The following is a 57,671-nucleotide window of genomic DNA, read 5'->3' as shown; positions in this document are numbered from 1 at the left end:
AAAGGAGACGATAATTTAAACTTCTATTATTTCTACCACAAGAATAAATATTGCACTATAAAAAAATAAGCCCGAAGAAGTATCCTCGGGCTTATTCTTTTATAGTACAATGTTTACATCCTATCCGGCACCTCAATTCCCAGCAATCCCATACCTAAGCGTACCACCTTGGCTACATTCTCGGACAATGCAAGGCGGAATACCTTCACTGCTTCGTTCTCCTCACGCAAAATGCTGAAGTCATGGTAGAACTGATTATATTCCTTCACAAGGTCATACGTATAGTTTGCAATGATGGACGGACTGTAGTCCTCACCTGCCTGCTTCACAATAGCGGCAAAGTCGGCAACCATCTGTATCAGTCCCTCTTCCTTCTCACTCAGTTCAATGCCGGCAGGCAACTGGGCAGGGATTTCGATACCGGCCTCTTTTGCCTTGCGGAGAACAGACTGGATACGTGCATAAGTATATTGGATGAACGGCCCCGTATTACCATTAAAGTCGATGGACTCTTTTGGATTGAATGTCATGTTCTTGCGGGCATCCACTTTCAGGATGAAGTACTTTAAGGCACCCAGACCAACGATACGGGCGATATTGTCTGCCTCTTCCTTTGTCAGACCATCCAGCTTACCCAGTTCATTGCTGGTTTCCTTGGCTGTATCAATCATCTCCGCCATCAAGTCGTCAGCATCAACTACTGTACCTTCGCGGCTCTTCATCTTGCCCTCGGGAAGTTCCACCATACCGTAAGAGAAGTGCACCAACCCTTTACCCCATTCGAAGCCCAGTTTGTCGAGCAGGATGGACAATACCTGGAAATGGTAATTCTGTTCGTTGCCTACCACATAAATCATCTTGTCGATGGGATAATCTGCAAAGCGGAGTTTGGCAGTACCTATATCCTGCGTCATGTAGACGGATGTACCGTCCGCACGCAACAGTAGCTTGTGGTCCAACCCCTCACCCGTGAGGTCTGCCCATACAGAGCCATCTTCTTTCCGGTAGAAGAAGCCTTTCTCCAGGCCCTCCATTACCTTCTCCTTACCTTCGAGGTACGTGTTTGATTCGTAATATATCTTATCAAAAGTTACACCCATCATACGGTAAGTCTCGTCAAAACCTGCATACACCCAGTCGTTCATCTTCTTCCAGAGCGCACGTACTTCCGGGTCATTGGCCTCCCACTTTACCAGCATTTCACGAGCCTCCTTCATCAAAGGAGATTCAGCTTCCGCCTTGGCTTTGGCTTCTTCCTCATTCATGCCTTCGCTTTGGAACTTGGCCATCAGTTCTTTCACTTCCGCTTTATAATGCTTGTCGAAGGAAACATAGTAATCGCCAATCAAGTGATCTCCCTTCTTGCCGGATGATTCGGGAGTTTCACCATTTCCGTACTTCTGCCATGCCAACATGGACTTGCAGATATGAATTCCACGGTCATTGACAATATTTGTCTTTACTACCTTATTACCGTTGGCAGCCACTATATTAGCCAGCGCATTTCCTAAAAGATTATTGCGTACATGGCCCAAATGAAGCGGTTTGTTGGTGTTGGGAGAAGAATACTCAATCATCACCAATGGAGAGTTGTCAGTAACAGCCACGATACCGTACTGCTTGTCCGCATGAATGCCATTCAACAATTCTATCCACGCAGAGGAGGCAATGGTCAGGTTCAGGAAGCCCTTGATGACATTAAATGCTGCAACCGAAGGCTCGTTTGCCTGCAAGTATTCACCGATTTCCTGGGCCGTCTGCTCCGGTCCTTTCTTGGACATACGGAGAAAAGGGAATACAACCAGCGTGAGGTGTCCCTCAAATTCTTTCTTGGTTTTCTGCAACTGCACTTGTGCGGCAGGAACATCCTGTCCGTAAAGCGCTTTCAGTCCGCCGATGACGGACGATACCAGTTTCTGTTCTATATTCATGATTCAAATGTATTTTCCTGCGTGCAAAGATAGCGTAAACCGAAATCAGTACAAAACAAGCAGGCTTGTTTTTATGGCCTCACAAGATATTCAACATACAAAGAGGGGACGCTCCTTGTAAAACGTCCCCTCTTTGTATGTTGAGTATACTGTTCTTATTCAGCTGTCAATTCCGTACCTGGTTTGAATTTAACAACTTTCTTTGCAGCAATCTCGATAGGCTTTTTAGTAGAGGGGTTGATACCCATACGCGCTCCTCTTTCCACCACACTGAAAGTTCCAAAACCAACCAATGATACTTTATCACCGGCCTTCATTGCCTTAGTGACTGATGCGATAAATGCATCCAATGCTTTCTTTGAATCAGTCTTTGACAAACCAGACTCCGCTGCCATAGCGCTAATAAGTTCCGCCTTATTCATAATGCTTAAAATTAATTAATATGTTACACAAAAGATATTTTTACTTTTCATCACAAACCTCCACAAAAATAGAGCAATATTTCTGAATATCAAATAAAAACATTAAAAAAATATTGGAAAACAACGAAAAAGAAGGAATAGAATCTGCTTTTTCTGTTATAGAACAGAATTTATTCGTATTTTTGCCGGAGAAAGCAAAAACAGGCAACTGTTTTTGAACTGTAAAATGAATTGAAACAACAGATTATGAATACTATACCTACTGTAACCAAGAACCTTTTAATCATTAATGTGCTGATGTTTCTGGGTACCATCGTCGCCCAAAGCTACGGCATCGACCTCGCCCAATATCTGGGATTGCATTTTTTCCTTGCCGAAGATTTCAATGCAGCACAATTGATAACATATATGTTCATGCACGCCGGATTCGCGCACATATTTTTCAACATGTTTGCTGTATGGATGTTCGGACGTATTTTAGAGCAGGTATGGGGGCCAAAACGATTTCTGTTCTACTATCTGGTGTGCGGTATAGGAGCCGGAATTATCCAGGAGGTGGTACAGTATATTCATTATGAGACAGTACTTTCCGCCTATGACAGCGTAAATACTGGCATGGCCATCATCCCGATGGAGGAATATCTCAATATGATGACTACCGTGGGAGCTTCGGGAGCAGTATACGCCATTCTGCTGGCATTCGGCATGTTGTTCCCCAACCAGCAAATGTTCATCTTCCCGTTACCGGTTCCCATCAAGGCCAAATATTTTGTTATCGGATATGCCTTGATTGAACTTTATGCCGGATTTGCAAACAGTGCAGGAGACAATGTGGCTCACTTCGCACATCTGGGTGGTATGGTATTCGGCTTTATCCTAATTATGTACTGGAGAAAAAAGAACAGAGGAAATGGCTACTATTATAACTGATTTGAAAGAAACCTTCCGTAGGGGGAACATTTATATCCAACTGATTTACATCAATGTAGCGGTATTCATACTTACTACGCTAACCGAAGTCATGTTCCAGTTGTTCAACCGGAGCATAGCAGGCGTATTCGAATGGTTGGAACTGCCGGCATCAGTCATACGCTTCATCCTGCAACCATGGTCACTACTGACATATATGTTCATGCATGCAGGATTCATGCACATTCTTTTCAATATGCTGTGGCTTTACTGGTTCGGTGCACTGTTCCTGAGTTTCTTCTCTGCAAAGCATCTCCGGGGTGTATACATTCTGGGAGGAATTTGCGGCGGTCTGCTCTATATGGCCGCCTATAACATTTTCCCGTATTTCCGTCCCATGACAGACTATTCTTTCATGCTGGGTGCTTCTGCCTCTGTACTTGCCATTGTAGCCGCCACCTCCTATCGCGAGCCCAACTATCCGATACGGCTACTGCTGTTCGGAACCATCCGGCTGAAATACCTGGCACTCATCGTTATAGGCACCGATTTACTGTTCATCACCTCCAGCAATGCCGGTGGACACATCGCACATTTAGGAGGTGCGCTGGCAGGGGTATGGTTTGCCGCCAGCCTCAGCAAAGGTAGTGACCTGACCTCATGGATAAACAAATGTCTGGATACCTTAGTTTCCATCGTCAACTTCAAACCCAGAAAGCCGAAAATGAAAGTACACTACGGTACTGGCAAACAAAAAGATTATGATTACAACGCACGGAAAAAAGCCCAATCCGACGAGATAGACCGCATTCTCGACAAATTAAAGAAATCGGGATACGAAAGCCTTACTACAGAGGAAAAGAAAAGCTTGTTCGACGCGAGTAAACGTTAAACCAATGGAAAATGGAAAACGGAAAATGAAAAATGAGAATATAACCGCCACTCTTATTTTCAGTTTTCACCTTTCAATTTTCAACTATTATAATGAAGCATCTCGGTAATTTTGTCGCTCTCCTGATTTTAGCGGTCAATGCCTTATTTACGGGCCTATTACTGTTCACCGCCTATAGTCCGCACATCCAGCCGGTCACACATCCGGTGCAATCGTGCCTGGGGCTGACATTTCCCGTGTTCCTGATGATAAATGCCGGCTTCCTCATTTTTTGGCTGGTCATCCAGCGCTATAGGTCGGCTTTGCTGCCCCTAATAGGGATGTTGCTCTGCTATTCGCAGATACGCACCTATCTGCCCATCAACTTCCATACAGACCACTTACCGGAAACAAGTATCAAACTGCTCTCCTACAACATTATGGGATTTGACGGTGCCGCCAAACAAGATGGCAAAAACCCGATATTGACCTATTTGAAGGAAAGTGGCGCCGATATCCTCTGTCTGCAGGAATATTCCACAGTACAATCCTCAAAGCATCTTTCGCAAAAAGACGTAGAGCGGGAACTCAAGGCATATCCATACCACCGCATCAACACAGTGGGTAGCGGAAAGGGACATACCAACAAGATAGCATGTTACTCTAAATTTCCGATTCTCTCGTCACGCATATTGGATTATCCCAGCGAATACAACGGTTCGGTACTCTATGAAATCAAGATTGGGGAAGACACGGTTACCCTCATCAACAATCATCTGGAGTCCAACAAGCTGACCAAAGCCGATAAAGTCGTGTACGAAGACATGCTGAAATCTCCCGAAAAGGAAAAAGTGAAAAGCGGCGCACGCCTGCTCATACGCAAGCTGGCAGAAGCATCGGCCATCCGTGCCCCGCAAGCTGACACTATTGCACATGAAATAGCCGCTTCACCGCATCCTTACATTATTGTATGCGGCGATTTCAACGATACCCCCATCTCCTATACCCACCGCACCATCGCCCAGGATTTGGACGACGCATTCACCCAATCAGGACGGGGGCTGGGCATCTCCTACAACCAGAACAGATTCTATTTCCGGATAGACAACATACTGACAAGCAAGAACCTGAGAGCCTACAATTGTACAGTAGACCGCTCCATCAAAGAGTCAGACCACTATCCGATATGGTGCTATATCACTAAGAGATATTGAAAATTAATACTTAAACATTTAATACTTAGAAAACAATGTTCAAAAAATGTATTCTAATTTTAGCAGCAAGTTGTATGATGTACTCCTGTGCCACCCAGACGGAAAGCAATCCGTTCCTTACTGAGTTTCAAACACCCAATGGCGTGCCTCCATTCGATAAAATCAAGTTGGAGCACTATGAACCCGCATTCCAGAAAGGTATAGAAGAGCAGAACGCCAATATCCAAGCCATCATTGACAATACGGAAGCCCCTACTTTCGAAAATGTCATTGTTGCCCTCGACAACAGCTCTCCCACCCTGGACCGTGTAGGCGGTGTATTTTTCAACCTGACGGAGGCCGAAACTACCGATGAACTGACAGCCCTTTCCATGAAACTGGCTCCGACATTGGCCGAACATGAAGACAACATCTCCCTCAACCAGGAGCTTTTCAAGAAAGTGGATGCTGTCTACAGCCAGAAAGATGCTCTCGGCCTGACCCGCGAACAACAAAGGCTGCTGGAAAAAACCCATAAGAAATTTATCCGTTCCGGTGCCAATCTTCCGGCCGACAAACAAGCCTGTCTGCGTGAAATCAACAAGCAGCTTTCCACACTTGGAATCACGTTCAGCAACAACATCCTGAACGAAAACAACGACTTCAAGCTTTATGTAGGAAAAGAGGAAGACCTCGCCGGACTTCCCCAATGGTTCCGCGAAAGCGCCATGGCTGAAGCCCGTGCCACCGGACAGGAAGGCAAATGGCTGTTTACCCTCCATAATGCAAGCCGCCTGCCTTTCCTCCAATACTCCGCCAACCGGCCGCTACGCGAACAGATGTACAAGGCCTACATCAACCGCGGCAATAACAATGACAAGAACGACAACAAGAAAATCATTGCCGACATCGTACGCCTGAGACTTGAAAAGGCGCAACTGCTGGGTTTCGACTGTTACTCCAACTTTGTATTGGACAATACAATGGCAAAGAATTCCACCGCCGTGATGGACTTCCTCAACAACTTGTGGAGTTATGCACTCCCCAAAGCAAAAGCCGAAGCAGCCGAACTGCAAAAGCTGATGGACAAGGAAGGCAAAGGAGAGAAACTGGAAGCATGGGATTGGTGGTACTACACCGAAAAACTCCGTAAGGAGAAATATAACCTTGAAGAAGAAGAGATTAAGCCCTACTTCAAACTGGAAAACGTACGTGAAGGCGCCTTTGCCGTTGCCAATAAGCTCTATGGCATCACGCTGACAAAGCTCGAAGGTATCCCCGTCTATCATCCCGATGTAGAAGTGTTTGAAGTGAAAGCCGCAGACGGCTCACAAGTAGGTATCTTCTATGTAGATTACTTCCCCCGTCCCGGCAAAAGCGGTGGTGCCTGGATGAGCAATTACCGCGAACAACAAGGCAGCATACGTCCATTGGTATGCAACGTATGCAGCTTCACCAAGCCCGTAGGCGACACTCCTTCCCTGCTGACTATCGACGAAGTGGAAACTTTGTTCCATGAATTCGGCCATGCCCTGCACGGATTATTGACCCAATGCCAGTATAAAGGTACTTCAGGCACCAATGTCGTACGCGACTTCGTGGAACTCCCCTCTCAAATCAACGAGCATTGGGCTACCGAACCCGAAGTGTTGAAAATGTATGCCAAGCATTACAAGACCGGCGAGGTCATTCCCGACAGCCTGATTGAAAAGATACTGAACCAGAAAACGTTCAACCAGGGTTTCATGACTACCGAGTTGCTGGCCGCCGCCATCCTCGACATGAACCTGCATAACCTGACTGATACCGAAGATCTTGATGTCGTTGCATACGAAAAAGAAGCGATGGACCAACTGGGGCTGATTCCGGAAATAGCTCCCCGCTACCGTACCACATACTTCAACCACATCATCGGCGGTTATGCTGCAGGCTACTACAGCTATCTCTGGGCCAATGTTCTGGACAACGATGCCTTCGAAGCTTTCAAGGAACACGGTATCTTCGACAAGCAGACAGCCGACCTCTTCCGCCAGAATGTTCTGGAAAAAGGAGACAGCGAAGACCCGATGACTCTCTATAAAAACTTCAGAGGAACTGAGCCTCAATTAGACCCGATGTTAAAAAATCGCGGTATGAAGTAAGATTTGTGAAAAAAAAGCTATATTTGCAGCCTTGTATGCAACAGAATTTAATTAAAAAGTAATCATAATAAACTAAAAGTAACATGCAAAACAAAGGATTTGTAAGGGTTTTTGCGATATTGCTCACACTGGTGTGTGTGTTCTATCTCTCCTTCTCTTTTGTAACTCGCCATTACACAAGTAAGGCCAAAGAGTTTGCAAAAGGCGATGTGAAAGTAGAGCAGGACTACCTCGATTCTCTGGCTAATGAGAAAGTGTATTTCGGCAATTGGACGCTGAAACAATGTCGTGAGATGGAAATCAGTTTAGGTTTGGACTTGAAGGGTGGTATGAACGTCATCCTTGAAGTTTCCGTACCCGATGTCATCAAAGTATTGGCTGACAACAAGACTGACGAAGCATTCAACCAAGCATTGGCCACTGCCGCCAAGCAAGCTACCACAAGCCAGGATGACGTGATCACCCTATTCGTCAGAGAGTATCACAAGCTTGCTCCGGGTGCTCCGCTGTCACAGCTGTTCGCAACCCAACAATTAAAAGACAAGGTAACTCAGAAATCTACCAACGCGGAAGTTGAGAAAGTATTGCGCGAAGAAGTAAAGGCAGCTGTTGACAACTCCTACAATGTACTTCGTACCCGTATCGACCGTTTCGGTGTAGTTCAGCCCAATATCCAGAGTCTGGAAGACAAAATGGGCCGTATCATGGTAGAACTTCCGGGTATCAAAGAGCCTGAACGTGTAAGAAAATTATTACAAGGTTCTGCCAATCTGGAATTCTGGGAAACATACACAGCAAAAGACGTTACTCCCTATCTGCAAGCTGCCGACACCAAGTTGCGTGCCATCGTTGCAAGCGAAACTCCGGCAGAAGAGGCAGACAGCGCAGCTACCGAAGCTCCTGCCGTAGCCCAAGCTACCAGCACAGCCGACAGTCTTGCCGCTGCTTTAAAGGGTGAAAACAAGACACAAACCGCTGACCTTGCACAAATAAAGAAAGAACACCCGCTGTTCGCAATCTTGCAAGTCAACCCCAGCGGACAAGGTCCTGTTGTAGCCTATGCCAACTACAAGGATACAGCTGAAATCAACAGATACCTTTCCATGCCGGAAGTTCAGGCCGAAATGCCGAAAGACTTGCGTCTGAAATGGGGAGTATCTCCTTATGAATATGATCCGAAAGCTCAGACTTTCGAACTTTATGCCATCCGTTCCACAGAACGTAACGGCAAGGCGCCTCTGGAAGGTGATGTAGTGGTTAGCGCCAAAGACGAATACGACCATTACGGTAAACCTGCCGTAAGTATGTCTATGAACACTGACGGTGCACGTCGCTGGGCTCAGCTCACCAAACAGAATATCGGCAAGAGCATCGCTATCGTGTTGGATGGTTATGTTTATTCCGCACCGAACGTAAACAATGAAATCACTGGCGGTAACTCACAGATTACCGGTCACTTTACTCCGGAACAAGCAAAAGACTTGGCAAACGTGTTAAGATCAGGTAAGATGCCAGCTCCTGCGCACATCGTACAAGAAGATATCGTAGGTCCTTCACTGGGACAAGCTTCCATCAATGCCGGTATCATGTCATTCATCGTAGCATTGATTCTGCTGATGGTTTACATGTGCTCTATGTACGGATTCATTCCGGGTATGGTTGCCAATGGTGCTTTGGTGCTGAACTTGTTCTTCACATTGGGGATCCTTTCCTCTTTCCAAGCAGCATTGACGATGTCCGGTATTGCCGGTATGGTGTTGGCACTGGGTATGGCTGTAGATGCCAACGTATTGATTTACGAACGTACCAAAGAAGAACTCCGTGCAGGCAAGGGTGTAAAGAAAGCATTGGCTGACGGTTACTCCAACGCCTTCTCTGCTATCTTCGACTCCAACTTGACGTCTATCATCACCGGTATTATCTTGTTCAACTTCGGTACAGGTCCTATCCGTGGTTTTGCCACTACATTGATTATCGGTATCTTGATTTCGTTCTTTACTGCCGTATTCATGACGCGTCTGTTCTATGACCATTTCATGAGCAAGGACAAACTGCTGAATCTGACATTCTCTTCCAAGATTTCAAAGAACTTGATGGCGAATGCACACTTCGACTTCATGGGCAAGAACAAATTGTGGCTGACCACTACGGGAGCTATCATAGTGATATGTATCGCTTTCCTCGCTACCCGTGGATTGAGCCAGAGTATCGATTTCACTGGTGGACGTAACTTCAAAGTACAGTTTGAGAATAAGGTAGAGCCGGAACAAGTTCGCGAGCTTATCTCCAGCAAGTTCGGCGATGCCAATGTCAGCGTTATCGCCATCGGTACGGACGGTAAGACCGTACGTATCAGTACCAACTACCGTATCGAAGAAGAAGGTAACAACATTGACTCTGAAATCGAAGCATACTTATACGAAACACTGAAACCGTTGCTGACTCAGAACATCACTTTGGAAACCTTCATCGACCGTGAAAACCATACGGGCGGAAGTATCATCAGTTCCCAGAAGGTAGGTCCGAGTATCGCAGACGATATCAAGGTTTCAGCCATCTGGTCCGTTGTACTTGCATTGATTGCCATCGGTATTTATATCCTGATCCGTTTCCGCAATATTGCATACAGTATCGGTTCAGTAGCCGCATTGGCTTGTGATACCATCATCATCCTGGGTGCCTACTCTATCTGTTGGGGCTGGATGCCGTTCTCTCTGGAAATCGACCAGACCTTTATCGGTGCCATCCTGACAGCTATCGGTTACTCTATCAATGACAAGGTGGTAATCTTCGACCGTGTACGCGAATTCTTCGGCCTCTATCCGAAGCGTGACAGATTCCAGTTGTTCAATGACTCATTGAACACAACTCTGGCACGTACCATCAATACTTCACTGAGTACTTTGATTGTGTTACTGTGTATCTTCATCCTCGGTGGTGATTCCATCCGCAGCTTCGCATTTGCCATGATTCTGGGTGTTGTATTCGGCACACTGTCTTCTCTGTTCGTTGCATCTCCTATCGCATATCTGCTGATGAAGAACAAAAAAGGTACCGAACCAGCTGTAGAAGTAGCCAAATAAGAATTTGGACAAAAAACTATAAACTAAAAAAGGAGGAAATCCGAAATGGATTTCCTCCTTTTTTGTAGTCTCGCCGGGAATCGAACCCGGATCTAAAGTTTAGGAAACTTCTATTCTATCCGTTGAACTACAAGACCTTTTGCATAGATTCTGCATATTGCAGTAGATTGCGGATGCAAAGATAATGTATTCTGTCGATTTTCCGAAAAAAGTTTTGTTAATCCGATTAACTTTACGAAATTTGTCGGTCAGTGATAGAATACAGTAACCCCCAAAAATTAATCTATAGTAATTCGTAAGTTATGGCAAACGACATGATGGTCAAAGAACTGGAGCAAGTGGTAGTCCGCTTCTCCGGAGACTCCGGCGATGGTATGCAGCTCGCCGGCAACATCTTTTCAACAGTTTCGGCTACCGTGGGCAATGATATCAGTACATTCCCCGACTATCCGGCAGATATCCGCGCCCCGCAAGGCTCACTCACCGGTGTTTCCGGTTTTCAGGTACATATCGGTGCAGAGAAAGTCTATACCCCAGGTGACAAATGCGACGTATTGGTAGCGATGAACGCCGCCGCACTGAAAACCCAATATAAGTTTGCTAAATCCACTGCTTGTATCATCATCGATACAGATGCTTTCCAGAAGTCAGACTTGGAAAAGGCCGCTTTCAAGACCGATAATCCGATAGAGGAAATGGGTATTAAGCAGGATGTCATCGCCGCCCCCATCTCGAAGATGGTGAAAGACTGCCTTGCCGACACCGGAATGGACAACAAGTCCATGCTGAAATGCCGCAATATGTTTGCAGTAGGCCTGGTATGCTGGCTGTTCAACCGCGATCTGAAAATAGCCGAAGATTTCATCCGCGAGAAATTCGCCAAAAAGCCCGAAATTGCCGGGGCAAATATCAAGGTCATCCATGCAGGATATAACTACGGACACAACACCCATGCTTCCGTAGCCCATACATATAAGATTGAAAGTAAGACTACCGTTCCCGGCAGATACATGGATATCACGGGGAACAAAGCAACTGCTTACGGTTTCATCGCCGCAGCTGAAAAGGCTGGCTTGAAGCTGTTCCTCGGCTCCTATCCCATTACTCCGGCAACCGATGTACTGCACGAACTCTCCAAGCACAAGTCTCTGGGCGTGATGACCGTGCAATGCGAAGACGAGATTTCCGGTTGCGCCACTTCTATCGGCGCCGCTTTTGCAGGTGCGCTGGCTGTGACCTCCACTTCCGGTCCCGGTGTCTGCCTGAAATCGGAAGCTATGAACCTGGCAGTCATTACAGAACTTCCGCTGGTTGTGCTCGACGTGCAACGTGGCGGTCCTTCTACCGGTCTGCCCACCAAGTCAGAGCAGACAGACTTGTTGCAGGCATTGTTCGGCCGCAACGGTGAAAGCCCAATGCCCGTCATCGCCGCCTCTTCACCCACAAGCTGTTTCGACGCAGCCTACATGGCAAGCAAAATTGCACTGGAGCACATGACCCCGGTCGTATTGCTGACCGACGGCTTTGTTGCCAATGGCTCCGGCGCCTGGAAGCTGCCCAAACTGGCAGACTATCCCGCCATCACCCCTCCCTACGTGACTTCCGAAATGAAGGACAACTATACTCCGTACAAACGCAATCCCGAAACAGGTGTCCGCTATTGGGCCATCCCCGGACAAGAAGGCTATATGCACATCCTCGGCGGTCTGGAGAAAGACAGCAATACCGGTGCCATCTCCACCGATCCCGAAAACCATGACTTGATGTGCCACCTGCGTGCCGAGAAGGTTGCCAAAATCCCCGTACCTGATGTAGAAGTGCAAGGCTGTGCAGACGATGCCGATTTGCTGATTGTCGGTTTCGGCGGTACATACGGCCACTTGTATTCGGCCATGGAAGAGATGAACAAGGCAGGCAAGAAGGTTGCCCTCGCCCACTTCACTTATCTGAATCCGCTCCCCAAGAACACGGAAACCGTTCTGAAGAAGTACAAGAAGGTGGTAGTTGCCGAACAGAATCTCGGACAATTTGCAGGTTATCTACGTATGAAGATAGACAACTTCACCCCGTACCAGTTCAACGAAGTCAAAGGACAACCGTTCGTCGTTGCCGAGCTGGTCGCAGCGTTCAATAAATTAATTGATAATTGACAGTTGACAATTGATAATAACCATGCGTAATATGCGGATTATCAATGACCAGCCACCAATTATCAACTATCAATTATCAACTATCAATTAAAAAAGATTATGTGCGAATATACAGCAAAAGACTATAAAAAAGGACAACCCCGTTGGTGTCCGGGTTGTGGTGACCACTTCTTTCTGGCTTCACTGCACAAAGCAATGGCAGAAATCGGCAAAGCTCCTTGGGAGAATGCCGTCATCTCAGGTATCGGCTGCTCCAGCCGTCTGCCCTATTACATGAATACGTATGCGATGCAGACCATCCACGGACGTGCTGCTGCCATCTCTACAGGTGCCAAGGTTGCCAATCCCAACCTGACGGTATGGCAAATCTCCGGCGACGGTGACGGTCTGGCCATCGGCGGTAATCACTTCATCCACGCCGTACGCCGTAACATCGACCTGAACATGATTCTGCTGAACAACCGCATCTACGGTCTGACCAAAGGTCAATATTCTCCGACCTCTCCACGTGGTTTCGTCAGCAAGTCGTCTCCCTATGGTACGGTAGAAGATCCATTCCACCCGGCAGAGCTTTGCTTCGGTGCCCGCGGCCGTTTCTTTGCCCGCGCGGTAGCTACCGATGCTCCGGGGACAGTGGAAATATTGAAGGCAGCCATGGCTCACAAAGGGGCTTCCGTTTGCGAGATTCTGCAAAACTGCGTTATCTTCAATAACGGTACGCATGACTCCGTAGCCAAAAAGGAAGACCGCGCCAAGAATGCTATCTACTTGAAACACGGCGAACCAATGCTCTTCGGCGAGAACAACGAATACGGACTGATGCAGGAAGGCTTTGGTCTAAAAGTCGTGAAACTCGGTGAGAACGGCATTACAGAGAAGGATATCCTCATCCACGATGCCCACTGCATGGACAACACCCTGCAACTGAAGCTTGCCCTGATGGAAGGTCCCGACTTCCCGATTGCACTCGGTGTTATCCGCGATGTGGAAGCTCCTACTTACGACGATGCTGTTCATGAACAAATCGAAGAGGTGTCTGCCAAGAAGAAGTATCACAACTTCGAGGAGTTATTGATGACGAATGATACGTGGGAAGTAAAATAAACCACTAAGATTTATTAATATCATGTTTGCACGAAACAAATAAGGTGCAAACATGATATTAATTTCCTAAAAGTAAGAGTACCTCCCTATCCTTTCTCTCCCAAACATAGATACTTATTACGCCAAACATGCAGTTCTTCCATCAAGAATAACTATATTTGCCACAGTAACCATAGTAGTCACATTTTGAAAGTAATTCTCTGATTTATACTGGCTTAATATCAATCTCACAAACCGCAGGCTGATAGCTCTTTCGTTCGAGTAATCCTTCCCGGATAAAGGTCAAAAACACTCCCACCCTGAAAAAAAATGCAACCACTGCAACTGCACCAGATTTTATTGTAGTGATAGAGCATACCTCCGATGAACAAGGCTACCAATAAGGGTCGACAACAAGACTTCAAGGGAAGAGAGGGAAATTGTGGAATACCTACTGTGGATTTTTTCCACATCTCCACACCACAAACACCCGAACTTCCCTTTTTCCCGATAGAAAATAAGCAATTGATTATCAACATTATTCATCCTTAAAAGGATAGTCTGCCTTTCGTTTGGCATACCTCTTGCTAAAATATCTGCCGAAAGGACGTAACATTTATAATAAGATAAATCAATTATTTTTCAGTAGTATGAAAATCAGGATGAGAAAACGGTGTGACATTCCACATTCAGCGTCGCACTTCCAAAAAAGTTTGATTATTGCAAGTTGGTTATTAACATTTCTTTTCACCGGAACAGCCTTTGCACAAGAGAACCGAACCATTACAGGCATTGTAAGAGATGTAACGGGAGAACCGCTTATCGGTGCCAGCGTCATACAGAAAGGCACCAACAACGGCGTCATTACCGATGTGGACGGCAACTTCACACTGACCGTTCCTGCAGATGCAACACTCTCTATCGCTTACATGGGCTATGCTACTCGGGAGATAAACCTGGCAAAACGAAAAAAGCAAGGCGACCTGAAGATTACACTCAGCGAAGATACCCAGCAACTGAAAGAAGTCGTAGTAACGGCAATGGGTATCAAAAAAGACACGAAACGTGTCGGCTATGCCATCAGTACCATCAGTGCAGACGAATTGGTAAAGGCAGGAGCACCCAACTTTGCCTCTGCCATGTACGGTAAAGCACCGGGAGTCCGCATCACACAGACACAAGGCGGTTCTGCCGGAGCTGTCTCCATCAACGTACGCGGACTGACTTCCATCACTGGAAATAACCAGCCACTCATCATTCTGGACGGTGTACCCATCCGCAACGGCGGCACGGGTAAAAGCACGGACTTCGCCGAATTTGGCAACGACGGACAAATCCGTTCCAATGGTCTGGTAGACATCAACCCAGAGGACATCGAGAGCCTCAGTATTCTGAAAGGAGCTTCCGCCACAGCTCTCTACGGCTCGGAGGCTGCAAACGGTGCGGTAGTCATCACTAGCAAGCGCACCAAAAGCGGCAAGCTGACGGTGGACTTCAATGCCCAAGTCATGGCAAACTTACCGGCTTATCTACCAAAAGTACAGACCGTATACGGGCCGGGAACCTACAACACCGCATACAGCGATTATGAGAAACAGACGGGAGGCTTCTATCAGAGAACCCTAAACGGACAAAGCTACAAAAGCCTCCGTTCCACCACCTTGTCCTTCGGCCCGAAATACGACGGCAGCGAGGTACTTTACTGGGACGGGAAGATGCGCCCCTACCAGGCACTGACCGACAACCCGTGGAAAGAGTTGTTTCGCACCGGCTGGACCCAGACTTACAATCTCGCCATCTCACAAGGGACGGAAACCACCAGCAACCGCTTCTCCTACACATTCATGGACGAGATTCCCAATGCCCTGACCGGAAGCTTCACCAAACACAACTTCAAGCTGACCGGTTCGTATCAACTGGCGAAACCGCTGAAACTGGAATACTCCCTTAACTACATCGTACAGAATGTAGAAGACCGCCCGCAAACCTCGCTCAACCTATACAGCGGTTTCGGCAACATGTTCTCCACCTTCCTGGACATTCCCTATCTGAAACAAAGTTACGTCACCAGTCTGGGATACCGTAATACCTTTGTCGGAGGAAACGCCACGCTGACTCCTGAGGAATCATGGGCCTACGACCCCAGTTACGCCACCGGAGTGAACAACATGCTGTGGAATATGTACCATCACCATAGCGACGAGACAGAGAACCGGCTCATCGGTATGATTCGCCCCACCTGGCAGATAACCAACTGGCTGAGTCTGCGCGCCCAGGTTTCAACTGATATCACAGATGTGAAGCAAACACTGAAATATGAAAGCGAACAACCCAATTCCCTATACGACCCCAACGGTAGCTTCCAGTCCATCAACCGCCGTTACGACATTGTCTATGGAGATGTTATGTTGAACTTCAACTATAATATCAACCGCTTCGACATTGCCGCCACCGTAGGCTGGACCGGACGCTACGAAAATATGAACAATATGAGGGTCTCCACCAATGGCGGGCTTGTCACGGAAAACTGGTTCGACCTCAATGCCAGCCGCTACACGCCAAGCAGTACCCTGCAACGTATGGAACTACTGAAAACCGGCTATATGGGTACACTGAGCCTGGGATGGGACAACTATCTATTCCTTGAACTGACCGGACGCCAGGAACGCTCGTCTACCCTAAAAGACCAAAGTTTTTTCTATCCTTCCGCCAATCTGAGTTTCCTCTTCACCCAAGCCTTCCACATGCCGTCATGGTGGAACTATGGAAAACTGCGCCTCTCATACGGTATCGTAGGAAATGCTCCTGAAACCTATACCGCCAATATCGTCTACGAGCAAGGTTCGGACAACGGATTCACCTGGAACACCATTCCCTCTTCATGGGGGAATGCAGATATCCGTCCGGAAAAGAAGTACGAATACGAGATAGGTCTGGAAAGCAAGTTCTTAAACAACCGGTTGGGTATAGATGTATCTTACTACAACAACCGTGTAAAGGACCAGATACTCTCCACGCCGCAACCTTCCACATCAGGCGTAAAGAATGTGTTGATGAATGTGGGCGAGGTAGCCAACCACGGCTGGGATATATCAATCAGTGCCACTCCCATACTGACCAGAGATTTCCGCTGGGACCTGACAGCCAACTATGGTGTATATAAGAACAAAGTAGTGAAACTGGCCGATGGAGTGCCCTATCTGGAAATACTCAACTCCGGAGGTAGTGGAATAAAAATACAAGCTGTGGAAGGCCAGCCAATGGGTGACATCTATGCGCAGGTTCCCCAGGTGAACGAAAACGGTGAGTACCTCGTTTCCGATAAAGGTCTTTACCTCAACCAAACCGAATTGCAGAAAGTCGGCAACATCAATCCGGCAGGCGTAGGAGGTCTATTCAACTCTTTCTCCTACAAGAATGTATTCCTCGATTTCAGTATCGACTTCCGCATCGGAGGAGATGTTATCAACGAAATGAACCAATATGCCACCGCAGTGGGTCTGACACCCGAATCCCTGAAGTACCGTGATACGGAACACGGCGGACTATCCTATTACTATCCGGGCGACAACAATTCCAGCGGAATTCCGGTACAAGTAGACCCTTCCACGGGTGTCGGCCCCAACGGAGAGATAATCTACCACGACGGCATCATTCTTCCGGGTGTAGTGGCCTCCACTGGCGAAAGAAACACACGTATCATTCCGGCAGGCTATTACTACAACACCACCTATAATTGGGGAACGGAGGCCGAACAGCTGACATACCGCCATTCGGTATTCGACAATTCTTATGTCAAACTGCGTGAATTGACCATCGGCTACCAATTTCCCGAAAAGATGATCTCCAAACTGGGACTGGGCCGGCTGAGTGTGTCGGTCTTCGGACGTAATCTCTTCTACTTCTACAAAGCACTGAAAAACTACGATGCGGAGTCGTCCGTCGGAACATCCTGGGCCAACCAGGCTACCGTGGGAAGTTCTACCACAGCTACCCGCAGTTTCGGTGTTTCACTTCGTGCAAGTTTCTGACAAAACAACCATCCAAAAAACAAAAAAGAGTATGAAAAAGACAAAGATATTATCTCTTGTTTCATTGGGAGCATTCCTCCTGACAACATCAGGCTGTACGGATTATGACTTCGACAGCAAATACGAAGACCCCTCCAAAGTAACCCAAGTCACCATCAGTAATCTGATGGTAGGAGTCTTCCAAAAAGTAAAGGACTATGATGTTTACGAATACAACCGGTTCTTCGGATTCGATTCACAGTTTACGGGCAAGTATGCACAAACCTTCGGCTACTCCAACACTACGGATATGTATACCCCCGGCTATATACCCGCCATTGACGGACAGTGGGACAATGTGTATTCGGCACTGGCCCAGTTCCGCAAGCTGGAATCTCTCTACGAGGAAGAAAGCGCGGCAGAACAAGCCCAGGACGAGGCATTCTATCTTGCCGCCAAAGTACAGTTGTACGATTTCTTTGCCGCCACAGTGGACGTTTTCGGGGATATGCCTTTCTCGGAAGCTTGTACGCTGCCGCTTACCAACGATGTAGGTAAATCGTATGCTCATTATGACAAGGCCGAGGATATTTATAAAACCATTCTTGATGAGCTCAAAGAAATTGCTCCACGGTTCCGTTCCATCCCCACACCGAGGAACTTCAATACACAAGACTTTATCAACAACGGGGACATGGACAAATGGGAACGCTATGCAAACTCCTTGCGACTGCGCCTTGCCATGCGCGTAGCCGCGCAAGGAGACTTGCAGGCGGAAGGCCGTACCGCCATCAAGGAAATCCTGGAAAATCCGTCAGCCTATCCGTTGATAGAGGAACAAGAAAACAACATTCTCATTGTCAACCAGAAGTCTGGGCAACTGAACTTCACCGCAGGCCACGGACTGGGTGACTGGGTAACTAACCGACTTGCTTCGGGCGCCATCATCGACCGCATGCTGGGCCATGGCAACTATGATATGACCAGCAATGACCCACTGAGCGGCGTTTATGTGAAAGGAGAAGACGACCCGCGCATCCTGCTCAACTTCAATCCCGTGAAGATTACCAACCAAAACACCGGTCAATTGGACGAACACCGTTATCTGGGCACAGACCTTACCGTGGCAGATGAGCTGACGGAATATTACAACTCGCAGGCACAAGACGAAGTCAATACCAGCAACACCGGTTTCTCACAAATCACGCAGAAAGGTTTCTTTTGGGAAAACGATAAATTCGACATGCTGATAATGGCCTCACCCGAAATCCATTTCCTGAAAGCGGAATCCTATGAAATGGGGTATGGAGTGGCAAAGAATGAAGCAAAAGCGGAAGAAGAGTTCAAAAAGGCTGTCAGCCAGTCCATCACGCTTTACTACTATTACGACTCGGTAAGTACGGGTGAAAACGCACGCCGGTATAATGCCCCCACTGCCGAAGAAACAGCCTCTTTCGCTGCTGCCAAATGGAACAGCACGGAATATGCAGACAAGCTGGATGCTATCATTACCCAAAAGTGGCTGCATTTCGGTTTCCTAGCCAGTCGTGAGGCATGGAGTGATATCCGACGTACCGGCTATCCGTCCGGCCTGGCCTTCCCCGAAGTGGCCGGTACCATCACAAATGTGCCGAACCGCTGGAGATACCCGAATACGGAAGTCAACTACAATCCCTACTATAAAGAGGTGTCAGCCGAAGACACTTACTACCACAAACTGTTCTGGGCAAAATAAGGACTTTGTTCGCAAACCCATTTTGCCCGAAGAGTATATCATACTCACCACAGAATAACACGGATTAACACAGATTGCCTTAGGAGTTCTGATAATAAAGAGCTTTTAGCAGTGTTAATCCGTGTTATCCTGTGGTGAGTATGTATTTGCCCCCTCTGTTTCTTTTATTCCGAACAGTATCCCTCCTTTTTTAGAAATCTTAAGGATTTCCCGGTAGGGAGATTGCGGGAAACCACTGTCTTTAATGAACGACGGACAAACATCGCTTCCGCAAAAACTGAACTATAACATAACGGACTAAATGAAAAAGTATCCAAATGACTTGATTGGCGACATCATGAAAGCCTTCGGCAAATATGCCGACCGACCGGCATTCGTCATCGAAGACACGGCCTGCACTTATGGAGAGCTGGCAACTTGCGTACAGAAAATATCCTCCCTATTCAAGGACAGAGAAGACAAAATTATCGGCATCGTCGCAGAAAACAGACTGGAAACATACGCATCCATACTATCTGCACTGATTTGCGGAAAGACATACGTCATCCTGCATCCTTCCTACCCCAAACATAGGAACGACAGAATTGCCGACTCGGCAGGCATTCGCCTCGTGCTGCATACCGAGAATATCCATGTCTTGAACCTCGACACCCGGAATCTGGAACTGATATGTACCTCCGAAATAGAGCAGGCAGAGAACTCCGCCACGTTCCATGCCGCAGAAGACATCCTCCATACGGCAGAAGAGGAAAATGCCTACATCATCTTTACCTCCGGAAGCACGGGCGAACCCAAAGGAGTACCCATCTCCCGCCGTAACCTGAATGCTTTCTATACCGCCTACCACCGCCTCGGCTGGCAACTGGACGAGAACGACCGGATGCTGCAGATGTTCGAACTCACTTTTGACGTTTCCATCGTATCCTTTCTATATCCGCTGACGCTGGGTGCTTGCATATACACCGTTTCTCCGGAAGGCGTGAAATACATCAACGTAATTGAAACTCTGGAAAAATACGACCTGACCTTCGCTGCCGTGGCCCCTTCACTGCTCCAGCTGCTACGTCCCTATTTTCCGGAGATACACCTCCCCGCACTTAGATATCTAGTGGTTACTGCCGAGGCTTCTGACGCGGAGCTGTTGGATGCTTTCAGAAAATGTGTCCCCAATGCCTCTTTCATAAACCTATACGGACCGACAGAGGGAACCATCTACTGCACTGCCTACCGGATACCCGTCACCTCCTGCAAGCATCACAACGGCATGACCGCTATCGGAAGGCCTTTCGAAGGCATCGATGCCCTAATTATGGATAACGACGGTCGCCCGCTGCCTACCGGAGAAACCGGCGAACTATGGATTAGCGGCAATCAAGTGATGGGTGGATACTGGAATGCTCCCGAAAAAAACGGGGAATGCCTCGTAGAGACCGCCAATGGAAAAGTATACTACAAGACGGGAGACCTCTGCCGGATGGATGCCGACGGTGACATCATCTATTGCGGACGAAAAGACTCACAGATAAAGATACAAGGATTTCGCATCGAGCTGAGCGAGATTGAACATGTGGCAAAAAACTTTTTCAACGGTGAATGCCGTGTAGTCGTCATTCCCAAATACGACAACGGCAATCAGTGCGAACTACATCTCGTCGTAGAGAAGAAACAGCTCGACAAACAGCAGATGGAGGAATATCTGTATAGCAGGCTTCCCTACTACATGATTCCCAAGCATATGCATTGCCTGGAACAGTTTCCGCTGAACACCAGTAGCAAAACAGACAGAAAGAAAATACAAGAACTAATTTAAACTTGACAATGGATACACAGACTATTTTGAATGAAATGAGCCTCATCTTTCGGGAGGTACTGAAAAGAGAGAACATTGTACTTGACAATGAGACCACCGCCCAGGATGTGGAAGGATGGGATTCACTGACCAACATGCAACTGATAAACAAGATAGAGAAGAAATTCAATGTACGCTTCACCTTCAGAGATATTGTAAAACTCAAAAACGTGGGAGACATCTGCCATGCCATTTTAACCAAAACCAACTAGGAAATGTCATTCATATCCCTGAACTTCGTCGTACTGTTTGCGTGTACTTTCATTCTATACCATACGCTTCCTTCACGATTCAGAAAAGCGACCTTACTGACAGCCAGCTGCCTCTTCATAGGCTTCTACCACCTCGCTTTTCTGATAACGGCCCTCATCCTCACGCTTACCACCTTCTACCTTGGCAAATGGATAGGACAGGCCAAGCGGGAAAGCGGCATGAAGGGAATTTATTTTTCAGGTGTGTGTTTTCTGGTTGTAAGCTGGTTGGCATTCCGGTATGCTGACCGGCTTACAAACTGCCACATTCTCTTTCCACTGGGAATCTCTTTCTATACTTTCCAGGCCATTTCGTACCTGACAGAAATCTACTGGCAAGAAGAAGAACCGGAAAAGAGCCTGCCCGACTTCATGATATACATGCTCTTCTTCATGAAGTTCCTTTCCGGTCCCATAGAAAGAGCAAGTGACATGCTCCCCCAACTGAAGTCCTGCAAAGCCACGGACTATACATCCATGGTCTACGGAATGAGACTGATTGTCGTGGGACTAATAAAGAAACTGATACTGGCCGACTCCATCGCCCCATACATAGACGGTGTCTTCGGGTCGGTATACACAGCCTCGGGCGTGCAATTGCTGATGGCATGCCTCCTATATCCGATAGAGCTGTATGCCGACTTCTCCGGATATACCGACATCGCATTGGGAGGAGCGCGCATGCTGGGATTCAAGCTCAGCCCAAACTTCAACCGGCCGTTCATTGCACAGACCACTGCCGACTTCTGGCGCCGATGGCACATGTCGCTTTCATTCTGGGTACGCGACTATCTGTACCTCCCGTTGTCCTCGAACCTGCGTGGATGGGGACAATGGGGCGTATTTCTAAGTCTGGCGCTGACCTTCACGGGACTGGGTATCTGGCATGGTGCCGGATGGAACTTCGCTGTCTACGGACTAATTCAAGGTGTCATCATCTTCTACGAGATGAAGACCACAGCATTTCACCGCAGACTGAAAGCCCAATTGGGAAGCCGCTTATATGCCACATTATCCGTCGTAAGGACCTACCTACTTTTTGCCGTATCTCTGATATTCTTCCGGGCAAGTTCTATGGCCGAAGCGTTCCACTACATCAGCCACCTCTCCTTCGGCGTACATTACAGTTGGAAGGAAATGAACATCGGAATGCCGGACCACAACAGCATTGTGGCAGGAAGCGCACTCGTACTGATATTGGTTTACGAATATTTCATGTCCAAGCATGATTTGCTAGAAGCCCTCGGACGACAGCCGGCAGCCGTAAGATGGAGTATCTATTATCTGCTCGCCATAATACTTTTCACACTGGGACAGTTCAACTCGGACAGCTTCATATATTTACAATTTTGACAATAAAGACACATGATGAAGAAAAACAGCGAACGGAACGCAGCCATACGTTTCATGAAAAAGCTATTTATCCTTTTTATCCCTTTTATAGCCCTACTGGCAGTCTATTTCCTGGACGACCCTTTCATGGTCCTGAAGAACTATGAACGATACGACCAAACCCCGGTTGTACTAAACGAAGGGCACGTGGGGTGGCAGATGTATCTGAACAACCGGGATACTATCCCCATCGACTCCTATATCATGGGAAACTCCTGCACTATGGCTTATCAATGCCATGAATGGGAAAAATACCTCCACGGTGGAAGAGCCGTACGGTTATTCGGAAATGCCGAAAGCCTTGCCGCCGTCTGCCTGAAGCTGAAGGCACTGGACAAGGCAGGTGCAACAATCAAGAACCTGCTGCTGATTATCGACAAGGAATCATTGCACAACGACCGCTGCCTGACCGGACATTCCAACATTCTGCCGCCCGCCATATCGGGAATAAGCAACTTCAAGTTCCAGAAGGAATTCTGCCAAGCCTTCTTCTACCCGAACTTTCTCCTCCCCTATCTGGACTACAAGCTGTTCCACACCTATCGCCCTTACATGAAAGGGGTGATAAATCCCTATGGCTCCACCCGAAACCCGGTAACCAATGATGTGCTGAATCCCAGGGAGGAAATGATAAAGGAAGAGGGAGATAAGTACTGGGAAAACCGGAAAGGAGAATTCACCAAAGAGAAAATGAAGAATTATAGAGACGGGAAATACCGGGAAGCCCCCCAAGTGCTCAGGGAAAAACAAGTCAGCTTGTTGCAGGAAATAAAGTGGATTTGCCGGAAGCATGATACCGATGTGAAAATCATTATCAGTCCCGACTACCTGCAGGTCAACATAAGCCCTGCCGACGTAAAGACACTGAAGCGCTTCTTCGGAAAACGGAATGTATTTGATTTCACCGGTATCAACGAATACACGGAAGACATCCACAATTATTATGAACCGGGTCATTATAGGCCCGCACTTGGGAAAAGGCTGATGGAAAAGATATATGAACCTTATATCTTGTCACCGAACGCCAAATCTCCGGCATCTCCCAGCCCGGGAACGATATAGGAATGCTCGTTCATCTCCGGGTCGATTGCTGCACACCACAAGGTCACTTCATCTCCAGGGAACAGCTTTTCCAGATGCTCTACGCCCTGCTGGCTGGCTATGACACAAGCTATCTGCAACTTGGCTGGCATCCCCTTCGTAATGAAGGCCTTCCAGGCCAATTCCATACTTTCTCCCGTGGCAAGCATCGGGTCTACAATCAATAATGTCTTCTTGGACAAATCCGGAGTAGCGATGTATTCGATGTGTACATCCACCGTGCGGCATTCCTTATCCTTATAATAACGGTAAGCGGAAACAAAAGCATTCCCGGCATGGTCGAACATATTCAAAAACCCAGTATGCAAGGGCAGCCCAGCACGGAAAACAGTGGCAATCACCACCTCGTCATCGGGTGTGCTGACCGACGCCACTCCCAAGGGAGTCTGTACCTGCTTGACAGAATACGTCAGTTCCTTACTCATTTCATACGCCATTATCTCTCCAATGCGTTCAATATTACGGCGGAAACGCATACGGTCGCCCTGGACTGCTACATCACGAATTTCTGCCACGTATTGGTTCAAGACAGAATTTGTCTCGGCAAAGTTGATAACCTTCATAATTATAGAATGTTTTGATGTGCAAAGTAAACGAATTTCACCCAATTTGCAACATTCAGTTAGCAGATATTGTTATGGTTTTATAAAAGATTTCCTATTAGAGAAAAATTTCTCTAATAGAGCTTTTCTTTAAAAAGAAAGTATTACTTTTGTAGGCGAAAAACAAGGGACCTGCTGAAAAGCAGGAAAAAAAGAGCTTTTCTACACCCGTTTTTCCTTGTAAATCAAAGGTAAAAGAGATTAAGGAAAGAGATTATAAACCAAATACCAACATTTTAAATCATTAAAAGAAATGGCAAATTTAGATTTAAGCAAGTACGGTATCCAAGACGTGAAGGAAATTATCCACAACCCGTCTTACGATGTACTGTTCGCAGAAGAAACCAAACCAGGTTTGGAAGGTTTTGAAAAAGGTCAGGTAACTGAACTGGGTGCTGTAAATGTAATGACAGGTATCTATACCGGTCGTTCTCCTAAAGATAAATTCTTCGTAATGAATGAAGCCAGCAAGGATTCTGTATGGTGGACTTCTGAAGAATACAAAAACGACAACAAACCTTGCTCTGAAGAAGCTTGGGCTGACCTAAAGGCTAAGGCTGTAAAGGAATTGAGCGGCAAGCGTCTGTTCGTTGTTGATACTTTCTGTGGCGCCAACCCCGCTACTCGTATGAAAGTACGTTTCATCATGGAAGTGGCATGGCAGGCTCACTTCGTAACTAACATGTTCATCCGCCCGACTGCTGAAGAACTGGCTAACTACGGAGAACCCGATTTCGTATCATTCAACGCTTCTAAGGCAAAAGTTGACAACTACAAGGAACTGGGTCTGAACTCTGAAACAGCTACTGTATTCAACTTGAAGACCAACGAACAGGTTATCTTGAACACTTGGTACGGTGGTGAAATGAAGAAGGGTATGTTCTCTATCATGAACTACAAGAACCCGTTGCGTGGTATCGCTTCTATGCACTGCTCTGCCAACACTAACATGGAAGGTACTGACTCTGCTATCTTCTTCGGTCTGTCCGGTACTGGTAAGACTACCTTGTCAACTGACCCGAAACGTCTGTTGATCGGTGACGATGAACACGGATGGGATGACGAAGGTGTATTCAACTACGAAGGTGGTTGCTACGCTAAGGTTATTAACTTGGATAAAGAAAGCGAACCCGATATCTACGCTGCCATCAAGCGTGACGCTCTGTTGGAGAATGTTACAGTAGCTGCTGACGGTAAGATTGACTTCGCTGACAAGAGCGTAACAGAAAACACTCGTGTTTCTTATCCTATCTACCACATCAATAACATTGTTAAACCGGTTTCTAAGGGTCCTCACGCTCACCAGGTAATCTTCTTGTCTGCTGACGCATTCGGTGTATTACCTCCGGTATCTATCTTGAACCCTGAACAAGCTCAGTACTACTTCTTGTCTGGCTTTACTGCTAAGTTGGCTGGTACAGAACGTGGTATCACTGAACCGACTCCGACATTCTCTGCTTGCTTCGGTGCTGCTTTCCTGAGCCTGCATCCTACTAAATATGCAGAAGAATTGGTTAAGAAGATGAACAAGGTTGGTGCTAAGGCATACTTGGTTAACACTGGTTGGAACGGTAGCGGCAAACGTATCTCTATCAAAGATACTCGTGGTATCATCGACGCTATCCTCGACGGTTCTATCGACAAGGCTCCGACGAAGGTTATTCCTTTCTTCGACTTCGTGGTTCCTACTGAATTGCCTAATGTAGATCCGAAGATTCTTGATCCTCGCGATACTTACGAATGCGCTTGCCAATGGGAAGAAAAAGCAAAAGACCTGGCTGGCCGCTTCATCAAGAACTTCGCTAAGTTCACTGGCAACGAAGCTGGTAAGGCTTTGGTTGCTGCTGGTCCGAAGCTCTAATCTGACAATAAAGTTAGAAACATATGGAAAAGGTATCTCCTCCGGGAGATGCCTTTTTTCTTTTTTAATATCTCTATCTCATTGATAATCCGAAAGTTTTAGTAGTTTTGCAGAAACCATTATTCAAATAAAGCAATATGAAAAGTATCAGATTGATGTTGGCAGGCGCAAGTTTGTTGCTGCTCTGCAGTTGCGGTGCCCAGGTCCAGAAAGAGACCCAAGTTGCCAATGCAAATGAAAGCAAAGAGAATACGGTGATTGAAACCATCATGTCACGCCGCAGCATCCGCCAGTACAAACCGCAAGCCGTGAATCGCGACACCATGCAGATTATCCTGGATTGCGGTATCAATGCACCCAACGGACAGAACAAGCAATCGTGGGAAGTGCGTGTAGTGGATAACCCGGATTTCATCAACGGAATTACGGAAATCTACAAGAAGGAAAATCCCAAAGCCGCCGAAGACCCGAAATTCAAGAACATGTTCCGCAACGCTTCTACAGTAGTATTTATTGCCAATGACCCGTCTTATGACCTTTCACAGATTGACTGTGGACTGTTGGGTGAGAATATGATTCTATCAGCCTGGTCCATGGGAATCGGTTCTTGCTGCTTGGGCGGTCCCACGCGCTTCATGACCTCTACTCCGGCTGCTGCCGAATACCTGAAGAAACTGGATATTCCGGAAGGCTATCAGCTACTTTACTGTATCGCTTTCGGCTATCCGGACGAAACGCCCGCTGCCAAACCCCGTAATGCGGCAAAGGTAAAATTCATCGATTGACTTTCGTTTGAATGACGACAATAAAAAGGAGTGCCTCACCTTTCGGCAGGGCACTCCTTTCATATATAACAACTAAAACTCTTCTGTTTATCAGTTCTTGTTTGCGCGTTTACGCTCAAGCTCATCGAGGATAACCTTACGCATACGCATTGATTTAGGAGTAACTTCCACATATTCATCCTCCTTGATGTACTCCAGTGCCTCCTCAAGAGAGAACTGTACGGGAGGAATCAGACGTGCCTTGTCATCCGAACCACTGGCACGCATATTGGTAAGCTTCTTGGACTTCGTTACATTAATCACCAAGTCGTTGTCATGGGAATGCTCGCCCACTACTTGGCCTGCATAAACCTCTTCCTGCGGGAAAATGAAGAATTTGCCGCGGTCCTGCAACTTGTCAATGGCATAGGCAAAAGCCGTACCGGACTCCATGGCAATCATAGAACCGTTGGTACGCCGTTCAATCTCACCCTTATACGGTTGATATTCCTTAAAACGGTGTGCCATGATAGCCTCGCCGGCAGAAGCGGTCAACACATTGGTACGCAGACCGATGATACCGCGCGACGGCATGTCGAACTCAAGATTTACACGTTCGCCGGCACTTTCCATCTTCACCATTTCACCTTTACGACGGGTCACCATATCAATCATCTTGCTGGCATATTCTTCGGGAACATTGATGGTAAGCTCTTCAATAGGTTCGCATTTCACGCCGTCAATCTCCTTGAAGATTACCTGCGGTTGCCCTACCTGCAACTCATACCCTTCACGACGCATGGTCTCAATCAGTACGGAAAGATGAAGCACGCCACGGCCGGAAACAATCCACTTGCCGTCTTCCTCGCTCTTGCGCACGCGAAGTGCAAGATTCTTATCCAACTCCTTCATCAAACGGTCGTGGATGTGGCGGGAAGTAACAAACTTACCTTCCTTACCGAAGAACGGAGAGTCATTAATGGTGAAGAGCATACTCATCGTAGGTTCATCAATGGCAATAGGCGGCAACGCTTCCGGATTTTCGTAATCGCAGACCGTATCTCCGATTTCGAATCCTTCGATACCTACCAACGCACAGATGTCACCGGAAGACACTTCCTGCACCTTTACACGGCCCATACCTTCGAATGTATGCAATTCCTTGATTTTTGATTTCACGATACTCCCGTCACGCTTTGCCAAAGACACATTCATGCCTTCTTTCAATATGCCACGGTGTACGCGGCCCACAGCAATACGCCCGGTATACGAAGAATAATCCAGCGAAGTAACCAGCATTTGCGGTGTACCCTCCAACTGTTCGGGGGCAGGAATATTCTCCAAGATACAGTCCAGAAGCGGATAAATGTTATCAGTCGGCTGCTGCCAGTCGGTACTCATCCAATTATTCTTGGCAGAACCGTAGATAACGGGGAAATCCAGCTGGTCCTCGGTTGCATTCAGGCTGAACATCAAGTCGAACACCATCTCGTACACTTCTTCGGGACGGCAATTTGGCTTATCCACCTTATTCACAACAACGATAGGTTTCAGACCAATCTGCAGAGCTTTCTGCAATACAAACCGTGTCTGCGGCATAGGACCTTCGAAAGCATCCACAAGCAGAATGCATCCATCCGCCATATTCAATACACGTTCCACTTCACCTCCGAAGTCACTGTGTCCCGGAGTATCAATAATGTTAATCTTGGTGTCTTTGTAGTTGATAGAAACGTTCTTTGAGAGAATCGTTATACCTCGTTCACGCTCCAGGTCATTGTTATCCAACATTAATTCACCTGTGCTCTGGTTGCTGCGGAAAAGGTTTCCGGCCAAAAGCATCTTGTCAACGAGCGTCGTTTTCCCATGGTCCACATGGGCAATAATTGCAATGTTTCTAATCTTTTGCATATAATACCTATTATTTTCAAGCGACAAAGTTAGTGATTTTGGATTAGATATGCAGTATAGATATGATTTTTTTGCTGAATATCATTGTGATATAAAAGTTTATCCCTATCTTTGCAGCCCCGAAAGGGAATATTTATAATAACTTTTAATTAAACATTATGTATTTAGACGCTGCTAAAAAGCAAGAAATCTTCGGCAAATACGGAAAGTCTAACACTGATACTGGCTCAGCTGAGGCTCAGATAGCTTTGTTTTCCTACCGTATTGCTCGTCTGACTGAGCACCTTAAGCTCAACAGAAAGGATTATAGTACAGAAAGAGCTTTGACTATGTTGGTAGGTAAACGCCGTGCGTTGCTGACTTATCTGAAGGACCGCGACATCACCAGATATCGTGCTATCGTCAAAGAACTCGGCTTGCGTAAGTAATCTACTTGCGGCAAAACCATTAAAAAAGGAAGTTTTCCAAAAGGAAACTTCCTTTTTTGTTTATAATCCGATTTATACCTAATTTTGTATCCATGAAAAGAAAAGTATCAGCAGCAAATCTTTCGATAGCAATCACTTTTCTATTGATACTGCTATCATTCGGCTTCGGTTATCGCAGCTATTCGCAGGCAGAACAACGTGTGGTCTCTGACCTGAACCAGGCACTGCAACGCACAGTATTGCAGAACAAGGGATTATGGTTGAATGCGGACACAATCCAGACTTATGCCAAACTACAAGAAGTGATAGGTGCCCCCGTTTCTGTAAACGGTTCCCACAGAGCCTTTACCGAAGCATTGTCCATCACCGGATTGAAAGATGTCTCTACCCTTTCGCTGCATATACTGAAAAAGAACTCTCCCGCCACCGTATTCAATGAGATTCCTGCCGGATGTCTTGCCAGCGACACATTGGTATGGCTCTCCACCACAGCCGATGCATCTGGACTGACACTTTCCTTCCGGGGATATGCCCGTTGCTCAGCTACCATGCTGTTCAGCTTATCCAAGCAGACAATTCCGGCAACATTGCTATTGGCCGCCCTGCTGTGGGGAGGATTCACCTTTTTCTATTTCCGTCGGCGCACAAAGACTAATGCCAGTAACGGGCAGCAACAAGAAAACTTCATTACCTTCGGCAACCTTTCGCTTTCCCTCCAGGAAGCCTGCTTCTATAACGAACAGCAGGAAAAGCTAAAACTCACCCCCATGCAGTACACACTGATGGAGATGTTCTACCTTTCTTCCTCACACCTACTTTTCAAATCCGACATCTGCCAATCGCTATGGCCGGGAAAAGACAATGCAGACGAAACGCTTTACACATTGATACGGCGTCTGAAGCCCATTGTCGAGGATAACAGCAACCTCAGAATAACAACAGATCGTGGCCGCGCCTACGGACTGGAAATAAAAACCTAAACATTATAGAATCATGAAGACTAACAAACTTATCCTATTAGGGCTAATCTGCCTGACTGTCGCAATGCCGACAACCGCCCAAAACCGTAACGAAAAGAAAGAGCGCACTGAACGTGCTGTAAAAGAAGCTATTGCTGCTAAACAATACAAAATCAACGTAGATCGGATGCAACCGATGAGAGGCGGTAGCCGTAACTTGACCACCAACTACACACTGGAAATCAGAAACGACTCCGTTTTCTCTTACCTGCCTTACTTTGGAGTGGCCTACAATGCTCCGTATGGAGGAGGCAAGAGCCTGAATTTCAATGCATCCATCACCGGATACACAACCAGAGCACTCAAAAAAGGCAAAATCCAAATAGACTTCAAGACCCGTAGTGATGAAGACAATTATGAGTACCGCCTCACCATCTTTCCCGATGGTTCTACCAGTATCCATGTGCAACCCATGAACAAACAGTCCATCTCGTTCACCGGAGAGATGGATACAGAAAAGTAATCATCTTCCCCCTTTAAAAGGACAAAAGAAAGTATTGTCAGTCTATTGTCAGGCAAATGTCAGACAACTATCCGCTTTTTGTTTCTTCCATCCCGGCAGAAAGCGGATACCTTCGTGTCCCGAAATCAAACAACAACCGGAACATGAAACAGATAATATGTATTCTTGCCCTGCTCCTAATGAGCGTCACGACAACAAAAGCACAAACCAGCCCGGCAACACCCTCCATCCGAGGTAAAATTCTCACAGAGGAAAAGCAACCGATAGAGTTTGCCAACATCGCCCTCCTTTCCGAAGATTCCACCTTCATACAAGGAACGTGTAGCCGAAGCGACGGTAGTTTTGAACTTCTCCCTCCCACTCCCGGAAACTATCTACTACAAGTTTCTTCCATCGGTTACAAAGCCCTTTGCCAGCCTTGCCCCACCGGGAGTACCCACAACTGGATATTGCAAACCGATGCCGTGCTACTTGCGGAAACCGTCATCACCGCCGCCCGCCCCGTTTTCCGACTAAAGGGCGGAAAGTTGGAGACAAGCGTACGGCAAACCCTGCTCGCATCCTTGAATGATGCCAACGACGTATTGAAACATATCCCCGGACTACGCTCCTCTGATGAGGGGTATACCGTTTTTGGCAAAGGGACACCGGTCATCTATATAGATAACCGCCTTCTGCAAGACAACTCCGAACTGCAACGCCTCTCTGCCGCCGATATTGAAAAAGTGGAGCTCATCACCAACCCGGGTGCAGAGTACGATGCTACCGTTAAAGCCGTTGTACGCATACGCACCGTACGTAACAAAAGAGACAGTTTTGGCGGTAATTTCCGTGCAGGAATCACCCAACGGAGACGCAACAGCCATTACGGACAAGTCAATCTGAATTATCAGAAGAAAGGACTGTCCCTGCTGGGCATGCTGTACACCAATTATGAAAACAGAAAACGCCACCAGGAGGTTCGCTACCAGATACCGTCCGAAATACAATGGGATGTAAATAACCGGGTTCACTTATATAATAAGGGACTACTTGCCGGAGGAAAAGCAAGCGCCAGTTACGACTTCACCCCCCAACACAGCCTCGGTGCCTCCTATGAGTTTCATCGTACCCCCGATTATCACAGCAGTGACCATTCGGCATATACCGTCCGGGCAAATGAAGAATTGGCCGATCACACCATACATTCCTCCCAAAACTTGCAGCAAACCAACCGGCACCAGCTGAATGCCTACTATCAGGGCAGCATAAAGCAACTCCACATAAACTTCAACACCGACCTGGTATACGGCAAAAGTTATAATCACCAGGAGGCTCAAGAAGAAAGCCAAACCGAAGGCAATCGCGACATCAGCTCTTTCAACCACGCCGACAACCGCCTTTATGCCGCCAAGTTGATTCTGACCCATCCCCTTTGGAAAGGTGAACTGAAGACCGGTGCCGATTACACCTTCATCCGGCGAAATGACAATTTCCTGAACCGGCAGCACATACTTCCCGATACAGACAGTCGAATCGACGAAAGCAAGTCCGCCGTCTTTGCCGAATACTCACTGACATTAGGAAAAATCAGCCTTCTTGCAGGACTGCGCTTCGAGCATGCCGTCTCCGACTATTGGGAGCAGGAAAAGTACGTGTCCGGTCAAAGTCGTACTTACAATGACTGGTGCCCCAACCTATCGGTAGACTTTCCTCTCGGCAAAGCCCAAGCCAATCTCAGCTATACAGCCAAAAGCAACCGCCCCAGCTTCTTCCAGCTACGTAGCACACTGAGTTATAACAACCGTTTCATCTACGAAGGCGGAAACCCACTGCTCACCCCCGAAACCAACCACGACCTGCAGTTCACGGCCCTTTACAAGTGGGTACAATTCGGACTTAACTACCAATACCGCCGCAATGCCATTGCCTTCATGACCAAAGAATACGAGGACAATCCGGATGTTGTCATCTTCACTACCGGAAATTTCAAACGGATGCAGTATCTCACCGCCTCTGCCCATCTGTCACCCACCGTCGGCATCTGGAAACCGGAGCTCGGCATTTACTTCGCCCAACCGTTCTTCAAAGTCACCAATCAAGGCAGTAGCAAGAATATGAACCGCGGCAGCATTTACCTCTTTCTGCAAAACAGTCTCCAGCTTCCGGACGAGTGGACTCTCTCCCTTGATGCCGACTACCAGAGCGAAGGCAACTTCGGCGCCATGCTGCAACGTTCCTATTGGGGCATAGACGCTGGCATCCGCAAAACATTCTTCAACAAAAGGCTGACGCTCGGACTGCAAGCCAATGACCTGTGGAATTCCCGGTATGGCTCCTTCATGCTGTTCGGTCCCCGGCTGACCTATACGAAAAAGGCAAACCCGGACTCGCGCAGCTTCTCCCTGAACCTAAGCTATCGTTTCAATGCAGCAGGCAAAGCGTACAAAGGAAAGCACGTATCGGAACAAGACTTGAAGCGGCTATAAACAGAACTTTGGGGAAGAAAGAGAAACAGAACAGAAGAATATTATACAAATAAGCCGACCTGCGGAGATATTTCAGCAATATTTTCCCTCAGAATGTTGCATCAAGTAAAAGTTTCTCTTATTTTTGCGGTTTAAGAACTATAAATTATAACTTTTCGACCCCAAAATACTATCATTATGGATACCAGCAAAATTGTAGGAGAAAAAATAAAATCACTCCGTGAAAGCCAATCCATCAGTATGGAAGAACTGGCACAGCGTTCGGGACTTGCTATCGAACAGATTGAACGTATAGAAAACAACATCGACCTCCCGTCACTGGCTCCCCTCATCAAGATAGCTCGTGTGCTGGGTGTACGTTTGGGAACTTTTCTTGACGACCAGGATGAGAACGGTCCCGTGGTCTGCCGTAAGGACGAGTCGCAGAACAGTATCAGTTTCTCCAACAATGCCATCCACAGCCGCAAGCATATGGAGTATCATTCACTCTCCAAATCCAAAGCCGACCGCCATATGGAGCCGTTTATCATTGATGTGGCCGCTACGGACGACAGTGACTTTGTACTCTCCTCACACGAAGGCGAAGAATTCATCATGGTGATGGAAGGGACCATGGAAATCAGTTACGGCAAAAACACCTACCTGCTCGAAGAAGGTGACAGCATCTATTACGATTCCATCGTTCCGCACCACGTACACGCCTATGAAGGGCAGGCAGCCAAGATACTTGCAGTAGTTTATACACCAATTTAAATTAATGGAAAATTAAAAGGTGAAAATGGAAAATGATAAATACTTTCTATTTTCACCTTTCAACTTTCCACTTTCAACTTCCACATCATGTTATACGAACGTACCCTCGGCCAATGGTTGGAACATTGGGCCGAAACAACACCAGACAAAGAATATATCGTTTACTCTGACCGCAACCTGCGCTTCACCTGGAGCCAGTTCAACCGCCGGGTGGACGACATGGCCAAAGGACTTATCGCCATCGGCGTGGAACGGGGAACACACGTAGGTATCTGGGCAGCCAATGTACCCGACTGGCTGACTCTATTATACGCTTGCGCCAAGATAGGTGCCGTCTACGTAACGGTAAACACCAACTACAAACAGTCCGAGCTGGAATATCTCTGCCAGAACTCCGACATGCATACCCTCTGCATCGTCAATGGCGAAAAGGACAGTGACTTTGTGCAGATGACCTATACCATGCTTCCGGAACTGAAGACTTGCCAACGCGGACACTTGAAAAGCGAACGTTTCCCTTATATGAAAAACGTCATCTACGTGGGGCAGGAGAAGCACCGGGGCATGTACAACACGGCCGAAATACTTCTCTTGGGCGACAATATAGAAGACAGCCGCCTGAATGAGCTCAAAAGTCAGGTCACTTGCCACGATGTAGTGAACATGCAATACACCTCCGGCACTACGGGATTCCCGAAAGGCGTCATGCTTACCCACTACAACATTGCCAACAACGGTTTCCTTACCGGTGAGCACATGAAGTTTACCGCCGATGACAAGCTCTGCGTCTGCGTACCATTGTTCCACTGCTTTGGCGTGGTACTTGCCACCATGAACTGCCTGACACACGGCTGTACAGAAGTAATGGTGGAACGCTTCAACCCGCTGGTAGTGCTCGCCTCTATCCACAAGGAGCGCTGCACGGCACTTTACGGCGTACCCACCATGTTCATTGCCGAACTGAACCATCCGATGTTCGACATGTTCGACATGTCCAGCCTCCGTACGGGTATCATGGCAGGTTCCCTCTGCCCGGTGGAGCTGATGAAGCAGGTGGAAGAGAAAATGTACATGAAGGTAACCAGCGTTTACGGGCTGACCGAAGCCGCTCCCGGAATGACCGCCACCCGGATAGATGACCCGTTCGATGTGCGTTGCAATACTGTAGGACACGACTTTGAACATACGGAAGTAAAGGTTATCGACCCCGAAACCGGAGAAGAGTGTCCCGTAGGCGTACAAGGCGAAATGTGCAACCGCGGATACAACACCATGAAGGGTTACTACAAAAACCCGGAAGCCACGGCCGAAGTCATTGACGAGAACGGTTTCCTGCACTCGGGAGACCTTGGAGTGAAGGACGAGGACGGCAATTACCGCATCACAGGACGCATCAAGGACATGATTATCCGCGGTGGTGAAAATATCTATCCCCGCGAGATAGAAGAGTTCCTCTATCAACTGGAAGGCGTAAAAGACGTGCAAGTAGCCGGTATCCCGTCCAAGAAGTACGGTGAAGCCGTAGGCGCTTTCATCATCCTGCACGAAGGAGTGGATATGCACGAATCGGATGTACGAGACTTCTGCATCGGCAAAATATCCCGCTACAAGATACCCAAGTATATCTTCTTCATCAAAGAATTCCCCATGACAGGAAGCGGCAAGATACAGAAATTCAAGCTGAAAGACCTGGGATTGCAACTTTGCAAGGAGCAGGGGATTGAGATTGTGTGATAATAAAGGATAAGAGGATTAGCGATTAGGGATTATTTGGGGCCGCATAGACTTTAATATAGGCATAAACCCATCCTTAATCCCTAATCGCTACCCCCCTTATTTTTCTTCTTTTTCCGGATACTTCATATTCTCCTCTTTCATCTGTTCCAATACCTCATGCAAGTATTTGGCAGACTCCCACTTAGCCATTGGCAGGTCGTGAAGCAGGTAGTTGCCGCAATCTTGCGGAGCGGCACCGGGAACTTCACCTTCATACTCGGCAACAAAACGGAAGGTATCCTGCATCAGTGCCAGTATGTCCTGTGGTTTCAAGTCGCCTTTCATCAGCAGATAATTGCCGGTGAGACAGCCCATGGGCCCCCAATAGATAATCTTGTCCTGCCACTGCGGGTCATTGCGCAGGTAGGTGGCGGCAAGATGTTCGATAGTATGCAGAGCACCTTGTCCCAAAGCAGGCTCGCGATTGGGCTCTTTCATACGGATGTCGAAAGTAGTGACTGTTTCTCCGTTCACTTCATCCTGGCGGGATATGTAAATGCCGCGCAACAAGCGGATGTGGTCAATTGTAAAACTGGGAATCTTCTTCATGAGTTATGAGTTATAAGTTATGAGTTATAAATTGCTGGGAAGGGTGGAGAGGAAGGTCCATATCGTGAGGAACGAACGCTCTGCCATGGTTCCCCAGAAATCGGCATACTGCGAAGCATGGTCCTCTACTCCGGGTGTGTCGCTGATGATGCGGAAGCTGAGAAAAGGAACATTGTACAGATAGCAAGTCTGCGCAATGGCGGCAGACTCCATATCAACGGCAAGACCGTCGGGGAAACGTTGCTTGATGGTATCCAGCTCCGTACGGTTGGTGATGAACTGGTCGCCGGTACAGACAAGTCCGCTGTGGATGCGGCTTTCCATTCCGGCTTCGTTCAGCGACAAGGCATGTTTCAACAGAGAGGAACATCCCTCGTAAGAGGCGGGAAAACCTTGCACTTGTCCGTACTCGTTACCGTCGCCGCACCAGACGTCGTGATACACCAGACGTTGGCTTGCCACTACATCCGTCACCTTCAGGCAAGCATCAATGCCGCCCGCCACACCGGTGCTGACGATGCAGTCCGGAGAAAAGCGCCGTATCAGTTCCGAAGCTCCTACCGCTGCACTCACCTTACCGATGCCGCATTGCGTCAAGATTACATGGTTACCGCCCAATGTACCTTCCACATAGCGGAAACTACCATCGCCCGACGTATTCTTATCCTGCAAGCGCTCCACCAACCGGCGGTGTTCGCTGTCCATTGCACTGATTATCCCTATTGTCATATCTATAATAATTTAAGCTTGCATATTATCGTTAAAGCACTTTAATCTTTTTTTGGAAAGGCAAAGGTACAACATTCTGCCGATAACGTGACAATAACAATCTGCATTTATGTATCTTTGCCACAAAAGCGAAGACAGGCTGCACCTCAACAAAACTTTTTCATGCAAGCATGAAAGTTCTGTATTCGGTTTGCACTATCTTTGCCCCACAATTGATTAATTGATAACTCATAACTTATAACTCATGAAGAAGCTTCTTCCCGACCTTATTGCCATCTTGGCATTCGTCCTCCTTTCCTTCGCCTACTTCTTCCCGGCGGATATAGAAAACCGTATTCTCTTTCAGCACGACACGGCTGCAGGAGCAGGGGCAGGACAAGAAGTCAAGGAGTATTACGAACAGACGGGCGAACGCAGCCGTTGGACAAACTCGCTGTTCGGCGGTATGCCCATGTATCAGATAGCCCCTTCGTATGACTCCACCAAGTCACTGCAGTGGGTACAGAAAGCCTACCAACTCTTCCTGCCCGACTATGTGTGCCTCACATTCATGCTGATGCTCGGCTTCTACATCCTGCTGCGCGTCTTCGGCATACCGGTCTGGCTGGCCGGACTGGGCGGTATCATGTGGGCATTCTCGTCCTATTTCTTCATCCTGATATCTGCCGGACACATCTGGAAGTTCATCACCCTTGCCTACGTGCCGCCCACCATAGCGGGTATCGTGCTCGCCTATCGCGGGAAACTGCTGTGGGGAGGCATCCTCACCGCCTTATTCGTGGCCCTGCAAATCACCTCGAACCACGTGCAGATGTCTTATTACTTCTTCTTCGTCATCCTTTTCTTTGTGGGAGCCTACTTCGAGAAAGCATGGCGTACCAAGACATTGCCCCAGTTCTTCAAGGCAAGTGCCGTACTGATTGTAGCAGCCCTCGTCGGCATAGCCGCCAACGTATCCAATCTCTATCACACCTATGCTTACAGCAAAGAAACCATGCGCGGCAAGAGCGAACTGGTGCAGACCGGCGACGCTGCCAAGCAGACCAGTAGCGGGCTGGACCGCGACTACATCACCCAGTGGAGCTACGGCATCGACGAAACACTGACTCTGCTGGTGCCCAACTTCAAAGGCGGAGCATCTGCCGCCCTCAGCCAGAGTGAAACTGCCATGAGCAAGGCAAACCCGATGTACAGCAGTCTGTACGGCTCACTGACACAATATTTCGGTACCCAGCCCATGACGTCGGGTCCCGTCTACGTCGGAGCATTTGTCTTGTTTCTGTTCGTACTGGGATGCTTCATCGTGAAAGGACCGTTGAAGTGGGCATTGATAGGAGCCACCTTCTTCTCCATCGTCTTGTCCTGGGGCAAGAACTTCATGCCGCTGACGGATTTCTTCATCGATTACGTCCCGTTGTACAACAAGTTCCGCGCCGTGTCTTCCATCCTTGTCATAGCAGAGTTCACGATACCTTTGCTGGCTATCTTTGCCCTGAAACGCCTGCTCGAAGAGCCGGAAATCTTAAAACAAGAAAAGAAGCCCCTCGGCATCAGCCTGCTGCTCACTGCAGGCATCGCCCTGCTGCTTGCCGTTGCCCCGGGCAGCATCGGCTCCGGCTACGTGCCCGCCCAAGAGGCACAGATGCTGCAGAATGCCGTCAACCAGCAGATGATACCCGCCAACGAGCTCTCCGGCATCCTTGCCAACTTGGGAGAGATGCGTGCCGAACTCGTCAGCAGCGACGCCCTGCGTAGCTTCATCATCATAGGCATCGGCTGCAGCCTGCTCTGGCTCTATGCAAGCGGCAAGCTGCGTAGCTCGCTGACCATTGCAGGTATCATCATACTCTGCCTGGCAGATATGTGGGGGGTCAACAAGCGCTATCTGAATGATGCCCAGTTCGTGCCCCACTCCATCCGTACGGAAACCTTCACCAAGACGAATACAGACGAGCTGATACTACAAGATACCAGCTTGGACTATCGTGTATTGAACTTTGCCACCAGCACCTTCGATGACAACAACACCTCCTACTGGCACAAAAGCGTCGGCGGTTATCACCCGGCCAAGCTGCGCCGCTACCAGGAAATGATAGAGCATCACATCTCTCCCGAAATGCAGGCGGCCTACAAGGCCATTGCCACCGCCGGAGGTGAGATGGACAGCGTGGATGCCAATAAGTTCCGCGTACTGAACATGCTAAACACCAAATACTTCATCTTCCCTGCAGGACAGCAAAGACAAACCGTTCCCATCCTCAACCCGCACGCCTACGGCAATGCATGGTTTGTAAACAAGGTGCAGTATGTGAACAACGCCAACGAAGAGATTGACGCCCTGGACAGCATCATACCTACGGAGACAGCCGTAGTGGATGCCCGCTTCAAGGATGTGCTGAAAGGTGCCACGGAAAGTTATAAAGACAGCCTCTCCAGCATCCGCCTGACAAGTTACACACCTAACCGCCTGACGTACGAAACGAACAATGCCCAAGACGGTATTGCCGTATTCTCCGAAATCTATTATCCGGACGGCTGGCACGTAACCATCGACGGACAGCCTGTCGAACTGGCACGCGCCGACTATATCCTGCGCACAATGTATGTTCCTGCCGGACAGCACACCATCGAAATGCGCTTTGACCCCACCAGCCTACACGTGACGGAAGGCATCGCCTACGGAGCACTGGCACTGCTGGTGATAGGTATCATCGTGGCAGTGCTGATAGCCAAAAGGAAGTATGTAAAGGCATAAAAAAATATCATATCATTCCCCCATAAGCACCCGACGCATTCCGCTATTCATACCCTGATACGGAATGCGTCGAGTGCTTATGTCCGTTCCGTTATCCCCTCATGTTTGTTCTGTCATTCCCTTATGTCTGTTCTGTCAACCCCTATATATTGATGAAAAACCACGGCTGTGAAGCATATTCTTCACAGCTGTGGCACGTCTTCTTCACGACTGTGGAAAAGGCGTACCACAGCGGTGCGCACATGATAAACCCAAAGGCTCTCAAGACAAACCACCGTGCAAAACACAACAGAAGCCTATGTAACACACAACGGAAGCCTATGTAACACACAACGGAAGCCTATGCAAGAGACAAGAAAGCCCGGTCAGATGCGCAAAAAAACCGTTTCTACCCTCCCGGGTAAAAACGGTTCAAGTCAATAATACATGAAAAAACGCTATTTAGAGAGAGTCTCTTCTATAACGGAATGGTTCTCTTCCTTCTTCACTCATCATCAGCAGTTCTCCGAACCGACATCAAAGTTAGGGAAGCATAACAAGAACAACAAATAGAATCTACGAAAAGGCATATCTCATCGACAGAACGGAAAAGAATGAACCCTACAATAGGGAAAAGAATGAAAAAAAAGCTATAAACAGTCGGCAGAACGATATATTTCAGTAACTTTGCTAACGTGAAAACAGGCTGCACCCCAGCATAAAAAAATGAACAGTATGGAAACTACCAGACAAAATAAAATAGCCCGTCTCCTGCAGAAGGAACTGAGTGATATCTTCTTGTTGCAAACCAAGTCCATGCCCGGCATACTGATTTCCGTCAGTGCCGTACGCATCAGCCCCGACATGAGCGTGGCACGCGCTTATCTCAGTATATTCCCCTCGGAGAAAAGCGAAGAAATAGTCAAGAACATCAACGGAAACATGAAATCCATACGCTTTGAACTGGGTACCCGCGTACGCCACCAACTACGCATTATCCCCGAACTGAAGTTCTTCGTAGACGACTCACTGGACTATCTGGAACGAATTGATGAACTGTTGAAATAATGTCCCTTCCCTTCTTTATAGCCCGCCGCTACCTCTTCTCCAAGAAGAAACACAATGCCATTAATATCATCTCCGGTATTTCGGTGTGTGGAGTGGCATTGGCTACGTTGGCGTTGGTATGCACCTTGTCCGTGTTCAACGGTTTTCAGGACATGGTGGCAGGCTTTTTCACAGCTTTCGACCCGGAACTGAAAATCACCGTCCGCGAAGGTAAGGTTTTCGACCCGCACGAAGCGTGCATCCGGCAAGTACACGCCCTGTCCGAGATTGACGTGTGGACGGAAACACTGGAAGAGAATGCCATGGTGCAGTACAAGGACCGCCAGGCAATGGCCGTCATCAAGGGAGTGGAGGACAATTTCGAACAGCTTACATCCATCGACAGCTTGCTCTATGGGACGGGAAAGTTCCTACTGAGCGACTCGGTGGTGGACTATGGTTTTCTGGGTGTGGAACTTATATCCGAGTTGGGCACCGGCATTCAGTTCGTGGACCCGTTGCAGGTCTATGCCCCCAAACGGAACGTACGGGTAAACATAGCCAACCCCACTGCGGCTTTCAACCGGGAGTATCTCTTCTCGCCCGGCGCCATCTTTGCCGTCAACCAGCAAAAATACGATTCACGCTACATACTGACGTCACTCGACTTTGCCCGCCGTCTGTTCAATTATGACACGGAAGTCTCTGCCATCGAGATGAAACTGAAACCCGGTTCCAACATCGGCTCCGTACAAAAGAAAATAGCAGGCATTCTCGGCGACCGGTTCATTGTACAGAACCGCTACGAGCAGCAGGCCGATGTTTTCCGCATCATGGAAATAGAGAAACTCATCTCTTATCTCTTCCTCACCTTCATTCTGGGTATCGCATGCTTCAATGTCATCGGTTCGCTGTCCATGCTGATACTGGACAAACGGGAGGACGTGGAGACACTGCGCAACCTGGGTGCCGATGACCGGCTCATAGCGCGCATCTTCTTGTTCGAAGGCAGGATGATTTCTGTATTCGGCGCCCTCTCCGGCATCGTTTTAGGATTGTTGCTGTGCTTTCTGCAGCAACGTTTCGGGTTGATTTCATTGGGGGGAGGCAATGGAAGTTTTGTAGTGGACGCTTATCCGGTAAGTGTACATGCCACGGATATTATTCTGGTATTCTTAACGGTCATCACTGTAGGCTTCTTGTCCGTATGGTATCCGGTGAGATACCTCAGCAAGCGGCTGCTGAGAAAAAGATAAAAAAACAGTTACTTCTTACGGATAATCGTCAATCCGTCACGCAGGGGAAGAATGACTTTCTCCACACGCGCATCCCGCGCCACCAAATCATTGAAGGCTTTGATACTGATTGTTTGCAGGTCTGTGCGATGGGGTTGTTCTTCCAGCACATGGCCATCCCACAAGGTATTGTCGGCAATGATATATCCACCGTCGGAAAGGCGGGCGAGCACCATTTCATAATACTCTATGTATTTACGCTTATCTCCGTCAATAAAGGCAAGGTCGAAAGTGAGGTCCAGTTGCGGTACCCGCTCCAAGGCATCGCCAATGTAGAACCTGATTTTATCCGCGTAATCGGAATTCTCCAGCCACGGACGGGTGAAGTCCTCCTGCTCGTCGTTGATTTCAAACGTATGCAGCATCCCGCCCTCCGGCAGTCCTTCTGCTATGCAAAGTGCGGAATACCCGCTATAAGTCCCTATCTCCAGCACCTGCCGGGGACGAATCATCCGGACAAACATCTTGAGCATACGCCCCTGCAAATGTCCGGAAGCCATGCGGGGATATAGCAACTTGACATGCGTGTCGCGATAGAGCGCTTTCAGATAATCGCCCTCATCATCAATGTGCTGCAAAATGTATTCGTCAATCGTCACTTTGTTAATGGATTATAGGTTAGGGATAAGGGATTAGGGGTTAGGGGTTAGTTCTGCGCACAATTATTAATTAATCATTAACCGCTAATCCCTAACCCCTTATCCTTAATCCCTTATCCTACAAATATCTGTTACTGTTGGGCAACACACTATCTTCAGCATGTTTCAGGGCATCTTCCACCACGTTGATTTCGAGGAAAGAAGTGCGCGTACCGGCTTTACCGCTACTCAGGTAGCCCACCATGTCCGTAGGACATAAACGGCCTTCCTTCAACAAGCGGCGCAAGGCTGCAAAGTAATACTCCTGCCCGTTGGCAAGTTCGGGCATATAGATAGCTTCCACACCGTAGGAAAGGGCAAGGTGCCGCATGGTCTTTTCCTTGTAGCAGATGGCCAACACCGGATATTTGCCACGGAAAGCGGCAAGGTTACGGGCAGTACGGCCGCTGTAACTGTCGGTGATGATTGCACGGATTTTCAGTTTGGTGGTAGCCTTTACCGCTTGTTTGGCCAGGAACGCAGTCACGTCGTTGCTGTTCTCGTCCAGCGGAATACGGATATCGTTGTCAGACAGCTTGTCTTTCTCCGCTTGGGCGGCAATCTTGGTCATCGTCTTCACCGCTTCTACCGGATACTTTCCATAGGCGGTTTCACCGCTCAACATCAAGGCATCCGTACGATAATAGATGGCATTGGCAATGTCCGTTACCTCCGCACGGGTGGGACGCGGATTGGAAATCATGGTATGAAGCATCTGTGTGGCAACAATCACCGGCTTCTTGGCAAGAATACACTTGCGGATGAGCACACGCTGGATGCCCGGAATACGTTCCTGCGGAACTTCAATACCGAGGTCACCGCGAGCTATCATCACACCGTCGGCTACTTCCAGGATTTCATCGATATTATCAACGCCTTCCTGGTTCTCAATCTTAGCAACAATACGGATATCGCTGTTATGAGCGTCAAGAATCGCCTTGATGTCGAGTATATCCTGCTTATTGCGCACAAAGGAGTGGGCAATGAAGTCTATGTTCTTCTCAATAGCATAAAGGATATTGGTGCGGTCCTTCTCAGTCAGAGAAGGCAGATTGATGCGGACGCCGGGAACGTTGACGCTCTTGCGGCTGCCCAGAGTAGCCTCATTCTGTACTTCGCAGAGCAGGTAGTCGGGGGTCTTCTCTACAACAACCAACTCCAAGTCACCGTCATCAATAAGGATATGGCCGTCCACATTCAAGTCTTTGACGAAATGGGGATAGGATACCGAGATACATTCACGGGTAGTCTCCTGCTCCGGGTTGCCTACCACCTTCACGCGGTCGCCCGCCTTGAAAGGAATGGGCTCAGCCAGAACCGTCGTGCGGACCTCCGGTCCTTTCGTATCCATCAGGATAGCGATGCGGTTGGAAACCGAACGCACATTGTTAATCAACTTCTCGGCACCTTCACGGCCAAGATGTGCAGTATTCATACGTACAACATTCATACCTGCATCGAACAACTGCTTTATAAAATCAACATCACAGCGCTGGTCAGAAATCGTTGCGACAATCTTCGTTTGCTTCAATAACATAATCTATATACCTATTTTATTTAATAATCTTTTAATGCCTCCATGGCCAGACGGTAGGAGTTCAGCCCGAAACCGAGAATGACACCTTTACAAGCGCAGGAAATCATGGACACATGACGAAAAGCCTCGCGGGCATGTACATTAGAGATATGCACCTCAATCACCGGAGAAGTGACCGAACGGATAGCATCTTGCAGAGCGATGGACGTGTGGGTGTAAGCACCCGCATTCAAAATGATGCCGTCCACATCAAAACCTACCTGCTGAATCTTGTCTATCAGCTCTCCCTCAATGTTGGACTGGAAATAGTCAATCTGTACATCCGCATATTTCTTACGGAGTTCGGCAAGGTAGTCTTCAAAAGTAACGCTACCGTAAATGGAAGGTTCACGTTTGCCCAAGAGATTTATATTGGGGCCGTTAATAATCTGTATCCTCATAACACAATTTTTTATACCTTTGCGGTGCAAAGATAGTGCAAACCGAAAGCAGATGCAAATTTATTTGCAATTTGCTGAAATGCAGCCTATTTTCGCGAAGCAAAGGTAGAAAAAAGAAATGAAATCAGAAGAAAAATCCACGAATAAGGAGAAACAAACGCTGATAATCAGAAAGTACCACCAGTATCTGAAACTGGAAAAAGCACTCTCACCCAATACAGTGGATGCTTACCAAACAGACTTACAGAAGCTGCTGCACTTTCTGGAAGGAGAGGGTATCGCTATCCTTGACACTACCCTGGATGACTTGCAGCATTTTGCCTCCGGACTGCACGACATCGGCATCCATCCCCGCTCGCAGGCACGCATCTTGTCGGGCATCAAGTCATTTTTCCATTTCCTCGTCATAGCCGACTACCTGGAGGGAGACCCCAGCGAACTGTTGGAGGGTCCCAAAATCGGATTCAAGCTTCCAGAAGTACTGACGGTGGAAGAGATAGACCGCATCATCTCCGCCATTGACCTGGGCACAAATGAGGGGCAACGCAACCGGGCCATCCTCGAGACTCTATACAGTTGCGGTCTACGGGTATCGGAACTGTGCAATCTGAAAATCTCCGACTTGTATTTCGACGAAGGCTTCATCAAGGTAGAAGGTAAGGGCAGCAAACAGCGCCTTGTACCCATATCGTCCCGTGCCATCAAGGAGATAAGGAACTGGTTCGTGGACCGCAATGGAGGCTGGAAAATCAAGAAGGACTTCGAAGACTATGTATTCCTGGCACGCTGGGGCAAAAATATCTCGCGCATCATGGTATTCCATCTCATTAAGGAACTGGCAGAGAAGGCCGGCATCACCAAAAACATCAGTCCGCACACCTTCCGCCATTCCTTTGCCACCCACCTGCTTGAAGGAGGAGCCAACCTGCGCGCCATACAAAGTATGCTGGGCCACGAATCTATCGCTACAACAGAAATTTACACACATATTGACCGGCACAGATTGCGCAGTGAAATCATAGAACATCATCCCCGCAATATAAAGTACCGCAAAGAGCGAGAAATTCATTAAATTATGATAAAATTGCTGCACGAGTTAACAAACTGTAATAGGATTTAATATCTTTGCGTTGTTATGTCCATGCCTAAACAGCACACTAACATGGAATAGACAAATTTCAATTACAAACAATTAATTTATACCTAAAATGACTAAGAAATTGTATCTGCCGTTTTTAATGGCAATGATTGTTGCATTAATGACATCGTGCAGCAAAAAGATGGGTGAATTGTCATCAGATTATTTCACCGTAACTCCTCAAGTTCTAGAGGCTGTAGGTGGTAAAGTTCCCGCTACAATCAACGGAAAATTCCCCGAAAAGTACTTCAACAAGAAGGCTGTGGTAGAAGTGACCCCTGTGCTGAAATGGAATGGCGGCGAAGCTAAAGGCCAATCGGCTGTGTTCCAGGGCGAAAAAGTAGAAGGTAACGACCAGACTATCTCTTACAAGATGGGCGGCAGCTACACTATGAAGACATCTTTCGACTATGTACCGGAAATGGCCAAATCCGAACTGTATCTGGAATTCAAGGCTACAGTAGGCAAAAAGACTGTCACTATCCCTGCTGTAAAAGTAGCTGATGGTGTAATCTCCACTTCTGAGATGCTGGAACAAACATTGGGCAGCGCTAACCCCGCCAATGGTGACGACGCTTTCCAACGTATCATCAAAGAAAAGCATGACGCCAACATCATGTTCTTGATTCAACAAGCCAACGTACGCGCCAGCGAATTGAAGACTGCCAAAGAATTCGGCAAAGAAGTGAAAAACATAGACGAAGCTGAAAACAAGAAAATCAGCAACATCGAAATCTCCGCATACGCTTCTCCCGATGGTGGTGTAGGCTTGAATACTACACTGGCTGAGAACCGCCAGGACAACACGGCTAAAATCATCAACAGAGATTTGAAGAAAGCAAAAATCAATGCAGCAGTAGACACCAAGTATACGGCTCAGGACTGGGAAGGCTTCCAGGAACTGGTATCCAAATCAAACATCCAAGATAAAGAATTGATTCTTCGCGTTCTTTCCATGTATCAGGATCCTGAACAAAGAGAACAAGAAATCAAGAACATCTCTTCTGTTTATAAGACTTTGGCTGACGAAATCCTGCCGCAACTGCGTCGTTCACGCCTGACTTTGAACTACGAAATCATCGGTAAGTCTGACGAAGAAATCGCAAACCTCGCCGACAGCGATGCCAAGCAGCTGAACATCGAAGAATTACTGTATGCCACCACCTTGACTAAAGATGCTGCCAAGCAAGAAGCCATCTTCACAAAAGCTACTCAAATCTACCCGAACGATTTCCGTGCTTACAACAACTTAGGTAAACTGGCTTATCAGGCTGGTGATCTTAACAAGGCTGAAAGCTACTTCAAGAAAGCTCTCTCCATCAAGGATGCTCCTGAAGCAAACATGAATCTCGGTCTGATTGCCTTGACCAAGGGCGACAGAACAGCAGCAGAAAGCTATCTGAGCAAGGCTTCCGGTTCTAAGGAACTGAACGAGGCATTGGGTAATCTGTATGTTGCTCAAGGACAGTACGACAAGGCTGTCAGCTCATTTGGCGACACTAAGACTAACAGCGCTGCTTTGGCACAAATCCTGGCTAAGGACTACAACAAGGCTAAGAACACACTGGCTGCTATCGAAAGACCAGACGCTTATACTGACTACCTGATGGCTGTACTTGGCGCAAGAACCAACAATACATCTATGGTAACCAGCAGTCTGAAGAATGCCATTGCAAAAGAACCGGCTTTGGCAAAGAAGGCTGCTTCTGACCTGGAATTCGCCAAATACTTCACTAACACTGACTTTATGAATATCATCAAATAATAAAGGTTAGATTGAAAAGAACGTGCCCGGCATAGAAATATGTCGGGCATTTCTTTTTATTCACACCAAAAAGAAGTATTTTCGCGACGAAGTATCAGAAAAAGAACCGGAATGAAGAAAATCTATCTTGCATACCTTCTGCTTATTATATTGTCTGCCTGCGGCAGCAAAAATACAAATTCAGTCTACCTAAATGGTGAAATCAAAGGGCTGGGGAATGATACCCTTTATATATATGGTACGGACAAGTTCTATAACCGTATGGACACTCTGCTTGTCAAGGATGACAAGTTCTCTGCAACCCTCACCACCGACACGCTTGTCTCTACATGGCTGCAATTCAGTGACGGCACAGAATATCCGCTTTACCTGAACAAAGGAGACAAAATAAAGATAAAAGGCTCCGCCGCCGAGCTTACTTCACTGGAAATCACGGGGAATGCCCCCAATGAAGAACTGACAGCTTTTCAGAAAGAGTTGAAAGGTTTGAGTACTCCCTCGGAGAAAGCATTGGAAGAAAAAGCAGAAGCCTTCATCAACAGCCATCCTTCTTCGCTGGTAAGTATCTATCTGCTGGAGAAATATTTCGTGCAAAAACCGCAACCGGACTTCTCCTTAATCAAAGAAATGACAGAACACATGACCGGAGGCTTGAAAGACCGTCCGTATGTGGACGAACTGCTTGACCTTATCCAAGAAGAAGAGAAGGTATCCGTTGGGAAAACCATCCCTTACGTCAACCTGCCCAATGCCAAAGGCACACAAATCAGCCGTACTAGCTTTAAGGACAAATATCTGTTGATACATTTTTGGGCATCTTGGGACCCGCAAAGCATGGAAGCCAACGCTGCCCTGCGCCGGATTTACAAGAAAGAAGAAAAGAACAAGCTATTCGCACTCTGGGGCATTTCCTTGGATATCGACAGAAAGGAATGGGAAGAAGCAATCAAAAGAGATACCCTGAAGTGGGAACAGAGTTGTGATTTCTCCGGATGGAACACAGCGCCCATCAAACAGCTCGCCATACAAGCATTGCCTGCCAATCTGTTCCTTAGCCCTTCCGGAAAAATTGAAGGGAAGAATATGAGTGAGGAAGACATCAAAAAGAAACTGGAGGAGATAGAGCAAAAGGAAAAAGAGAAGAAAGAGAGTGAAAAGAAACTCAAAAAACAAAACCGACGGTAGCCTATCCTGCCATCACTAACCCCTAATCACTAAAAACGTGCTCATAAAAGTTTTTGGAGCGGCTGTTCAAGGTATTGACGCAACCCTCATCACCATTGAAGTCAACAGTTCCAGAGGCTGTATGTTCTATTTAGTCGGTTTGCCGGACTCTGCGGTCAAAGAAAGCCATCAACGTATCATATCTGCTTTGCAGGTCAACGGCTACCGGATGCCGACCAGCAATATTGTCATCAACATGGCTCCGGCTGACATCCGCAAGGAAGGTGCAGCTTACGATTTACCTTTAGCCATCGGCATACTTGCCGCCAGCGAAGTTATCCAGTCCGATAAGCTGGAACGCTATCTGCTGATGGGTGAACTAAGCCTTGACGGCAGCCTGCAACCTATCAAAGGAGCACTCCCCATTGCCATCAAGGCCAGAGAACTGGGGTTTGAGGGTATGATTGTACCGCAACAGAATGCCCACGAAGCGGCAGTAGTAAACAATCTGAAAGTGTACGGAGCGGGAAACATCAAGGAAGTTATAGAATTCTTTAATGGCACGCAGGAATTAACCCCTACGTTAGTCAACACCCGCGAGGAATTCTATTCCCAGCAGAGCAACTTTGATTTCGACTTTGCAGAAGTAAAAGGACAGGAAAATGTGAAACGAGCCTTGGAGGTAGCTGCTTCGGGCAGCCACAACATACTTCTCATCGGTTCGCCGGGCAGCGGTAAGTCCATGCTTGCCAAGCGTCTGCCATCTATACTTCCTCCCCTCTCTTTGGGAGAGAGTCTGGAAACGACCAAGATTCATTCTGTTGCCGGAAAGTTGGGCAAAGACGGTGGGCTCATCTCGAAACGCCCGTTCCGCGACCCTCACCACACCATTTCTACGGTAGCAATGACCGGTGGAGGAAGTTTCCCCCAACCCGGTGAAATCAGTCTGGCACATAACGGCATTTTATATCTTGATGAACTGCCAGAGTACAGCCGCAACGTATTGGAGGTTCTTCGCCAACCGCTGGAAGATAGGAAGATTACCGTGTCACGCATCCGATGCAATGTAGAGTACCCGGCAAGTTTTATGCTGGTAGCCTCTATGAATCCGTGTCCATGCGGGTATTACACGCATCCCACCAAGGCTTGTGTATGCAGTCCCGGACAAGTACAAAAGTACCTGAACCGCATATCCGGACCTTTGCTCGACCGTATCGACCTGCAAATTGAAGTCACCCCACTCCCCTTTGAAGAGATGGCAGATTCTCGCCCCGGCGAATCGAGCGCCACCATACGCGAGCGTGTGATACGTGCCCGACAAATTCAAGAAGCAAGGTATGCAGACATTCCCGGCATATATTGTAATGCCCAGATGAACAGTAAACTGCTTGCTCGCCACGCCCGTCCGGATGACAAAGGACTTGCCATGCTCAAAACTGCCATGAACCGCCTAAACCTTTCGGCCCGCGCCTACGACCGTATATTGAAAGTATCACGCACCATCGCCGACCTGGAAGGCTGCGAATTGATACAGCCGGCACACTTGGCGGAAGCTATCGGATATAGAAATCTGGATAGGGAGGGCTGGGCAGGATGAAAAAGGGATTAGCGGTGAGCGATTAACAGTCAGCCCCTTTAATCCCTAATCCCTAATCTCTAACCCTTATTTTTCTATCCGAATGCGCGCATCCACCGCTATCACCTGCTTTTCAGTCGCCAACAATGGATTGATATCCATCTCCTTGATTTCCGTTGCAAAGCGCAGCAAGGTGGAAAGCCGTACAATAATTTCGGCAAATTTATCTTCATTCACTCCCTTCTGCCCACGCGTACCTTTGATAATCTTATAGGCACGCAACGAGTGAATCATGGAGTAAGCCTCCTCGTAGGACAACGGTGCAAGACCAGAAGATATATCCTTCAGCACCTCCACAAAAATACCGCCCAGACCGCAGAGTACCACATGTCCGAACTTCTCTTCATATTTGGCACCGATAAACAATTCCGTACCCTTCAGCATCGGCTGCACCATGATAGCACTAGCTTCGGGAATCTGCATCATACGGTCGAATTCCAATGCCAAATGCTGTTCACTCTTGATATTGAGCACAACACCGCCCACATCCGACTTATGCACCGGCCCCACCACCTTTGCCACCACCGGGAACCCCGTGCGACGCGCAAAGGCAAGCACTTCTTCCTTGTTGTCCGAAACAAACTCCTCCACAATAGGAATACCTGCAGAGCGGAGCAATGCCTGCACATAGTGCGGGGCGATATAACCGTCCGCAGGAATGGAATCTATAATCCGGCGGATACGGGGAACATCCACTCCAAAGAGCTCGATTTCATTATTGGCAGGCCGCGGGGCATTCATTATCCGCGAAAGTGCCGTACCCAAAGTCACTTCATCGGCAAAGTTCACATGGCCTTTTGCCAGAAAAGCAGCAACCTCGGCTCCTGCCGTATTGATGGAAGGAAGAATCGGAAAAATCGGCTTCTTGCAATGCAGCATCTTCTCGTGCAGCACATCATACATTTCAAACATGGTCACCAGCCCCGGAGTGCCGAAAATAGCCATTACAGCATCAATATTGTCAAACTTCTCCTCACAATACTCCAGACAGAGGCGCAGATGTTCCGGCGTACCCGTAGCCAGAATATCAATGGGATTCCCCACAGCCGCACCGGGGAAAAGCTTACCCTTAAGTTCCTCCGCCACCGGTCCTTCCAGTTTCGGAACATTCAGTCCACCCTTACTCAATGCATCGGTCAGCATCACTCCCGGACCGCCGGCATGGGTAATGATGGCGAAGTTTTTCCCTTTCAGTTCCGGCAGTGTGAAGATACAACCTACGGTCGTCAGCTCCTCGCGCGAATAGCAACGCACAATACCCGCCTTACGGAACAAGGCCTCTACCGCCGAATCGCTACTGGCAATGGCCCCCGTATGCGAACTCGCCGCCCGGCTGCCGCTTTCGCTACTGCCCGCCTTGATGGCCGCAATCTTACAGCCCTTCTTGATGAGCGAGGATGCATGAAACAGCAGACGGTCGGGGTCACCGATACTCTCTATATAAAGAAGTTTTATTCTGGAATCTGCTTCCGGATTGAAGTGTTCGTCCATGTATTGCAACACATCCTCCACGCCGATTTGCTTGGCATTGCCCACAGACCATACAGAGTTGAATTGCAATCCCTTGGTTACGGCGCTCTCCAATATGAACACCGCTGTGGCACCGGAGCTGGAAATCAGGTCCACCCCTTGCGGATGCAGTTGCGGGATGGGCTGGCTGAATACACTGTGATGCCACGAGTTCATAAAACCGATACAGTTGGGGCCTATCAGAGAGGCTCCATACCGGTTCACCGTTTCCAGTATGCGATCTTCCAGCACAGCACCCTCATGGGTCTCCTCACCAAAACCGGCAGAAAGGATAATGAACGCCTTCACCTGCTTCTCCGCAGCAAGCATCTCCACCGCATCGGGACAAAGCGCGGCAGGTATGGCAAGGATGGCAAGGTCCGTATCGGGAATGTCCTTCACATCCGCAAAGGCAGCAACACCCTGCACTTCAGTCTCTTTCGGATTCACGGCACGAAGCTCACCGGTATATCCGCCGCTAAGCAGATTTTTCAGGATAGCCCCTCCGGGTTTGTGTACATTGTTGGATGCCCCCACTACCACAATACTGGCCGGGTGAAGTAATTGGCTTGTTATCATAGTCTGTTTTACATTAAGTTAATGATTCATGCACAAATATACATTTTCCATACATAAAAGCAATCGGTAAAAGAGAAAATAAGCTTAATCCCTTTGCAAAATATAAATAAGTTTACGGAAGTATATATATTTGTGCCATCAATAACAATACGCAGAAAACTACCCTATATGGAAAGCCGTGTCAAAGAGATAGATTATCTGAAATGCATCTTCATCACCTTGATGATTATCTTCCACCTTGTATATATAGGCGACAAGTATCCGTATGCGAAACAAATCGTCTATACGTTCCACATGTCCGCTTTCCTGATTATTTCGGGCTATCTGGCCAATAACCGGAAGGATGCCCGAAGCTTTCTCCGCAAGTTTCTATGGATTTTCATTCCGTATGCCTGCATGGAGGCGGCCTATACGGTGATGTCGCATTTCCTGCCCGTACGCGAAAGTGTAGATGCCATTACTCCTACCGTATTGCTCGACAAGGTATTCCTCCATCCGATGGGGCCTTACTGGTATCTGCATACACTGATTCTGTGCAGCCTCATCTATTATATCACATTCCGCTATGTAAGGCTGTCGGTTGTCTCCCGGCTGGTTGTGACCGGTGTCTGCCTGTTTGCCCTTTCCCATTGGGGAGGATTGATGAACTTCTCCAATGCCCTCTATTTCCTTATCGGCATGACAGTGAGCCAAAGCGGGCTTCGTTTTACACAAGTCTTTCGCGCCACAACCTTCGCCATTGTTCCATTCGTAATACTATGCTGTTTTCCCGCCAATCTGGATAGGGGTACTCTGGCAGGAGTCGCCATCACCTGGCTTTCCATCAGCCTGCTGTTGGCAGCCTACGGCTATCTGCCGGCACAAGCCAAACGGCTTGCCTTCTTTATAGGGCGCAATACGCTGGTCATACTCCTTTTCTCACCCATTTTCACCATTCTGTCCAAGGCGTTTCTGCCCGTGTTCGCCTTCGACCCTACGGGGATGCTGTTCCTTGTCACTGCCACCGCCTTCACTCTTAGCGGCTGCATGGGTATGGCGTGGGCTATGGACAAGATACACGTTTCCAGATTCTTCTTCGGGAAGAGTACTATATTGTGTTGAGGCGGTTCACGTCTCCGCCCACAAAGGGAAGTTTCACCACAAACTCCTTTTCGTCCTTAAGAATCTCCACCAGCGTGCCGTATAGGGCATACTGCCGTTGCAGGTTCTTCAATCCCGCTCCGTTACTGGTCACATAATTACGCAACTGAAGATTGTTGCGCACCGTAATCCCTTCGTTTCCTATGGATATATGGACTATCAGCGGCGACTTCTTTGTACTGATATTATGCTTCAAGGCATTCTCCACAAGCATCTGTATGCTGGCAGGAATGACGAGACAATGATGATTCCGCAAATCATCTTCTATCTCCACATGCAGCGCATCGCCAAAGCGGATATGCTCCAGGTATAAATACGACTCTACGAACGACAGTTCTTCCTGCACGGTCACCGTAGCTCTGCCATGCGTAGTGAGCAGATAACGGTACACCGTAGACAGCTTCTTGGCAAACCGGTTCGTCTTTTCGGTATCCTGATAAGCAAGGGAGGCAAGGACATTCAGACTATTGAATAAGAAATGGGGATTAATCTGGTTTTTCAGCACCTCGAACTGATACAGCGCCTTCTCCTTCTCGATGACAGCCATCTGCTTCTCCATCTCCGAACGTTGCAGGCTATAGAAGAATATCTCTATCTGCAGAACGATAATCCAGTTCCACGGCACTACCGGCAGGGAGTTTCTCAGGATATGCCAGAAATTTCCATGCCCGCCCATCAGCAGGAAGTTCAAGATGTACGTCAACAGAACAGCCAGTGCAGTGGTCAACACGATATCCACCAGAATCCTCACCGCATTGTTGCGCTGTTTCAGTCTTTTATATATCAAGTTGATAACCCCAAAGTCGATGAACCCCAGCCCTATGCACAAAGGAAGATTCAGAAAGAACTGCACCATGATATTCGCATACCACGGCTTACCGCTGATGACGTTATAAACGCACCCTATGACAAGCAACGAGACGGAAACCGTCAGTATAAAAAGGAATATGTATCTCTTATGCCTCATAACTTATAACTCATACCACTCCGTCCACCCATTTCAAGAAATCGGCCACGCGACTGCGGCTCACCAATACCTCGTGCGGGCACTCCGGCTCGAAGTAAAGCTTCAAGCGACTGCCGAAGTACCTGGAACTCTTCCGGATGGACCTAATGTTGGATATGCAGCTCCTTGAAACCCTAAAGAAAACATCCCTATCCAGCATTCCCTCCAACTGGTCCAGCGAGTAGCTGATGATATACCGTTTCCCGGAGAAGAGGTGCAGATAAGTCAGCTTGTCCTCACTATAAAAGAAAGCGACATCCGGAGTTTCTACGTAGCGGAAGGTATCGCCTACCTGCACCAGAAAACGGTTCTTCTTGTTGGCTGCCAAGTAGCCGAGTTCCAGTTGCCGATATTCGGGAGCCGCAGAACGGAGGGCACTGTTGCGCTCGAACTTGCACAAGGCTGCTTCTAGGTCGCTTTCTTCAATGGGTTTCAACAGATAGTCGATACTGTTTACCTTGAAAGCCTTGATGGCATATTCGTCGTAGGCGGTGGTGAAGATAACGGGCAAATCGACGGGACACTGCTCGAATATCTCAAAGCTCAACCCGTCGGACAAGCGGATATCTACAATCATCAAGTCCAGGCTGCCCTGACGCAAGAGCAGTACAGCCTGCTCCACGCTCTCTGCCCAGCCCGCCAACTGCCAGGAAGGGCGCAGCCGTTGCATCATACGCTTCAGCTCTTCGTAGGCGAAGCGCTCATCTTCTACTAATAAATACTTTACCATAAAACGTGTCTGTTATTGCGACAAAGATACTATTTTACCTCTTGTCTCTACTAAAATGGCATTTGTCATTTCAGCGTATACCTGAATCCCACCGTCAGGCGCAGAGTCGGTCTGAAGCAAGGCTCGTCCTCATCGTTCTTGAAGTTATTGAGAAAACCTTTCAAACTACGGTCCGACATACTTATTCCGCGTATCCAGTTACCGCCCACTCCCAGATAAACAGCCGTCTTCCTACTCAACCGGTACGAAGGACTGATGTATGACCTCAGCATGACGGTAGAATAGATTTTCGATTTCCCGTCGACTTCCATCACGGCAGACATGCCGTCCATATCGAGGGCGGTCAGTTCCAGCTTCAGCTTCTTGTTCAGCCAGGTGGCGACGGACACTTTCATGCCGCTGGACATATCCACTTTCAGCTCATACCTGCCGGCATTCCTCCAACTGAAGTACATCATGGGCAGTATCATCGGGATACCGTAAGAGTTCGTCAACCCCGCACCGATGCCCAAGTTGAGGTTCTTCCGCAGTTTATAGACAAAGATGATTGCTCCATTAGCCAGTAGGGTCTTCATGGAAACCCCGTCCAACGGGGCATAGACACCGCTGCCCACAGAGGCTATGATACTCCACTTGTCGGACAGGGGACGGATGTGGGAGATATTCAGACTGGCATTCAGCAGATTGTCCGGATTCAACTCCCGCGCCTGCCCCTTATTATGGAATACGCCATAGGCAGCATTGACGGTTGCCGACCACGCCACCAGCCTGCCCTTGTCGTCATGCCTGACGGAAAGCGGCAGGTTATACCTTCCCGATACCATCATCAGGCTGCCCGAACCATACTCGTTGCCGAGGTCATCCTTCAACGAACTTTCGGGCAGATAGTCGTAACTGATATAGCCTTGCCCCCGGCAGCAGAACGGCCACGCCGCAAGCCACAACACCAATAGAATCACAGAGTTTGTCTTCATGGGAATATGCAAATGTTTTCTGCAAATATAGTCCTGCGGCAAGTAAGCGGGAAGCATTTACGGACGGGGTGCGGAATGGGGAAGACGAAATGCGGAAACCGGAAGGCGGAATGATTCCATGTTTTACGTTACGCATTTCACGTTACGTAAAATACATAATATTTTCGGGATAAAACAAATATCAGGTGAAGCACCCATCAATCTCCAAACTAATTGTACCTTTGCGGAACTTTAAACAAAAAAATGATGAAAGAAGAAACTTTCGATTATTCCAAAGTTCCCCATAACTTCGGCTTATGCGCTACTGACACATGCCCTTATACTGACACCTGCCTGCGCCGGATTGCATATACGTATGCACCCTCAAACAACATCTTCCTATATGTACTGAATCCGAAAGCAATAGAGTCCACAGCGGGAAAATGCAAGTATTATTGCTCGAATAAGAAAGTGCGCTATGCCAAAGGCTTTATCCATACGGCAGAAGCCATCTCTGTCGGCCAGTCCGGCACGTTCCGCTACCGGCTCATCGGCTTATGGGGTATCCGAAGATATTATCAGAAGCGGAAAGGGGAAACTTTGCTCTCACCAACCGAGCAGCAACAAGTCATTGCAATTGCCCGTAACTTAGGACTCCAACGGACGGAGTACTTCGACGCTTATGTAGAAGAGTACGACTTCACATGACAGCTCCGGTCACCTCACATGATAACTCCGGTTACCCCAAACGGTAACTTCATTTACACTACGAGGTAAAAGGCTTTACACTATGGTGTAACGACCGTTACAATATGGAGTAACGGCCGTTACACCCTATGGTAAACGGCTTTACATTAGAAGGTATGTCTTTTCCTGATTTAGCTAGACGCTTTTTCTTTTTATAACCGATATCAGT

At 47.9% G+C, this 57,671-nt stretch carries 43 protein-coding genes and 1 tRNA gene; 30 read left to right on the top strand and 14 right to left on the bottom strand.

Annotation, left to right across the window (positions count from 1 at the left end; all coding sequences use genetic code 11):
* Window positions 1-113 precede the first annotated feature (113 nt).
* Complete coding sequence (gene argS, locus DXD78_RS18660; protein ID WP_005834435.1) at window positions 114-1,931, bottom strand: arginine--tRNA ligase; 1,818 nt, start codon at window positions 1,929-1,931, stop codon at window positions 114-116.
* Window positions 1,932-2,086: 155 nt separating this feature from the next.
* Complete coding sequence (locus DXD78_RS18655) at window positions 2,087-2,353, bottom strand: HU family DNA-binding protein (protein WP_005830643.1); 267 nt, start codon at window positions 2,351-2,353, stop codon at window positions 2,087-2,089.
* Between the two features lie 246 nt (window positions 2,354-2,599).
* Here DXD78_RS18655 and DXD78_RS18650 point away from each other — a divergent pair, with 246 nt between their 5' ends.
* The 5 genes from DXD78_RS18650 (at window position 2,600) to secDF (ending at window position 10,550) form a co-directional block, all read left to right on the top strand.
* Window positions 2,600-3,283 (top strand): rhomboid family intramembrane serine protease, encoded by a 684-nt coding sequence (locus DXD78_RS18650; RefSeq protein ID WP_005830648.1) that lies wholly within the window; start codon window positions 2,600-2,602, stop codon window positions 3,281-3,283.
* Window positions 3,264-4,154: a rhomboid family intramembrane serine protease gene (locus tag DXD78_RS18645; RefSeq protein ID WP_009037631.1), complete on the top strand. Its 891-nt coding sequence runs from the start codon at window positions 3,264-3,266 to the stop codon at window positions 4,152-4,154. Before DXD78_RS18650 ends, DXD78_RS18645 begins: the two co-directional genes overlap by 20 nt.
* A 92-nt stretch (window positions 4,155-4,246) precedes the next feature.
* Entirely contained in the window at window positions 4,247-5,347 is a 1,101-nt protein-coding gene (locus tag DXD78_RS18640) for an endonuclease/exonuclease/phosphatase family protein (RefSeq protein ID WP_005834432.1), read from the top strand.
* A 35-nt stretch (window positions 5,348-5,382) separates the two neighbouring features.
* Window positions 5,383-7,467, top strand: a complete 2,085-nt coding sequence (locus DXD78_RS18635; protein WP_009037630.1) for a M3 family metallopeptidase — start codon at window positions 5,383-5,385, stop codon at window positions 7,465-7,467.
* 83 nt (window positions 7,468-7,550) lie between these two features.
* Window positions 7,551-10,550, top strand: a complete 3,000-nt coding sequence (gene secDF, locus DXD78_RS18630) for a protein translocase subunit SecDF (RefSeq protein ID WP_009037629.1) — start codon at window positions 7,551-7,553, stop codon at window positions 10,548-10,550.
* 65 nt (window positions 10,551-10,615) lie between these two features.
* Here secDF and DXD78_RS18625 read toward each other — a convergent pair.
* Window positions 10,616-10,687 (bottom strand) — tRNA-Arg (locus DXD78_RS18625).
* A gap of 165 nt (window positions 10,688-10,852) precedes the next feature.
* Here DXD78_RS18625 and DXD78_RS18615 point away from each other — a divergent pair.
* From DXD78_RS18615 to DXD78_RS18580, 8 genes are all read left to right on the top strand, one after another.
* A complete protein-coding gene (locus DXD78_RS18615; RefSeq protein ID WP_009037628.1) occupies window positions 10,853-12,700 on the top strand; it encodes a 2-oxoacid:acceptor oxidoreductase subunit alpha in 1,848 nt (615 codons plus the stop codon).
* A 99-nt stretch (window positions 12,701-12,799) separates the two neighbouring features.
* Window positions 12,800-13,804, top strand: a complete 1,005-nt coding sequence (locus tag DXD78_RS18610; RefSeq protein ID WP_005834397.1) for a 2-oxoacid:ferredoxin oxidoreductase subunit beta — start codon at window positions 12,800-12,802, stop codon at window positions 13,802-13,804.
* A gap of 629 nt (window positions 13,805-14,433) precedes the next feature.
* Window positions 14,434-17,814, top strand: coding sequence for a SusC/RagA family TonB-linked outer membrane protein (locus DXD78_RS18605; protein ID WP_009037627.1), 3,381 nt, complete (start codon window positions 14,434-14,436; stop codon window positions 17,812-17,814).
* A 31-nt stretch (window positions 17,815-17,845) separates the two neighbouring features.
* Window positions 17,846-19,528 (top strand): SusD/RagB family nutrient-binding outer membrane lipoprotein, encoded by a 1,683-nt coding sequence (locus DXD78_RS18600; RefSeq protein WP_008662569.1) that lies wholly within the window; start codon window positions 17,846-17,848, stop codon window positions 19,526-19,528.
* Between the two features lie 301 nt (window positions 19,529-19,829).
* On the top strand, window positions 19,830-21,338 hold the full coding sequence (locus tag DXD78_RS18595) for an amino acid adenylation domain-containing protein (RefSeq protein WP_008662567.1): 1,509 nt from the start codon (window positions 19,830-19,832) through the stop codon (window positions 21,336-21,338).
* Window positions 21,339-21,346: 8 nt separating this feature from the next.
* A complete protein-coding gene (locus DXD78_RS18590; protein WP_005830717.1) occupies window positions 21,347-21,589 on the top strand; it encodes an acyl carrier protein in 243 nt (80 codons plus the stop codon).
* A gap of 3 nt (window positions 21,590-21,592) precedes the next feature.
* A complete protein-coding gene (locus tag DXD78_RS18585; protein ID WP_008662563.1) occupies window positions 21,593-22,981 on the top strand; it encodes an MBOAT family protein in 1,389 nt (462 codons plus the stop codon).
* 12 nt (window positions 22,982-22,993) lie between these two features.
* On the top strand, window positions 22,994-24,082 hold the full coding sequence (locus DXD78_RS18580) for a hypothetical protein (RefSeq protein ID WP_034529249.1): 1,089 nt from the start codon (window positions 22,994-22,996) through the stop codon (window positions 24,080-24,082).
* On the opposite strand, the gene upp is transcribed toward DXD78_RS18580, so the two are convergent.
* The gene (gene upp / locus DXD78_RS18575; RefSeq protein ID WP_009037624.1) at window positions 24,025-24,684 is read right to left on the bottom strand and encodes a uracil phosphoribosyltransferase; all 660 of its coding nucleotides are present in this window, start codon (window positions 24,682-24,684) and stop codon (window positions 24,025-24,027) included. The two genes, DXD78_RS18580 and upp, sit on opposite strands and share 58 nt — an antisense overlap.
* 292 nt (window positions 24,685-24,976) lie before the next feature.
* Between upp and pckA the strand changes: the two genes are divergently transcribed.
* Window positions 24,977-26,584, top strand: coding sequence for a phosphoenolpyruvate carboxykinase (ATP) (gene pckA / locus DXD78_RS18570; RefSeq protein WP_005830728.1), 1,608 nt, complete (start codon window positions 24,977-24,979; stop codon window positions 26,582-26,584).
* Window positions 26,585-26,721: 137 nt separating this feature from the next.
* Complete coding sequence (locus DXD78_RS18565; RefSeq protein WP_005830732.1) at window positions 26,722-27,369, top strand: nitroreductase; 648 nt, start codon at window positions 26,722-26,724, stop codon at window positions 27,367-27,369.
* 90 nt (window positions 27,370-27,459) lie between these two features.
* Here the strand turns inward: DXD78_RS18565 and typA are convergent, their stop codons facing one another.
* Complete coding sequence (typA, locus tag DXD78_RS18560) at window positions 27,460-29,259, bottom strand: translational GTPase TypA (RefSeq protein WP_005830735.1); 1,800 nt, start codon at window positions 29,257-29,259, stop codon at window positions 27,460-27,462.
* 158 nt (window positions 29,260-29,417) lie between these two features.
* Here typA and rpsO point away from each other — a divergent pair, with 158 nt between their 5' ends.
* The 6 genes from rpsO (at window position 29,418) to DXD78_RS18530 (ending at window position 36,124) form a co-directional block, all read left to right on the top strand.
* The gene (gene rpsO, locus DXD78_RS18555) at window positions 29,418-29,687 is read left to right on the top strand and encodes a 30S ribosomal protein S15 (protein ID WP_005830737.1); all 270 of its coding nucleotides are present in this window, start codon (window positions 29,418-29,420) and stop codon (window positions 29,685-29,687) included.
* 92 nt (window positions 29,688-29,779) lie between these two features.
* On the top strand, window positions 29,780-30,667 hold the full coding sequence (locus DXD78_RS18550; protein WP_005830741.1) for a helix-turn-helix domain-containing protein: 888 nt from the start codon (window positions 29,780-29,782) through the stop codon (window positions 30,665-30,667).
* A gap of 13 nt (window positions 30,668-30,680) precedes the next feature.
* On the top strand, window positions 30,681-31,169 hold the full coding sequence (locus tag DXD78_RS18545; RefSeq protein WP_005830743.1) for a DUF4251 domain-containing protein: 489 nt from the start codon (window positions 30,681-30,683) through the stop codon (window positions 31,167-31,169).
* Window positions 31,170-31,312: 143 nt separating this feature from the next.
* Complete coding sequence (locus DXD78_RS18540; RefSeq protein ID WP_005830745.1) at window positions 31,313-33,637, top strand: outer membrane beta-barrel family protein; 2,325 nt, start codon at window positions 31,313-31,315, stop codon at window positions 33,635-33,637.
* 177 nt (window positions 33,638-33,814) lie between these two features.
* A complete protein-coding gene (locus DXD78_RS18535) occupies window positions 33,815-34,390 on the top strand; it encodes a helix-turn-helix domain-containing protein (protein WP_005830747.1) in 576 nt (191 codons plus the stop codon).
* 87 nt (window positions 34,391-34,477) lie between these two features.
* Complete coding sequence (locus tag DXD78_RS18530; protein ID WP_009037622.1) at window positions 34,478-36,124, top strand: AMP-binding protein; 1,647 nt, start codon at window positions 34,478-34,480, stop codon at window positions 36,122-36,124.
* A gap of 99 nt (window positions 36,125-36,223) precedes the next feature.
* Here DXD78_RS18530 and DXD78_RS18525 read toward each other — a convergent pair whose 3' ends face one another.
* Window positions 36,224-36,715 carry an S-ribosylhomocysteine lyase gene (locus DXD78_RS18525; protein ID WP_009037621.1) on the bottom strand — a complete coding sequence of 164 codons (492 nt, stop codon included), beginning with the start codon at window positions 36,713-36,715 and terminating at the stop codon, window positions 36,224-36,226.
* 24 nt (window positions 36,716-36,739) lie between these two features.
* Complete coding sequence (locus tag DXD78_RS18520; RefSeq protein WP_005830756.1) at window positions 36,740-37,444, bottom strand: 5'-methylthioadenosine/adenosylhomocysteine nucleosidase; 705 nt, start codon at window positions 37,442-37,444, stop codon at window positions 36,740-36,742.
* 244 nt (window positions 37,445-37,688) lie between these two features.
* Here DXD78_RS18520 and DXD78_RS18515 point away from each other — a divergent pair, with 244 nt between their 5' ends.
* The 3 genes from DXD78_RS18515 to DXD78_RS18505 all read left to right on the top strand — a co-directional run bounded on the left by DXD78_RS18515 (window position 37,689) and on the right by DXD78_RS18505 (window position 42,481).
* A complete protein-coding gene (locus DXD78_RS18515; protein WP_009037620.1) occupies window positions 37,689-40,199 on the top strand; it encodes a YfhO family protein in 2,511 nt (836 codons plus the stop codon).
* A 714-nt stretch (window positions 40,200-40,913) separates the two neighbouring features.
* Window positions 40,914-41,246, top strand: a complete 333-nt coding sequence (gene rbfA / locus DXD78_RS18510) for a 30S ribosome-binding factor RbfA (protein ID WP_005834378.1) — start codon at window positions 40,914-40,916, stop codon at window positions 41,244-41,246.
* Window positions 41,246-42,481 carry an FtsX-like permease family protein gene (locus DXD78_RS18505; RefSeq protein ID WP_005830763.1) on the top strand — a complete coding sequence of 412 codons (1,236 nt, stop codon included), beginning with the start codon at window positions 41,246-41,248 and terminating at the stop codon, window positions 42,479-42,481. Before rbfA ends, DXD78_RS18505 begins: the two co-directional genes overlap by 1 nt.
* A gap of 8 nt (window positions 42,482-42,489) precedes the next feature.
* On the opposite strand, the gene DXD78_RS18500 is transcribed toward DXD78_RS18505, so the two are convergent.
* From DXD78_RS18500 to aroQ, 3 genes are all read right to left on the bottom strand, one after another.
* The gene (locus tag DXD78_RS18500; RefSeq protein ID WP_009037619.1) at window positions 42,490-43,119 is read right to left on the bottom strand and encodes an O-methyltransferase; all 630 of its coding nucleotides are present in this window, start codon (window positions 43,117-43,119) and stop codon (window positions 42,490-42,492) included.
* 118 nt (window positions 43,120-43,237) lie between these two features.
* Window positions 43,238-44,695 (bottom strand): pyruvate kinase, encoded by a 1,458-nt coding sequence (gene pyk, locus DXD78_RS18495; protein ID WP_009037618.1) that lies wholly within the window; start codon window positions 44,693-44,695, stop codon window positions 43,238-43,240.
* A 20-nt stretch (window positions 44,696-44,715) separates the two neighbouring features.
* On the bottom strand, window positions 44,716-45,135 hold the full coding sequence (aroQ, locus tag DXD78_RS18490; RefSeq protein ID WP_005834372.1) for a type II 3-dehydroquinate dehydratase: 420 nt from the start codon (window positions 45,133-45,135) through the stop codon (window positions 44,716-44,718).
* Between the two features lie 118 nt (window positions 45,136-45,253).
* Between aroQ and xerD the strand changes: the two genes are divergently transcribed.
* From xerD to DXD78_RS18470, 4 genes are all read left to right on the top strand, one after another.
* Window positions 45,254-46,207 (top strand): site-specific tyrosine recombinase XerD, encoded by a 954-nt coding sequence (gene xerD, locus DXD78_RS18485; protein WP_009037617.1) that lies wholly within the window; start codon window positions 45,254-45,256, stop codon window positions 46,205-46,207.
* Between the two features lie 136 nt (window positions 46,208-46,343).
* Window positions 46,344-48,038, top strand: coding sequence for a tetratricopeptide repeat protein (locus DXD78_RS18480; protein WP_005830769.1), 1,695 nt, complete (start codon window positions 46,344-46,346; stop codon window positions 48,036-48,038).
* 111 nt (window positions 48,039-48,149) lie between these two features.
* Window positions 48,150-49,223 carry a TlpA disulfide reductase family protein gene (locus DXD78_RS18475; protein ID WP_005830772.1) on the top strand — a complete coding sequence of 358 codons (1,074 nt, stop codon included), beginning with the start codon at window positions 48,150-48,152 and terminating at the stop codon, window positions 49,221-49,223.
* A gap of 37 nt (window positions 49,224-49,260) precedes the next feature.
* Window positions 49,261-50,799 (top strand): YifB family Mg chelatase-like AAA ATPase, encoded by a 1,539-nt coding sequence (locus DXD78_RS18470; protein ID WP_005834366.1) that lies wholly within the window; start codon window positions 49,261-49,263, stop codon window positions 50,797-50,799.
* Window positions 50,800-50,865: 66 nt separating this feature from the next.
* Here the strand turns inward: DXD78_RS18470 and DXD78_RS18465 are convergent, their stop codons facing one another.
* Window positions 50,866-52,926: an acetate--CoA ligase family protein gene (locus tag DXD78_RS18465; protein ID WP_005834364.1), complete on the bottom strand. Its 2,061-nt coding sequence runs from the start codon at window positions 52,924-52,926 to the stop codon at window positions 50,866-50,868.
* Between the two features lie 168 nt (window positions 52,927-53,094).
* Between DXD78_RS18465 and DXD78_RS18460 the strand changes: the two genes are divergently transcribed.
* Complete coding sequence (locus DXD78_RS18460; protein ID WP_009037616.1) at window positions 53,095-54,027, top strand: acyltransferase; 933 nt, start codon at window positions 53,095-53,097, stop codon at window positions 54,025-54,027.
* Here the strand turns inward: DXD78_RS18460 and DXD78_RS18455 are convergent.
* From DXD78_RS18455 to DXD78_RS18445, 3 genes are all read right to left on the bottom strand, one after another.
* On the bottom strand, window positions 54,014-55,033 hold the full coding sequence (locus DXD78_RS18455) for a sensor histidine kinase (RefSeq protein WP_009037615.1): 1,020 nt from the start codon (window positions 55,031-55,033) through the stop codon (window positions 54,014-54,016). The two genes, DXD78_RS18460 and DXD78_RS18455, sit on opposite strands and share 14 nt — an antisense overlap.
* 10 nt (window positions 55,034-55,043) lie before the next feature.
* Complete coding sequence (locus tag DXD78_RS18450) at window positions 55,044-55,802, bottom strand: LytTR family DNA-binding domain-containing protein (protein WP_005834358.1); 759 nt, start codon at window positions 55,800-55,802, stop codon at window positions 55,044-55,046.
* A gap of 65 nt (window positions 55,803-55,867) precedes the next feature.
* Entirely contained in the window at window positions 55,868-56,776 is a 909-nt protein-coding gene (locus DXD78_RS18445) for a DUF6268 family outer membrane beta-barrel protein (RefSeq protein WP_008662515.1), read from the bottom strand.
* A gap of 246 nt (window positions 56,777-57,022) precedes the next feature.
* Between DXD78_RS18445 and DXD78_RS18435 the strand changes: the two genes are divergently transcribed.
* Entirely contained in the window at window positions 57,023-57,463 is a 441-nt protein-coding gene (locus tag DXD78_RS18435) for a DUF6078 family protein (protein ID WP_009037613.1), read from the top strand.
* The last annotated feature ends 208 nt before the right edge of the window (window positions 57,464-57,671 follow it).

Origin of the sequence: Bacteroides sp. D20, assembly GCF_003436255.1 — a bacterium.
GTDB lineage: Bacteria > Bacteroidota > Bacteroidia > Bacteroidales > Bacteroidaceae > Bacteroides > Bacteroides uniformis.
Note: the sequence above shows the minus strand (reverse complement) of the source record. Positions and strands in the feature narration are given on the sequence as shown.

Excerpts from the sequence above, each read along its gene's own strand:
- argS (WP_005834435.1), bottom strand. The coding sequence starts at position 1,931 with ATGAATATAGAACAGAAACTGGTATCGTCCGTCATCGGCGGACTGAAA.
- DXD78_RS18655 (WP_005830643.1), bottom strand. The coding sequence starts at position 2,353 with ATGAATAAGGCGGAACTTATTAGCGCTATGGCAGCGGAGTCTGGTTTG.
- DXD78_RS18650 (WP_005830648.1), top strand. The coding sequence starts at position 2,600 with ATGAATACTATACCTACTGTAACCAAGAACCTTTTAATCATTAATGTG.
- DXD78_RS18645 (WP_009037631.1), top strand. The coding sequence starts at position 3,264 with ATGGCTACTATTATAACTGATTTGAAAGAAACCTTCCGTAGGGGGAAC.
- DXD78_RS18640 (WP_005834432.1), top strand. The coding sequence starts at position 4,247 with ATGAAGCATCTCGGTAATTTTGTCGCTCTCCTGATTTTAGCGGTCAAT.
- DXD78_RS18635 (WP_009037630.1), top strand. The coding sequence starts at position 5,383 with ATGTTCAAAAAATGTATTCTAATTTTAGCAGCAAGTTGTATGATGTAC.
- secDF (WP_009037629.1), top strand. The coding sequence starts at position 7,551 with ATGCAAAACAAAGGATTTGTAAGGGTTTTTGCGATATTGCTCACACTG.
- DXD78_RS18615 (WP_009037628.1), top strand. The coding sequence starts at position 10,853 with ATGGCAAACGACATGATGGTCAAAGAACTGGAGCAAGTGGTAGTCCGC.
- DXD78_RS18610 (WP_005834397.1), top strand. The coding sequence starts at position 12,800 with ATGTGCGAATATACAGCAAAAGACTATAAAAAAGGACAACCCCGTTGG.
- DXD78_RS18605 (WP_009037627.1), top strand. The coding sequence starts at position 14,434 with ATGAAAATCAGGATGAGAAAACGGTGTGACATTCCACATTCAGCGTCG.
- DXD78_RS18600 (WP_008662569.1), top strand. The coding sequence starts at position 17,846 with ATGAAAAAGACAAAGATATTATCTCTTGTTTCATTGGGAGCATTCCTC.
- DXD78_RS18595 (WP_008662567.1), top strand. The coding sequence starts at position 19,830 with ATGAAAAAGTATCCAAATGACTTGATTGGCGACATCATGAAAGCCTTC.
- DXD78_RS18590 (WP_005830717.1), top strand. The coding sequence starts at position 21,347 with ATGGATACACAGACTATTTTGAATGAAATGAGCCTCATCTTTCGGGAG.
- DXD78_RS18585 (WP_008662563.1), top strand. The coding sequence starts at position 21,593 with ATGTCATTCATATCCCTGAACTTCGTCGTACTGTTTGCGTGTACTTTC.
- DXD78_RS18580 (WP_034529249.1), top strand. The coding sequence starts at position 22,994 with ATGATGAAGAAAAACAGCGAACGGAACGCAGCCATACGTTTCATGAAA.
- upp (WP_009037624.1), bottom strand. The coding sequence starts at position 24,684 with ATGAAGGTTATCAACTTTGCCGAGACAAATTCTGTCTTGAACCAATAC.
- pckA (WP_005830728.1), top strand. The coding sequence starts at position 24,977 with ATGGCAAATTTAGATTTAAGCAAGTACGGTATCCAAGACGTGAAGGAA.
- DXD78_RS18565 (WP_005830732.1), top strand. The coding sequence starts at position 26,722 with ATGAAAAGTATCAGATTGATGTTGGCAGGCGCAAGTTTGTTGCTGCTC.
- typA (WP_005830735.1), bottom strand. The coding sequence starts at position 29,259 with ATGCAAAAGATTAGAAACATTGCAATTATTGCCCATGTGGACCATGGG.
- rpsO (WP_005830737.1), top strand. The coding sequence starts at position 29,418 with ATGTATTTAGACGCTGCTAAAAAGCAAGAAATCTTCGGCAAATACGGA.
- DXD78_RS18550 (WP_005830741.1), top strand. The coding sequence starts at position 29,780 with ATGAAAAGAAAAGTATCAGCAGCAAATCTTTCGATAGCAATCACTTTT.
- DXD78_RS18545 (WP_005830743.1), top strand. The coding sequence starts at position 30,681 with ATGAAGACTAACAAACTTATCCTATTAGGGCTAATCTGCCTGACTGTC.
- DXD78_RS18540 (WP_005830745.1), top strand. The coding sequence starts at position 31,313 with ATGAAACAGATAATATGTATTCTTGCCCTGCTCCTAATGAGCGTCACG.
- DXD78_RS18535 (WP_005830747.1), top strand. The coding sequence starts at position 33,815 with ATGGATACCAGCAAAATTGTAGGAGAAAAAATAAAATCACTCCGTGAA.
- DXD78_RS18530 (WP_009037622.1), top strand. The coding sequence starts at position 34,478 with ATGTTATACGAACGTACCCTCGGCCAATGGTTGGAACATTGGGCCGAA.
- DXD78_RS18525 (WP_009037621.1), bottom strand. The coding sequence starts at position 36,715 with ATGAAGAAGATTCCCAGTTTTACAATTGACCACATCCGCTTGTTGCGC.
- DXD78_RS18520 (WP_005830756.1), bottom strand. The coding sequence starts at position 37,444 with ATGACAATAGGGATAATCAGTGCAATGGACAGCGAACACCGCCGGTTG.
- DXD78_RS18515 (WP_009037620.1), top strand. The coding sequence starts at position 37,689 with ATGAAGAAGCTTCTTCCCGACCTTATTGCCATCTTGGCATTCGTCCTC.
- rbfA (WP_005834378.1), top strand. The coding sequence starts at position 40,914 with ATGGAAACTACCAGACAAAATAAAATAGCCCGTCTCCTGCAGAAGGAA.
- DXD78_RS18505 (WP_005830763.1), top strand. The coding sequence starts at position 41,246 with ATGTCCCTTCCCTTCTTTATAGCCCGCCGCTACCTCTTCTCCAAGAAG.
- pyk (WP_009037618.1), bottom strand. The coding sequence starts at position 44,695 with ATGTTATTGAAGCAAACGAAGATTGTCGCAACGATTTCTGACCAGCGC.
- aroQ (WP_005834372.1), bottom strand. The coding sequence starts at position 45,135 with ATGAGGATACAGATTATTAACGGCCCCAATATAAATCTCTTGGGCAAA.
- xerD (WP_009037617.1), top strand. The coding sequence starts at position 45,254 with ATGAAATCAGAAGAAAAATCCACGAATAAGGAGAAACAAACGCTGATA.
- DXD78_RS18480 (WP_005830769.1), top strand. The coding sequence starts at position 46,344 with ATGACTAAGAAATTGTATCTGCCGTTTTTAATGGCAATGATTGTTGCA.
- DXD78_RS18475 (WP_005830772.1), top strand. The coding sequence starts at position 48,150 with ATGAAGAAAATCTATCTTGCATACCTTCTGCTTATTATATTGTCTGCC.
- DXD78_RS18465 (WP_005834364.1), bottom strand. The coding sequence starts at position 52,926 with ATGATAACAAGCCAATTACTTCACCCGGCCAGTATTGTGGTAGTGGGG.
- DXD78_RS18460 (WP_009037616.1), top strand. The coding sequence starts at position 53,095 with ATGGAAAGCCGTGTCAAAGAGATAGATTATCTGAAATGCATCTTCATC.
- DXD78_RS18455 (WP_009037615.1), bottom strand. The coding sequence starts at position 55,033 with ATGAGGCATAAGAGATACATATTCCTTTTTATACTGACGGTTTCCGTC.
- DXD78_RS18450 (WP_005834358.1), bottom strand. The coding sequence starts at position 55,802 with ATGGTAAAGTATTTATTAGTAGAAGATGAGCGCTTCGCCTACGAAGAG.
- DXD78_RS18445 (WP_008662515.1), bottom strand. The coding sequence starts at position 56,776 with ATGAAGACAAACTCTGTGATTCTATTGGTGTTGTGGCTTGCGGCGTGG.
- DXD78_RS18435 (WP_009037613.1), top strand. The coding sequence starts at position 57,023 with ATGAAAGAAGAAACTTTCGATTATTCCAAAGTTCCCCATAACTTCGGC.